We start from the raw sequence: 56,683 nt of genomic DNA on the forward strand, positions 1-56,683 counted from the left end.
CGGCAGCAAATTCCGGCGGCAGTTTCAGGTCGACGACGCGGATGCCGGTCATCCCCTTGATCGAATAGACGCCGCCGATCGCGATTGTCATGAGCGCGGCGAGATCCGTGCCGATCGCATCGAGCGGAAAGGCGATCTCCGCCTCGGCCCGGTTGAAACGCTGTGCCCCGCCGCCCTCCTCCGGCCAGGCGGGCCGGTCGGCCGGCTCCAGATGCCTGATGGCGACGACCCGAGCCGCGACGCGCGCCTTCAGCTCCTCGGTTTCGCCCGGCACCGGCACGAAGGTTCCGGTCGACTGATCGCTGGCAATCTTTGCCGCCATCGCCTCGACGTCGCCGGGTGTCTCGATGCGGTAGGTGATGCGGATCACGGCGGTTTGCCCCTCATGAAAATCAGTGGCCTCGTTCCCTCAACTGGTATAATGAGTATCTGAGCTGCGCAAGCGAAATCGCGTGAGCCGGCCGGTGAGGGCGAGATTTCCTCGCCACGGAAAACGTGCATATAGAGGGACGAGCGAGAATAGCGGTGGAGTTCACATGGCGATTCAATCAGAACCTATCGTCCGCAGGAAGCTTTCCGACGAGGTCTTCGCCCGGCTGAAGGCGCTGATCGAAACCGGCGAATTGCAGCCCGGCGACGAGATGCCGTCGGAGCGGATGCTGATGGAGCGTTTTCAGGTCGGCCGCCCGGCCATTCGCGAAGCCATGCAGACGCTTGCCAATATGGGGCTGATTGAGATTTCGCATGGCGAGCGCGCCAGGGTGCTGCAGCCGACGGCGCAATCGCTCCTGAGGCAGGTGGACGTCGCCGCCAAGATCATGCTTTCGGCGTCCTCGGACTCGCTCGAGCACCTGAAGAACGCGCGAATCTTCTTCGAGCGCGGCATGGTGCGCGAGGCCGCAAGCCGCGCTACGACGGCCGATGTCGCCGCGCTCGAGGAGATCTTAAAGCGCCAGCGCGCCGCGCTTGGCAATTCCGACTCCTTCATCGCCGCCGACATGGCCTTCCACGGCCGCATCGCTGAGATCTCCGGCAATCCGATCTTCAGTGCCGTGAGCGAAGCGATGCTCGGCTGGCTCAAGGAATATCATACGGAAATGCTGATCTGGACCGGCAGGGAGAACGTGACGCTCTCCGAGCATGCGGAGATCATCGACTGCATCCAGCGCGGCAAGCCTGATGAGGCCGAGCAGTCGATGATCAAGCATCTCGAGCGTTCGCGGGCGCTTTATGCGCCGAAGGGCAAATAGATTACGCTTGGGAGCGCTCTACCCCCTGTGGCCTGCCGCAGTGGCAAACCGATTAGAGAATTTCGATCCGGGCGACCGCATAGGCCGGGAGCACAACGTCAGCACTTTCATGCGGCCTCGCCTCAGGCTCTCTTGCGCCGTTGCGGAACCAGCCTTCGTCCAAGAGGAGGAGTCTCCGCCTCCCCGGCTCGGCGAGCGTCACCGTCTCCGGATTGGGGGTGAGATTGGCAAGCAGCAAGGTGATCGTACCATCGAGTTCGGCGCCGAGCCCTAGAACCCGATCCGCCACGCAGGTCTCGATGGCGATGCCCTCGCCCCCAGAAAGCTCGGCAAGCCAGCGCAACACATAGAACAGCGGCCTCGGGGAGCCCTCCTTGACCGGCTCGCCCGGCCCGGCCACCAGCCCAAACGGACCGGCAAGCGTCGAAAGCGTCAGCACCTCGACTTCCGCCTCCGCCACGGTCGCCGCATAGGCGAGCGTCCAGGCGGCCCCGAAGAGCGCATTGTGACGCGGATCGCGGTTGGCCATGGCGATACGCTTGCCGGACGGATTGTCCTTTGTCTGGCTGCCATAAGGGTTCTGGCGCATGGCGATGGTGGAAGGGCCGATGCGGTAGGGCTTGTCGCCATAGATCACCCGCACCGAGCGCGTCACGTCGCGGAGCGCTTCGAAGGTCTGCATGACGCTGAGATCATCGGCAGCGTGGACGATCGGATTGGTGCAATGTGTCACATAGGCGAGCCGATTGGCCGGCGCGCGCTTGCGGTTGAGCTCGGTGAAATAGCTGAACATGCCGCCCCCGAGCGGCACGCCGGGAAAAGCTCTTTGCGCAGCCTGATAGACATCTTCGAGCGGCGGGCATTCCGGCCAGGCGCTGCCCGGCGGCGTCGATTGGCGGTCGACCGATGGCGACACGGCAAGGCTTGCGAGCCTCAGTCCACTGTCACCCACCATCCGGGCGATCTCGCCCAGCTCGTCATCCAACGGGCGTCGGCAAGGAACGAAGCATTCTAGCGTCACCGCTGCGCCGGATGTATCGGCCATCTGCCGGAAGTGCCTCAGCGCCGCGGCGCCATGGCCGGCACCCGGATCGAAATGGCAGATCAGATGCCGCGCACCCAGCACGCGGATCAGTCCGGCTTCGAGAAGCTCATCGCCCGCCTCGTCGGGTCGAAGCCCGATACCGATTGCCGGCAACTTGCCTTGATCGCGCCTCAGCGAAATTTCGATCGGGACCGGCTTTGTAGCGACCACCGCAACGGCATCGAGCTGGCGGATCGATAACCGAACGGCCTGGTGAACCGTCTCCCCGGCTTTCAGCACATAGGGCCAGGGAAGCGCCAGCGGCCGCACATAGGTTTTGTAGGAGCCGTCGGTCCAGTTGCGCTGGTCCTCCATTTCGAAGACGTCGCCGATCATGCGGCACTCGGCCTCGATGCCGGGCATCACCTCATAGGTAATCGCGGCGATATCCTTGAACGGCTGCCAGGGCTCGATCAGATCGGGGAAGACCGAACGCTCGACCGAACCATCGCCATGCTGGACCGTTACTGCCCGGCCGGCGACGCCCACGATCGGATGCAGGATCGCAAAGCCGGCGCGCGCCGTTTCGAAATCGCGATCCGGCGTGAAGCGTGCATCGAAGATGAGTGCGTCGGGGAAGACTTCGATCGTCGCTCGGCAGTCGAGGACGGCCCCGTCGGGCGCCCGGAACCGGGCATCGTATCGGGCGATCGTCGCCGCCTCTTCCTCTTCGACGGTCAGTTCGGTGATTGCAGCCTCGCATGTTCCCCAATCCCGGTCGCGCACCAGAGAGGAAACCGCCCGCAGCACCTCCTTGCCGGAAAAGCGGATCATGCGCAGATTGCCGCCGACGAGCTCGGCGCTGAGCCGGCCTGCTTCGAGGCGCCGCGGCACCGGCTCCGGCTCTTCCGTCCCGAAGAGGAGAAAGATGCGGGAAGCCGTCATCCGAGGAAATCCTCGACCGGCACGGTCTTGCCCTTGGCGGCGCTGCGATAAGATGCCTCGACCAACGCAAAGGTCTTGAGATTGTCCCTTCCTGAGGTCTCCGGTTCGCGGCCGGCGCGCAGGCAGTCGACGAAGTGCTGCTGGATCAGGCTGACGCTCTCCTGGATATTGTGCCAGGGCGCCGAGGCCCAGGGGAGAAGGCGCGGCTCGACATCCGTCACCTTCGTCCCCTCGCGCGAATGAACAGAAAGACGGTAGCCCTGCGAGAGCCGCAGCGTCCCCTTGCTGCCGTCGACTTCCAGCAAGGTTTCAGGAAAAGGCTCGACCGGCAGCCTGGTGGCGTAGCTGCAATCGACGATCGACGTGACGCCGCCGCGATGGTCGAGCATCATCGTCGCGACGTCCTCGCCGACGATCTTCGGATTGATGCGGCGTGTGCGGGCAGTCACCGACGCCGCATCGCCAAAGAGGTAGCGCGCGATGTCGAGCGCGTGGATGCCGAGGTCCTCGATGATGAAGCGCTTGCCGGTCGCGAGATATGGCTGGCCGGAATAGACGTCATAAGCCGACCGGAAGCTCACCCGACCCCAGAACACCTCGCCGATTACGCCGCTGTCGATTGCGGCCCTGGCGGCCCGGATCGGCGACTGCCAGCGGAAATTCTCGTGCACCATCATAGGCGCGCCCGTCGCGGCACAGGCGGCGACCATCGCCTTGGCGTCTTCCATCGTCGGCGCGATCGGCTTTTGGCAGATCGTCGGAATGCCGTTCAGCGCTGCCATCTCGACCAGCGGCCGGTGGCTTCTGACGGTCGTCGCAATATCGACGAAATCAAAGCCGCCATCGGCAAACAGATCCTCGGCCGAAGTATAGCGCCGCGTGACGCCGAACTCTTCGCCGACCGCCCTAAGCCGTGCCGGATCGCGGTCGCAGATGGCGACGATCCGCGCCCCCTCGGTGTCGCGCCAGCCATGCATCTGGTTGACCGCGAAAAACCCGCAGCCGATCAGGGCGCCCTTCAGAATTGCCATTCAGTCAACCTTTCTTCGCAAGCTGCATCAGCGTCACCTGCTGCTGCAACCGGCGTTGCGCCTGGTCCACCACGACCGCGACGATGATGACAATGCCCTTGATGACCATCTGCCAGAAGGACGAGATGCCCATCATGACGAGGCCGTCGGACAGGATGCCGATGACGAAGGCACCGATGATGGTGCCGCCGATCGTGCCGCGGCCGCCGGACATGGAGGTGCCGCCAAGAACGGCTGCGGCGATGGCGTTGAGCTCGAAGGAATTGCCTGTCGCAGGATGCGAGGCCATCAGTTCCGAGGAAATAACCAGGCCGACGATCGCCGCGCAGAAGCCGGAGAACATATAGACAAATATCTTCACGCGATCGACGCGGATGCCGGACATGCGGGCGGCCCGCTCGTTGCCGCCGACCGCGAAGATGTGGCGGCCGATCGGCGTGTACTTGGCGACGTAAGCGGCGGCGAGCGCCACGACGATGAGGATCCAGATCGACACCGGCAGGCCGAGAAGCCGGCCGGAGCCCAAGAAGGCGAAGCCGGTCGTCGACAGTTCCGGCTTTCCGACGAGGTTCGGGAAGGTCTGGCCGTCGGAGGAAAGCAGCGCGAAACCGCGCGCCACATAAAGCGTGCCGAGCGTTGCGATGAACGGCGCGACGTTCAGCTTGGTGATCAGCAGGCCGTTGATCGCACCGATCAGGATGCCGACGGCGAGCGTGATCAGACACACCTCGAAGACATTGAAATAAATCGTGTAGCCGAACTGCAGGTCGATGCCGTTGAGGATCAGCCCGCCGGCCACCATGCCGCAGAGCCCGACGATCGACCCGACGGAGAGGTCGATGCCGCCGGTGATGATCACGAAGGTCATGCCCATGGCGAGGAAGGCATTGAGCGCCACGTGCTTTGACATCAGGATAAGGTTGGCGGTCGACAGGAAGTTCGGCGCGAAGACCGAGAAGAAGGCGATCACCGCGAAGAGCGCGATGAACGTCCTGAGCTTCATGAGCGTCAGCAGCAGAGAGCCGTTCGGAGCTTCCGCAGCGTTGGTGGTGGTCGTTGCCGCTGTCATCAGGCGTGTTCCCTTGTCGTCTTGTGGCCTTCGGCCGAAGCCTTCACGATCAACTCTTCCGTCGCCTCGGCGCGGTCGATGACAGTGACGAGCCGTCCATTGCTCATGACGGCGATGCGGTCGGAGAGCGCCATCACCTCTTCGAGGTCGGAGGTGGAAAACAGGATCGCCAGACCCTCGCCTGCCAGCCGCCGCATGGTGCGGAAGACGTCCGCCTTGGCCCCGACGTCGATGCCGCGGCTCGGCTCGTCCATCATAAGCACCTTCGGCCGGGTCATCAGCGCCTTGCCGATGACCACCTTCTGCTGGTTGCCGCCCGACATCGACGTGACCTCGAAATCGGGATTGGGCGCCTTGATGGAAAGATCGCCGATGGCCGCCTTGATCGCCGCCCGCTCCTTGTCGCCGACGATATGGAAGCCGAAGCGCAGGAAGCGCTCAAGGCTCGCCAGTGTCAGATTGCTGGCGATCGACAGCGCCTGCACCAGCCCTTCGCGCTGGCGGTCCTCCGGGATTAACGCCAGGCCGCGCCGGATCCGGTCGGAAGTATCGCATGTGGAAACATCGGCGCCGCCGACATGGACGCGTCCGGTCGAATGCGGATGCTGGCCGATGACGCATTCGAAGAATTCGCTTCGGCCGGCACCCATCAGCCCGTAGATGCCGAGCACTTCACCGGCGCGCACCGAGATCGACATATGGTCGACGGCAAGGCCGCCGGTGCGGCGCGGCAGGCAGATGTCCTCGGCGCGGAAAACGTCTTCACCGAGGCGGTGATCGACCGACTTGGCGAAATCCTTCGCGTCCGAACCGATCATCGAGCGGACGATCCACTTCGTGTCGATGTCCCTGACCATGGCATGACCGGTGATCTGGCCATCGCGCAAGACCGTGATGTAATCGCCGATCCGCATCAGCTCTTCGAGGCGGTGGGAGATATAGACGATCGCCACCCCTTGCGCCTTCAATTCGCGGATGACCTTGAAGAGCACATCGACCTCGGCCGCCGAAAGCGCCGAGGTCGGCTCGTCAAGAATGAGGATACGGGTATCGAGCGAGATCGCCTTGGCGATTTCCACCAGCTGCTGCTGACCGATCGGCAGGTCTTCGACGAACGTCTCGGCATCGATGCCCGCATCGAGCCGATCGAGGAACTCGGTGGCTTTCGCGACCTGGGCACGATGATCGATGCCACGCAGGCCGCGCCTGATTTCGCGCGTAGCGAAGATGTTTTCGGCGACCGAGAGATTGCCGAAGAGATTAAGTTCCTGGAACACCATGCCGATGCCGTGGCGCTGGGCATCGCCGGGCGAGTGGAATTCGACCTCCTCGCCGTCGAGCAGGATGCGGCCGGCCGACGGCTTTTCGACGCCGGCGATGATGCGCATCAGCGTCGACTTGCCGGCGCCGTTCTCGCCGACGAGCACGTTCACCGCCCCGCGCCTGAGCGCCAGGTTGGCGTGGCGCACGGCGACGATACCGGAATAGACCTTGGTGACGTCCTCGAGGCGCAGAACGCAATCGTCGTTCTCGGGCGGGTGCAAGCTCATCCACTCACCGTCAGCTGCGCCGGCACGAACAACGGCAGCTGCCCCTTGGCGGGCTGCGGATAGGCGCCGACCGCCTCGAGCTTCCTGCCGACGAGCTGATCGCGCGTGAGCTTTTCGAGCACAAGGCCGTTCACATGTGTGTTGAAGGCCTTGCCGTACTGGGCCCACTCGATCTGGTTCTTGAATTCGTTGAAGTTGACGAAGTCGAGGCTGTCGCGGATCGCCGTGCCGCGGATCGCCGGACCGATCTGGACACGCGCATCCGCCTTGCCGTCGCCATCGGCGTCAACCTCCACATAGGCCGAGCGCGATTTCGTCTCCGCCTTGATGATGGTGCCCGAAAGCCGCGCGGCGAAGGTCCAGGGGCTGCTTCCCTGCTTCTCCTTATGTCCGTATTTCGCGCCGGCCGCATCTGCGTCGCTTGCCGCGAGCGAGGCGACCTCCGAGAACGGCCCCGCTTTCCTGTCGAGATAGGGCACGACCTTGCTGTCCCATATCTCAGCGACCATCCGATCCGGATCGAAGCCGCCGGAAGCGGATTGCGCCGTCTCTTCGGCCGTCGGTGTCCTGATGATCTTGCAGCCCGCGAGAGCCATCATCACCGCAAGGAATATGACGGACGCGCCCCTTGTACTTGGCATCGAAAGCTACTCCATAGCCCCTGCGACGCGGCTGGACCGCGTCGCAGGTCAGGAAGAGGGTCAATTGGTGAGCGCGAAGGTTTCGAGCTGGTCGGCGTTCTCGCTGTTGATCAGTACGCAGTCCATCAGCTGCTTTTCTTCCGCTGGCTTCTTGCCGGTGGTGATGAACTCATGCGCCTGCTGGACCGCCATCTGCGCCTGGGCGTAAGCCGGCTGCAGCACGGTCGCCTTGACGCCGCCGGACTTGATCGAGTCGCGCACGTCGTTGGAGCCGTCGAAGCCGACGACGATGACGTCCTTGCGGCCGGCGGCCTGCAGCGCGGCGATCGCGCCCATGGCCATCGTGTCGTTGCCGGAGATGACGCCCTTGATGTCCGGGTTGGCCTGCAGGATGGTCTCCATCTTGCTGTAGGCCTCGGTTTGACTCCAGTTCGCCGACTGCTGCGCCACCATCTTCAGCTCGGTATATTCGTCGATGACGTCGTGATAGCCCTTCGAGCGGATGCCGGCGTTGAGATCGGATTCACGGCCGAGCAGTTCGACATAGTTGCCGGATTCGCCCATCAGCTTGACGAATTCCTCGGCGCCGAGCTGCGCACCCTGGTAGTTGTTGGAAACGATCTGCGACACGGCAACGCCGGTAGCGTTGATTTCGCGGTCGATCAGGAAGGACGGCACGCCGGCATCCTTGGCCTTCTGCACGGCGGCGATCGAGGCTTCCGAGCCGGCATTGTCGAGGATGATCGCCTTGGCGCCGCGGCCAATTGCGGTATCGATCAGCTGCGACTGCTTGTTGGCGTCATCGTCATGCACGAGGACGAGCGTCTCGTAACCGAGTTCCTTGGCCTTGGCCTCGGCACCGACTGCTTCGGCCTTGAAGAACGGGTTGTCATGCGACGGCGTGATGATCGCGATGAGGTCGGCCGCGTAGGCCGGAATGGCGGACCCTGCCGCCAGGAAGGCCGCAAAGGCGGCCACGGTCATTCTGCGTGTCAGTTTCATCGGTTCTTCCTCCCAGGTTGAAAACGGCCGGAGTTGCCCTCCGGTTTCTGCGGATCAGGTGATGCGACGGATGCTGTCGGCGATTTCCTGCGGCTCGAAGACGCGCTTCCAGTCATCGCGCATCAGCATCGGCTTGCCGAACTCGATCGCCTTGTTGCAGGCATCGGAGAACACGCCCTCGACCTCTTCGAAGATCACGGCGCCGAGCACGTTCATGTGGCCGAGCAAGAAGTCGCGCGCCGCCTCTTTCGGCACGCCGCGGGCGACGCATTCGTCCATCGCCTCGCGCATGACGACGAGCAGCGAGGCACAGACCGTTTCCGACAGGCCGGGCTCTAGCAGCGCCATCTGCTCGACGGTGACGCGATGCGAGCGCATCACCGGCGCCCAGATGATCCTGGCGATCTCCTCGCCCTTGGCGTAATCCGCCTCCGGTCCCTGCATCAGCGCCGAGACGATGTGCTGTTTGGCGGCAATGCCGCCGAAATGATCCTTGCGTGCCGCAAGCTCGGTCTCGTCGTTGAAGATCGGCGGATGGCAGGGGTGAGTGACAAAATAGGTGAGGTCATCGCGCCGCGGCAGATGACCGGCAAAGGGTGCGGCCGCGTCGAGGACGACGAGCATCGTACCTGGCTTCAGCCTGTCGGCGATGCCGGCCGCCACCTTGCCGATCGCCGTGTCCGGCACCGCAAGGATTATGACTTCCGCACCGTCGAGAGCAGTATCGAGAGAGACCGTCTCGAGCCCCAGCTCCCTTGCCAGCCGCGCTCTGCCGATCTCGCTCACCTCGACGTGACGCACGTCGAAGCGCGATCCCTTCAGGTTCTTGGCCAGTCGGCAGCCCATCTTGCCGCCGGCACCCAACAAGGCAATCGAAGTCATCTGTATCTCCCGCATCATGTTGCCGAAGCGATAACGCAACTGGTATGATGAGTCAATGAGCATATCAGAGGAAATATTTACCTGCCCTTGCGATTCTTGCCTAATCCTGCAGGGCTCAAAAGAATGTGATAACGAAATGATTTGACATCCGCCGCAAGAGAGGCGACAGCCCGCCCATGAGCGAGGCCATCAGTCAGCGACAGCACCTACGCGAGGAAACCGCGCCGCTTCGTCGGCGCATCCTCGACGAGCTGGCGCAGCTCCCCTGGGATGGTCTGCGCTACAGCCACACGATACCCGGGCTTTCGCTTTATCGGGTCGTCGAGCCAGCCGGGCCCTTCTCCGCCGTCTATGAGCCTAGCCTTTCGCTGATCATCCAGGGAAGCAAGCGCGTTCATGTCGGCAACCAGACCCTCCTCTACGACGAGTCCTGCTTTTTCCTGACGGCTCTGGGGCTTCCGGCGACCGGGCAGATCTGCGAGGCGAGTCTTGACGAGCCCTATGTGGCGGCGTCGCTCCGGCTCGACCTTGAGAAGCTTCGGCGGATCATCACCGATCACGACCTGCACCCGGTGGGGCCACCGGAACGCGACCTTGTCGGCGTCGCCGTCGGCGCCGCGAAGCCGGAGCTGTTTGACGCCTTTCTGAGGCTGATTTCGCTTGCGAAGGCTGCGGCGGACATCCCATTCCTGTCCAATCACATCCATAACGAAATCCTCTACCGGCTGCTCACCGGCGAGCAAGGCGCGCGGCTCAGGCGCTTTGCCCTTGCCGGTACCAACAGCAACCGCGTCGCCCGGGCGATCGCCTGGCTCAAGGAGAACTACGCCCGGCCGCTGCGCGTCGAAGATCTAGCGGAGGTCGCCAATATGGGCGTATCGACGCTGCACCACCATTTTCGCGCCATGACCGCCATGAGCCCACTGCAGTTCCAGAAGCATCTGCGCCTGCACCATGCGCGGGAACTGATGCTGTCGCAATCGCTCGACGCGGCAACCGCCGCGCTCAGGGTTGGATATGAGAGCCCGACCCAGTTCAGCCGTGAATATCGGCGCGCCTTCGGCCACCCGCCGCTGCGCGATATCAAGGCAATCCTGAACTCCAACGACGCTGCCAGCCGAGATTCGATCGGCTAGCGCCGCAGAGGCGCAGACGGCCGATGATCACAATCCCGTCACCGCGACAGGAATAGGCAATAATCCGACAGGATCGAATCTACCGGGCGAAAGGCCGGTCTTCTAAGGTGCGGCCGCAGTCTGGCGAATGGCTGCGGCGCGCGGGCAGGCATATCTGCACCTATTTTGAGCCCCCGCGCCTCAACGCGAGGAGAACACCATGGCAATTGTGACTATCAACGGCGTCGAGCACTCGGTCGACGCCGCGGCGGATATGCCGCTTCTTTGGGTGATCCGTGATCTGGTCGGGCTGACGGGCACGAAGTTCGGCTGCGGCATGGCTCAATGCGGTGCTTGCACCGTCTATGTCGATGGTTCGCCGGTCCGCTCCTGTCAGACATTCATCGGCGACATCGAAGGGGCTCAGGTCACCACCATCGAGGGCCTGAAGGGCAAGGTCGCCGAAATGGTCCAGTCCGTCTGGGCCGATCTCGACGTTCCGCAATGCGGCTACTGTCAGTCCGGCCAGATCATGTCGGCAACGGACCTGTTGGCCAACAACCCGAAGCCGAGTGACGAAGACATCGACGCCGCCATGTCGGGCAATCTCTGTCGTTGTGCCACCTACCATCGAATCCGTGCCGGCATTCACGAAGCCGCAAAGCGCCTGGAGGCCTGAGACATGATCCCCAAACTGATGCAATCGATCGCTCTCCCTGCCGGACGGGTCGAGGCGTCCCGGCGGCAGTTCCTCATCGGTGCATTCGCAGCCGGCACCGGCATCGCCGTCGGCTTTCATCTCCTGCGCGCAACCCCGGCGACAGCGGGCGAGACGCCGTCGGCAGAAGGCGCGCATTCCTTTTCGCCCTACCTGACCATCGACGGCGACGGAAAGGTGACCGTCCTCTCCTCCCAATTCGAAATGGGACAAGGCTCCTATAACGGCATCGCCACACTTGTGGCGGAAGAACTCGACGCCGACTGGTCGACCATCGACGTGAGGGGAGCTTCCGGCGATGTCAAGGCGTACGGCAATGTCGCCTTTGGTGGCACGATGCAGGGCACCGGAGGCTCGACCTCCATGGTAACCTCATGGGAGCGCTACCGTAAGGCCGGTGCCGCGGCCCGGGCGATGCTCATCGCCGCCGCGGCGTCCGAGTGGGGCGTGGAGGCGGCGGAGATCACCGTCGAGAAGGGCGTTCTCTCCCATCCCTCCGGTAAGAGCGGCGGCTTCGGCACCTTCGCCGCCAAGGCGGCGACGCTGCCGGTTCCCACCGACGTCAAACTCAAGCAGCCGGGCGACTGGAAGTTGATCGGCAATTCCGAGTTGAAGCGTTTCGACAGCGCCCGCAAAGCGAACGGCACGGAGCAGTACACGATCGACGTCAAGCTTCCCGGGCTGCTGACCGCGGTGATGATCCATCCGCCGCTGTTCGGCGCCAAGGCGAAGTCCTTCGATACGTCGGCCGCACGCGCCGTCAAGGGCGTGGTCGATGTCGTCGAAACACCGCGTGGCGTCGCAGTGGTCGGCGAAAACATGTGGGCGGCGATCAAGGGGCGCGAGGCAGTCACCGTCGCCTGGGACGAGACGGCGGCGGAAAAGCGCGGTACCCAGCAGATTATGTCTGCCTACCGCGATCTGGCAAAGAAGGGCCCGGTAGCGCTCGCGCGCGAGGACGGCGACGCCGAAGCTGAATTCGCCAAGGCCGCCAAGGTCCTCGAGGCGAACTTCGAATTTCCCTACCTGGCGCATGCGGCGATGGAACCGCTGAACGCGGTCGCACGCATGAACGAAGACGGCACGCTGGAGATCTGGGGCGGGCATCAGTTCACCGACGTCTACCAGAAGCTCGCCGGCGACGCGGCCGGGATCGCTCCCGAGAAGGTACGCCTGCACGTCATGAAGACCGGCGGTAGCTTTGGCCGGCGGGCCGTATTCGACGGCGATGTCATCGTCGAAGCCGTGCACGTCGCCAAAGCCATCGGTTTCCGTGCGCCGGTTAAGATGCAGTGGACGCGTGAGGACGACATGCGGGCGGGCCGCTATCGGCCCGCCTATGTGCACAGCCTCAAGGCCGGTATCGACGACAGCGGGAAACTCGTGGCCTGGAACAATCACATCATCGGTCAATCCATAGTGGCAAAGACGGCGTTCGAGGGCATGGTCAAAAATGGCGTCGACCCGACCTCCGTCGAGGGAGCAAGCAATCTTCCCTACGTCATTCCCAACCAGACGGTCGGCCTGACGAGCACGGAGGTTGGCGTTCCGGTTCTATGGTGGCGCTCCGTCGGCTCGACGCACACGGCGTTCGCGGCCGAAACCTTCCTCGACGAAGTTGCCGAGGCGGCGGGACGCGATCCCGTAGAATTCCGTCTGTCGATGCTTGAGCCCGACTCGCGTCACGCAACTGTGCTCAAGCTGGCGGCGGAAAAGGCCGAGTGGGAGAAGCCCTTGCCTCAGGGCCGCTTTCGGGGCGTCGCGCTTGCCGAAAGCTTCGGCTCGGTGGTCGCTCAGATCGCGGAGGTCTCGACCGACGGCAATGGCCAGATCAAGGTCGAACGCGTGGTCGCCGCCGTCGACTGCGGTCTGGCGGTCAACCCGGACCAGGTCCGCGCCCAGGTGGAGGGCGGCATCGGCTTCGGCCTTGGCGCCATATTGGGCGAGGAAGTCACGCTGACGGACGGCCAGGTCGATCAGGGCAACTTCGATATGTATACGCCGCTGAGGATCGATGCGATGCCGAAGGTCGAGGTCCACATCGTCGCCTCCGCCAACCCGCCGTCGGGCATCGGCGAGCCTGGCGTGCCGCCGATCGGCCCTGCCGTCGCCAATGCCGCCTATAAGGCGCTCGGCAAACGGCTGCGCGTCATGCCGTTCTCGAAATCGCTGAACGCGTGAACTTGGTTGCCCGGTCGGCTCTGGCCGGCCGGGCAAGAGGCAATCGGACGTACGGCGCTGCAGCTAGTTCACCGCGACGACCTTGCCGGCCGAATCGAGCCGGCACCGGATTCGCGCCTGGCGGACCTGGATGCTGTTCTCACCCGCATAGTCTATGCTGACAACGAGCGGGGCCGTGAGCGCCCCGCTGCGATGCCGGAGCAGGGAACCGGCGCTTGCCGCACGCACACGCACGCCGCCGAGGGGCGACGCAGCCGACGCTATTGCCTTTTGGCAGGCTCGAACGACGCTTTTGGGGGTCCCCGGAACCGCTGCGATCGTCAACGGCAGGCGTATGGGATAACCCCATTCGCCGCGCTCATGGGCGGACTTCTTCTTCAGCGGCCAAAGGATGCGTGGCAGAACGATGGGTGTTCGCGCGTTCTTTGTCGGCGCAATGGAGATGATCCTGCCACCACCGCTGCTGGCCCCTGCGGTCAAGCCTCCGCTGGACGTCCGGGTCCCGGATCCGGGACCAGACGCAGACCCGGAACCGGGACCCGCGGCCGAACCGCCTGAAACCGCGCCGGAAGCGGGAGCTGTCCCCGCACCGCTCGACGAGCCGGCATTCGAGCCGGCACCCACCGACAGACCGCCACTTTTGTTGCCGAGATTGCCGCCAACCCCAAGGCTGGCGCCTCCGCTTCTGTTGAGCGAGGTTCCGGCCTTTGCTCCACCTACCCCTTTGACGCCGGCGCCGACCCCTGCCGAGACGCCGTTCTTATCGACCCCCACCTCGGCGCCGACGCCGACCGGGCCGACTTTTGCGTTAAGGCCTAAGGCATGAGCAGGGCCGATCGCGATTGCGATCAGGACTGTGGCAGCTAGGTACTTGCGCATAATCCGGTTCCTCATCTTTGGGCCGAGTAGCCCTTGAATAGCTCGCCACCTCTTCTATCAGCGGCCACGGACCTGCGGCCGCGTGGGGAGCAGTTCCTCGGGAAGCGCAAGCGTCACCGATTGAACCGATCGCGTTGGCTTGCCGAGTTCCACCTTGCGGACTTCCACCGAGCCACCGCGCTTGCGCGCGACGGGCTTGACACGTGGATTGGCGCGATCGCCGGCGCCTGCCTTCCGTCTCTGTTCCACGCTTGCCGCGGGGCGTTGAGCTTCCCGCTTCGGAAGCTCGACCTCGCTACGCTCCACCGCCGCCAAGCTCAGCGCCAATTGCTTCCTTGCCGCGTCGCGTTCCTGGCGCGCGGTTTCGAGATCGCGCGCCAGCGATCTCGCCTTCTCGCGCTCCAGGCCAAGCGCCTCGCCAGCCCGGCTTGCCGTAGCCTCGGCGACCCTTCCGGCTTGTCCGGCTTGCAATGCGGCCTCTTTTGCGGCCTGCAGCTCGGCACGAGCTTGCAATGTGGATTGGCGAAGAAGGGCGAGTTCCCGTTCCTGGGCGGCAAGCTTGCGCCCCTTCTCGTCGAGGAGCCGACTGGCATCGCTCAGCGCTGCCTCCGCGGCATCGCGCGCCCTGAGCGCTGCAGCCTTCGACCGGATCGCGCCGGCTGTCTTGGTCTGCAGACGCTCAACCTCGCGCTGCGCCATCGCCCGGTCGCGGGCGAGCCCCTCGGCACTCCGGCGCTCGTTCTCGAGAGCTCGTTCCTGGTCGGCCGCCATCGCGGCAGCCTTGCGCGCCTGCGCGCCTGCCTCGTCGGCGGCACGCCGCATCGCGTCGAGGTCGCCTCTCGCCGCCGCCAAACCGCGACGGAGGCTGTCCTCGCGCTGACGACCTGCGAGCAGCGAGCCCCTTTTGATCGCGTCGATCTCCTTGTGCGCCGCGAGAAGCTTCTCCTCCAGGGCCGCGCGTTCGCGCGCGGCCACTTCAGCGGCCTGCTTTGCGGCTTGCAGCTCGGCACGCGCCTGCAAGGCCGATTGGCGTAGGAGGGCGAGTTCCCGTTCCTGGGCGGCAAGCTTGCGCCGCTCGTCGTCGAGGACCCTCCGGGCATTGGTCAGCGATGTTTCCGCGGCATCGTGCGCCCTCAGCGCGGCAGCCTTTGATCGGATTTCTCCGGCCGTCTTGATCTGCAGACGCTCGATCTCCCGCTGCGCCAGCTCCCGCTCGCGCGCGAGCCCTTCGCCCCTCCGGCGCTGGTTCTCAAGAGCTCGTTCCTGAGCGGCCGCCATGGCGGCAGCCTCGCGCGCCTGCGTTCCGGCGTCGTCGGCGGCATGCCGCATTGCGTCAAGGCCGCCTCTCACCGCCGCCAGCTCGTCGCGGAGACTGGCCTCGCGCTGACGCCCGGCCAGCAGCGCACCGCTCTTGATCGCGTCGATTTCCTTGCGCGCCGCGAGAAGCTTTGCCTTCAGGGCGGCGCGTTCGGCGCGTTCGCGCGCCGCCGCTTCCCGAGCCTCGTTGGCGTCTGCCACCGCGGCTTCCCAATCTCGCGCCGCCTTCGCCTGTTGCTGCAGTTGAATCTTCAACGCTCCGACATCGGCCCGGGCGGCGTGGAGTTCCTGTGCCAGGGTGGCAACCCGTCGACGCTCTGTAACGAGGCGGCGATAGTGCCGCATGGCGGCGTCACGCGCAGCCTGACGTGCCGCGCGCGCTTCTCTGCGAGCCTCTTGGAGATCCATGCGAAGAGCCGCCAGTTCACCAAGCACCGTTTCACCCCTGGACCGTTCCGGTTGTTGCGATTGCGCCGACTGAGCTGCGCGTTGCCACCCTGCAGGCGGAACCGCCGCGACATTGGTCGTCGCCCGCGATGGCGGCATTTCGGGCGCCGACATCCGTCGCTGGACCTTCGTGACCGGACGCTGATCGCTGCCGCTTCGGACCTGCAGGCGATCGGTTATCAGCTTGGCCAGTTCATTCTCGGAGAGACCTGCCGCGGGCAGGCGTCCGATGCCCGGAAGTTCGAGCGTTCCGCCTGTCCCGATCGTGAACGTGTCGTTCAGCAACGTACCCTCGGCTACCCCGCCAAGCAAGGCATGCCATCCAGAAACGCTGATCTCGACCGTGTCTTGCGGAGCAAGCCTGGCGTCGGGCGCCGTCTCGCCTTTTGCGGGAACTCCAAGGAGCAGGAAGAGGCAGAACGGAACTATTCGGAGTGTGGCCCTAAGTGATGCCCGGCGGGGTACAGCGCTCTCGCACGGCGCCTGCGACCTGTTTACGCGATCCATGACTGATCCTTCCGGACATGCGCGCCTGGCAAGCCAGTCATGGCGCACAGCGCTTATGATCTGCAAACATAACGTTCAGGGTAACAAAGCTGTTTCGCGGCGGTGAGGTTGAAATTGGGTTAGCGGCATCCGCCAATATCCTTAGCCCGTGCTCACAACCTGACCGGGCTACTCCGTTTGGATGTACAGGGCTTCCACCTTCGCCGTGAGAGTGAAGCGGTCAGAGCAAGGGGACCCGGGCAGGCGTGCCCGATCAGGACGAAGACGGTCGGTTTCGCTCGCGCCAGGAAGCCGGGCTGAGGCAGGTCACGCGTCGGAATTCCCGGTTGAAGTTCGACTTCGTCTGGAACCCGGACTCGAGCATCGCGGCGGTGACTGACATGTCGGTCTCCCGCAGCATCCGGCAGGCTTCGGCAATCCGGAAATCGTTGATGTATTGGGAGACGTTCTTCTGCGCCAGGCGATTGACTGCTCCGGATATCTGCCGGGCCGGCACGCCAGCGCGCCGCGCCAGCCGCGACAGGGTCAGGTTTTCGTCCCGAGACAATCGCTGCTCGGTAAGCAAATGATCGACCCGATCCAGGACCTCGCGATCCTTAGCCGCCAGCGATGCGGTATTATCACTTTTTGCCGGCAATGCGGGGAGCGGCCGCGCACGCGCTGCGACATCTGCGGTAAAGCCGAGGAAAAGCAGTTCGAGAAGACTTGCGTTGCTGACGATCAGAGCGGCATTGGCGCCTTTTGCCCACTGGAAGTCGAGGAAGATCGCGAGGTCGAACAGGGCCGAAACACAGAGCGCCGCGGCGGCGACCAGGAGGGCGCGATGTGCCTGTTGGGCGCCGTCGAGACGCGCTTCGTCCAAGGCGTCGGGGCCTGTGCGGCCGAGGTTCAGCAGCGCCAGAGCATAGCCGACGAATAGGACGATCAACGCACCGTCGACCAGAGCCGGCGCAAGCAACATCAGCGCAATCATGCCAAGTGGCGGCGCGGCGTGAAGCCAACGGGCACCCCTTGCCCCGGCCTCCTCCCCGTGGATCAGGCAGCGGAAGCTCGCCAGCACCAGCGGCGGCAGGCAACTCGCCAGCAAGGGCAGCACGTAGCGTAGAGCCGTGATGTCATAACCCCACCGCAGGCCGACGATGATCGATTGCACGGAGCACAGGCAGAGCAGCACCAGGAACGGCCGAAGGCCTTTGTGCGGCTCGTTGCGCAGCATCGCCACAAGAAGGATCAGGAGCAGCAGGGCGACGACGAACGGCAGCGGGAGGAAAATCAAGTTCTGTCCTTCGAGGATGGCTATCGACGGTCGAATGTTGACCCAGATCGCGATTCGGGACGACCTGAATCGTGATCGAGGAAGCGGAGAAGCCGGGCACGCGCAATCATTCGCAGGTCCTTTGAACCTAGCGAGATTTCCCATGATTTTTTCCCGCATCCTGGCAGCCCTTTTCTTCTGCGCGCTTTTTGCCGTACCCTGCCATGCAATCGAAACCGGCGTGCGCGAATTAAGCCTTGCCTCTCCCGAGGGCGGGCGTCGTCTTCGGGTCACCGTCTGGTATCCCGCCGAACCTGGCGGCAAAGCCGTTCTGGTGGGCGACAACCAGGTCTTCAAGGGCGCGCCGGCGCTGTCGGAAGCGCCGCTCCTCGAGGGCCGCTACCCGCTGGTCGTGATGTCGCACGGTTCCGGCGGCCGCATCCAGGGCATGAGCTGGCTCGCCGCGGAACTGGCCAGGGCCGGATTTGTCGTCGCCGGTCCCAATCATCCCGGTACGACCAGCGGCAACTCAACCCCCGCCGACACGCCGAAGCTGTGGGAGCGCACGCATGATTTATCCTTTGTGATCGACAGGCTGACGACCGATCCGCTCTGGAGCGGCGCCATAGACAAGGGCCGCATCGGCGTTATCGGCTTCTCGCTCGGAGGCGCGGCCGCCATGGAGATCGCCGGTGCCCGGGCAAACCTCGAAGCCTATGCGCGTTACTGCGATACCTACCAGACGTGGGATTGCGCCTGGTATGCAGGCGGTCAAGGCTACGTCGACGACAAAGCGATCACGGTCGACAAGGTCGACCTGCGCAAGATCGACCGGGCGCGCTTCGAACGATCGAACCTCGACCGGCGTATCAAGTCCGCCGTCCTGATCGACCCGGGCCTCGCGCAGGCCTATGACGCACAAAGCCTGAAGGAGATCGCCATCCCGATGAATTTCATCAATCTCGGCAGCGCCGGAACCATTCCCGCAGCGGTGATCGCCTCCGGGCTGGCGGCGCTGTCTCCGCATGGCTCCTACGCCACGGTCGCGCAGGCCGACCATTTCAGTTTCCTGCCCGAGTGCAAGGAGGGTGGGGCCGAGCTCTTGAAGTCGTTTGGAGAGGTCGAACCAATTTGTGACGACGGCAGCGGACGGTCCCGGGCGGATATTCATTCCGAGTTGATCATTCTCGTACGGGAAGCGTTGCTGCGGACCCTAAAAGAGCGTTCGTGAGGTCAAGAGCCGCCGGTCATCGAAGCGATGGACGGCGGCTCCTGCTACTGGGCTGCGGGCGGCGAAGATGCTGCCGGCGGGGCTCTCCTTGGCGGTATCGGTCGGGCGCAAGGAGGTGACGAAGAGCGTCCGCCGATCCGGGCCGGCAAAGCAGGGCATGGTGGGCGCGGGTACAGGAAACAGATGCGCCTTGATCAGCCGGCCTTCCGGGGAAAAGCAATTGATGACGCCGGCCGAGACGCCGGCGCTCCAGTAGTTGCCGTCGGCATCGGTCGCCGCGCCGTCCGGCCGTCCGCGTCCCTCGTCGAGATCCGCCAGCCGCTTGCGGCCGGAGAGTTCGCCGGTCGCCGGATCGAACCGCCAGCGGTCGATCCAGGGCCCGCGCGAATCGGAGTGGAACAGGACGGTGCCATCAGCGCTCCAGGCAAGCCCGTTCGAGCAGACGATATTTTCTACCTTGCACTCGACGGCGCCTGCGGGCGTCACGCGATAAAGCGAGGCGATCGGCCGCCGGTCGACAGCGACCTCGTGCATGGTGCCGACCCAGAAGGCGCCGTCCGGCCCCACCTTCCCGTCGTTCAGGCGTGTATGTGGCCTCTCTGGCTCGATCTCGGCAATTTTGCGGACGATCGCGCCGCTTCCCGGATCGAACAGCACGACCCGGTCGCGCTGCGCCAGGACGAGACGGCCGGACCGTGCGAGCCCGAGGCTGCAGGCGCCGCCTTCCAAAGACCACTCGATGTGATCGGCCCCGGAAAGATCGGCTCGGTGAAGGGTGCCTTGACCGACGTCGACGAAGAACAGGCAGTTCCGGCGCTCGTCATAGACGGGGCTCTCGGCCACGGCGCAACGCAGGTCCAGCACGCATTCAAATGTTAAGTCGAAAGACATGTTCGCACCACGCTCTGACGCCCGGCATTTTTCGGAACGCCGTGCGAACCGTATCTAGAGGAATTCATGAGATCTACCTCTCCCGCTTTTCTTTAACATTGCTCTTGCCCCGCCTCAACTTGTAAATTAAAAATACAGGAAACCGGCCAGGGAGATTTCCATGAAAACGACGCCCGTCACTGTCGCCGACCTCGGCGCTTCCGTCCTCTCGGTGCCGCCTCTGGCGCGTGACGCGCAGGGCGTGCCGAGCAAGGCGGAAAATCGCCGGCAGGTGGACTGGCTGCGCTCGGGCGGCGTGACGACTTATCTCTATGGCGGCAACGCCAATCTCTACAATTTCGGCGTCATGGATTTCGGCCGGCTGCTCGACATGCTCGAGGAGATCGCGCCGGCCGACGGCTGGATGATCCCGTCGATCGGCGCCGATTTCGGCAAGGCGGCCGACCAGGCGGCCATCCTGCGAGACCGCGCCTTTCCGACGGCCATGGTCCTGCCGCTCTCCTTTCCGGCAACGCCGACAGGGCTGGCCTCCGGCTTCGCAAAGCTTGCCGACATCGGCGGCCGGCCGCTGATCGCCTATATCAAGAATGACGGCTTCATGCAGGCTTCCGACGTCGCCCGCCTGTTTCGCGACGGCGCCATCACTGCTTTGAAATATGCGGTCGTGCGTCCGGAACCGAAGAACGACCCTTATCTCGCCGATATCCTCGACGCCGTAGGCTCCGGCGAGCGCATCGTCAGCGGCATCGGCGAGCGGCCGGCGATCGACCACATGAAAATGGGCCTGGCGGCCTTCACATCCGGCTCGGTCTGCGTCGCCCCGCATCTGTCGACAGCGATCCTGAAGGCGGGCCGCGAGGGTCGGTTCGCCGAGGCAAGGGCCCTTCGCGAAAGTTTCCTACCGCTCGAGGATCTCCGCGACGCCCACTCGCCGATCCGCGTTCTGCACGAGGCGGTGCGGCTCGCCGGCATCTGCGAAGCGGGACCGATCGGCGACTTCCTCACCAATCTCGACGGCGCCGAACGGCTCGAGGCGATCGGCAAGGCAGCGCGCGAGCTGAGAGCCAGGAGCGAGGCGGCGGCCGCGCCACGGCTGTCGGCGAGCGCCTGACGAACAATCGGCAATGGCCCTTGCCCCACCCCCCTCTGGCCTGCCGGACATCTTCCCCATAAGGGGGGAGATCGACTCGTGGCAAGGCCACCTCTTCAACAGAACGGCTTCGGCCATGCAGCGCCTCTTTATGGGTGCATCGGTCGTGCCCCACGCGCGCTCCCCCCTTGCGGGGGAAATGGCCGGCAGGCCAGAGGGGGTCAGACCGTCCGCGACGGACAACGCGGAACTTCGACTACAGGTCGCCGTAGGAGCCGGTGACGCGGGCGCGCGATTCGGTCAGGTGATAGCGCATGTGGAGGCGCGCGAGGTCGGCGTTCTGGCTGGAGATCGCCAGGAAGATCTTGCGGTGCTCCTCGAGCACCCGGCGCCGCCTATCGTCCGAGCCTTGCCGCGTGAGGCCGAGCGCCATGCGCATCGAGCCGCTCATGATGTCGCGCAGATCCTGCAGCAGCCGCGGGAAAAGCTCGTTTCCCGCGGCTGCGGCGACGGTGAGGTGAAAGGCGAAATCCTCCTCCCAGCCGGTCTCGCCACGCTGGAAGGCCATTTCGAGCGCTTGAAGCGCCTCGCCGATCTGGTTGAGCTGCGCCTTGGTGCGCCGCATCGCGGCCAGCCCGGCGCATTCGGTCTCGAGCGCCAGGCGCGGCTCGAATGCCCTCAGATAGCTGGCGATCTCCGCCGAGGCGGCAAAGTCGGTCAGCTTGTTGGAAGGCCGCGACTTGACGAAAGTGCCTATCCCCTGGCGCGACACCACCAGCCCGTCCGCCTGCAGCCGCATCAGCGCCTCGCGGACGACTGGCCGGGAGACCTGGAAGTCGCTGCAGATGCGCGCCTCGGAGGGCAGCTTCGCCCCTTCGACGAGTTGGCCGCTGGTGATCTGCTCGAGGATCTGGCCGTAAAGCACGTCGGCGAGGCGTTCGCGCCGCGCCGGTTTCAGTTTCAACGATACGTCGTTCAATAGCTTGGTCTCGCCTGTCATCTTTCTGAACAGGTCTAATTTAGCCGAGCCGATGGGGAATGCAAAGGAGGCCGTCGATGACCAAACGCAAGCACCCGGAAGATCTTAGGAGCTTCCGCTGGTTCGGGGCCAAGGACCTGCGCTCCTTCGGACATCGCTCGCGGCTCTACCAGATGGGCTACGACCAGCAGGAAATCGCCGCCAAGCCTGTCATCGCGATTATCAACACCTGGAGCGACATCAACCCCTGTCACGCGCATCTGCGCGCCCGCGCCGACGAGGTCAGGCGCGGCGTCTGGCAGGCCGGCGGCTTCCCGGTCGAACTGCCGGCAATGTCGCTTGCCGAAACCTATGTGAAGCCGACGACGATGCTCTACCGCAACTTCCTCGCCATGGAAGTGGAGGAACTCATCCGTTCGCATCCGGTCGACGGCGTCGTCCTGCTCGCCGGCTGCGACAAGACCACGCCGGCGACGATCATGGGGGCGATCCAGGTCGACCTGCCGACGATCTTCGTGCCGGCCGGGCCGATGCTGCGCGGCAATTATCGCGGCCAGGCGCTCGGATCCGGCTCGGACGTCTGGAAATACTGGGCCGAGAAGGAGGCCGGCCAGATCACCGAGCTGCAATGGAACGAGATGGAGCGCGGCATCGCCCGTTCCTACGGCACCTGCATGACGATGGGCACCGCCTCGACGATGACGGCGCTCGCCGATACGCTCGGCCTCTGTCTTCCCGGCGCCTCCGCCATTCCCGCCTCGGATGCCGGCCATTCGCGTATGGCGGCGCTTTCCGGGGCCCGCATCGTCGAGATGGTCTTCGAGGATCTGAAGCCCTCCGACATCCTGACCGCCAACGCCTTCGAGAATGCGCTGGCGGTGCATATGGCGATGGCCGGCTCGACCAACGCGATGATCCATCTGATCGCCATGGCGCGGCGGTGCGGCGTCCAGCTGAGCTTGGAAGATTTCGACCGCATGTCGGAAAAGGTGCCGGTGCTCTGCAACATCCGCCCGACCGGCGCCTTCCTGATGGAGGATTTCTATTACGCGGGGGGTTTGCTGGCGCTCTGGAAACGGCTGGAGCCGCTGCTCAACCTCAAAGAACGCAACGTCGTCGGCACGCTTGGCAGCGCGATCGAGCGTGCCGAGGTTCACCTGCCCGAGGTGATCCGGCCGCTCGACAACCCGGTCGCCGGCCGCGGCGGCACGGCGATCCTCAAGGGCAATCTCGCGCCCGACGGCTGCGTGATGAAGCCGGCCGCCGCCGACCCCGCGCTGCTCAAGCATCGCGGCCCGGCGCTCGTCTTCGATGATTACGACACCATGATGCGGGCAGTGAACGACGAGGATCTCGGCGTCACCGCCGAGTCGGTGATGATCCTGCGCAATGCCGGCCCGGTCGGCGGGCCGGGCATGCCCGAATGGGGCATGCTGCCGATCCCGAAGAAACTCTTGAAACAGGGCGTGCGCGACATGGTGAGGATTTCCGATGCGCGGATGAGCGGCACCAGCTATGGCGCCTGCATCCTGCATGTGGCGCCGGAATCCTATGTCGGTGGGCCGCTGGCGGCGGTGCGCAACGGCGACATGATCGCCCTCGACGTCGCCGGGCGGACGCTGACCCTCGAGGTCAAGGCGGCCGAGATCGAACGCCGGCTTTCGGAATGGCGGCCGCCGGAGCGCGACTATTCGCGCGGCTATCTGAAGATGCATGCCGAACACATCCAGCAGGCGCCGGAGGGCTGCGACTTTACCTTCCTGCAGTCGCCCCACAAGCTGCCCGAGCCGGAGATTCATTGAGGCAATACCGATGATCAAACGACTTCTGGTGACGGGCGCCGGCGGCCGCCTTGGGCATCTTCTGCGCGAGCCGCTGAAAGGATCGGCGGAGATCCTGCGCCTCTCCGACATCATCGACATCTCTCCTTCCCGTCCGGGCGAGGAAGTGGTGCGATGCGACCTCGCCGATCGTGCGGCGGTCGATACACTGGCGCGCAACTGCGACATGATCCTGCATCTCGGAGCGATCTCGGGCGAAGCGAGCTTCGACGCGCTGATTCAGGCGAATTTCCTCGGCACCTACAATCTCTACGAGGCGGCTCGCAAGGCCGGCGTCCGGCGCATCCTCTTCGCGAGCACCAACCATGTGATCGGCTTCCACCCGGTCGGCGAAGGGCTCGACGACAGGTCGGAGCGACGGCCGGACAGCCTCTACGGCGTCAGCAAGTGTTTCGGCGAGGACCTTTCGCGGCTCTATTACGACAAGTTCGGCCTCGAAACGGCCTGCCTCCGGATCGGCAGTTGCTTCGAAGCACCGAAGGACCGCCGCACGCTCTCCACCTGGCTCAGCCCGCGCGATTTCCTTTCGCTCGTCCGAAAGCTCATCGGGGCCCCCGTGATCGGCCATCTGGTGCTCTACGGCGTCTCGGCAAACCGCGACGCCTGGTGGTCGAACGCCCATGCCGATTTCCTCGGCTGGGAGCCGCAGGACACGAGCGAGCCCTATCGCGAGAAGATCGAGCGGCGCGAAGGCCAGCCCGCCGGTGGCAGCCACTACCAGGGCGGCCGGCTCGCGACCAAGGGGATAGTCGGTAAGCGGTGAAACACATTTGACACTGGGGCCTAAGTACCGGTTTGGTCGTCGTCGACAGAGTCAGTACACCAGCGTGGCCAAGATCAATCCCGCATAGGTAAGTTGGTGCATCAATTGATCCGCACCATGCATAGCCCAGTAGGCGCGGGTCGAAGCGTCAGCGCTACTGCGCAGTGACAAGAACGCCTTCGCGTAATCGATGAGGTAATGAACGATGAATTCGGCAAGGACGAGAACGACAACCCGTCCCAAGTCGGCGCCGACCAGAAGCAGCGCCGGAACGGTTCCGAGCGCATGGGTCCCCGCATGGACATAGCCGCCGATCATCCGCAAATCGCCTTTGCCACGCAGAACCCAGTCCGGCTGCAGCACGTAATCAGCAACGAAATGCTTGAGCTGTAAGTAAGCAATCATCATCGCCGTGATAAGTGCCATTTCCATTGTCTCCTCCCTGAAACGCGACATCCGGCGGGTCTATCGTGTACACGGCCACTGGTTCGGCCTTGCCGCGGACCGTAGCTAGGCCGAGAGACGTCGTGTGCGCAAATGCATCGGACGCCTGCACCGTCGCATCGCTGAGGACGATCTCGACGCCATGCTCCTTGGCAACGCCCACGAGCCTGCTCGCCAGATTGACCGTGTCGCCGATGGCGGTGTAGCTCAGCCGCTCAGCCGAGCCGATATTGCCGATCAGCGCCGTCCCGCTGTTGATGCCGATGCGCACGCGGACCTCGCCATGCCCGACTGAGACGGGCGGCTCTGTGTGCATCGCATCCCGGATTGCCGTTGCGGCGCGGCAGGCCCGAGCGGCGTGATCCGCCTGCCTTCCGGGTGCATTCCAGATGGCCATAACGGCATCGCCGATGAACTTGTCGACCGTACCGCCCTCCGCATGGATGGCGGCGACCGCGGTCGTCAGGAAGCGCGTCAGGTGCGGCTCGACGGCCGGTCCGAGCCTCTCGGTCAGTTCCGTGAACCCGGGCAGGTCGGCGAACATCACCGTAATGTCGCAAAGCTCACCGCCCGGCTTCGGCTCGATGCTACCTTCGACGAGCGGCCGCACGACGTCGAGCGGCATGTAGCGAGCAAAAGCCGAAAGCCCGATCGACATACGCTTCAAGGCGTCGGAGAAGTCGTTGAGCTCGGCCAGAAAGGTCGGGTGATGCCGGACGCTCTCAAGCGAGAAGTGCTCGACCGCACGCAACTGTACCGCCAGCCGCGCGAGCGGCCGAGCAAAGAGCAAATTGGCGAAGACGACGGCCGTGGTTGCCGCGAGACCCGCAATTGCCAAGACTGCGATCGGAATGCGCCGGATATTCTCGTCGATGCCGCTTGCGAAGGTCGACCGAGGCGTGGCGGTGATGAGCCGCCATCGCTCAAACGGAAGGCGCGACGACGACACAAAGACGGGTCCGAGTGCGGCGCTTTGCGTGACGGCACGAAACGCAGCTCCTCCGTTGAGAGCCACCGCCTCTGCCGCGGCCGCCGTGACGGCATCAGACTCCGGGAAATCGGAAAAGTGCGCCGCCATCACACCGTCGGAAGGCTGCGAGTTGGCCAGTACGCGGCCATGCTCATCGAGAACGAAGGCCTTGCTGCCGACTGGCATGTTGACCGCCTTGAGCGCTTGCGACAGGCGTCTGAGACTAACCGCCACCATCACCACGCCGGCAAACTTCCCGAACATGTCGACGCGCGTCGAGAGGACGATGGATGGCTCGAACCCGTTCGGCAGAACATTGGTGACCGTCCAGACAGGGTCACCTCCGTCCCTTCCCAGACGATACCAGGGCGCGCCGAGCGCCACATAGGCGCTTTCCGCCTTGATGCGCTGCTCGAAAAAGATGTCTCCGGGGATCGGCCGATAGCGGTCACGCCTGAGTTGACGCAATTCTCCCGGCTCGGCGACGCCGATTTCGACCATTTCGATCCGCCCGTCGGCAGTCGCATGCGAACCGAAGAAGCGCCCATCCGGAAAGCCGAAGCCGATCCAGGTGATCGCCGACTGTTCGCGTAACAGGGAAAGGAACAGGAACTCGCGTTTCACCTCGTCGCCGGCGCTGATGGCACCCTGGAAAAAGATGGATCGGACGATCTCAGCCGTGCTCGAAACGAGGGCGAGCGTCGAGGTGAGATCATTGCGGACGGACCCGGCCGTCTGCGTATCGAGACTGGCTACGACCTCGTCGATGTTCTCGCTGGCGGCACGCTGCCAGATAAGATGGATGAGCGCGGCAGTCGACAGGACCGCGAGCAAGAGCAGAAGCACGACGACTTGGGCGAGCTTCGGGCGATACATCGCTAGCCCTCGTTTCTGCCGGTGATCAAACGGGCGGCCCGATCGTTGCGGACATAAGCATGGGCCCAGTCGAGAAAGACCACGAGGCGATTACGGAAGCCGACGAGGAACCAGAGGTGGGCGAAGTTCCAGACAAGCCATGCGGCATAGCCGGAGAGCCTGGCATTGCCGAAATCCGCAACTGCTGCCTTGCGGCCGATGGTCGCGAGATTGCCGTAGTCACGGTAACGGAATGGCGTCGACTGCCGTCCCGCCACGTCGTCGAGAATGGCGCGCGCCGCGTAGCGACCCATCTGCTTGGCCGCCGGTGCCACGCCCGGTACAGGGCACCCGTCCACACCAGCGACTGAAGCAGTGTCACCGATGACGAATATTTCGCCGTGCCCCGGCGGATTGAGGCGCCCGTCGACCAGGACCCGTCCGGCACGGTCGGCCGGCGCGGCGATCCACTTGGCGGCGCGCGAAGCCATGACGCCTGCGGCCCAGAGAATGCAGGCGGAGCCGATTTCAGTTCCGTCCGCCAGCCGCACGCCGCTGTCGTCGCAGCCGGCGACGGCATTGCCGAGCAGGACCTCGACGCCAAGCCTTTCGAGTTGTCTCTGGGCTTTCCTCGAAAGGCAGGGCGGCATCGCTGGCAGTATCCGCTCACCCGCCTCGACGAGCACGACCCGGGCGGAGGACGAATCGATGCGCCGAAAATCACGAACGATCGTCCTTCGCGAGAGCTCGGCGATAGCGCCGGCCAGTTCGACACCGGTCGGCCCGCCGCCGACGACAACAAAGGTCAACAGCGTCTGACGCAAGCGGGGGTCATCGGTCACCTCCGCCCGTTCGAAGGCGGAGAGGATGCGCGCCCGGATCGCCGTCGCATCCGTGATCGTCTTCAGGCCCGGGGCGTGGTCCGCCCAAGTATGGTTGCCGAAATAAGTGTGGCGGGCGCCGGTCGCGACGATCAGGTAGTCATAGGGGATGCGCCGGCTACCGGTCACGACGCATCGCGCGCCGGTATCGACCGCCTCGATCTTGTCCATCAGAACCGTGGCATTCGACTGCCGTGAAAGAATGCGGCGGATGGGCATGGCAATCTGCGCCGGCGAGAGTCCCGCGGTCGCCACCTGATAAAGGAGAGGCTGGAACAGGTGATAGTTTCGCCGGTCGATGACGGTGACTTCGACCGGCGCGCGGCGAAGCGTCAACGCTGCATTCAGGCCGCCGAAGCCCGCACCGAGAATGACCACGCGCGGCCGGTGCATTGTCCGCTCCACGCCGGCCGCGATCTTGCCCGGCGCGGAGCCGCTCTGAACAGGCGTCACCGACATCGCTCAGCCTCCGGCACGGATGCGTCGGGCGACCAGATGATCGACGGAAATGACGCCGGCGCCGCGCGATAGGATGAGCAGAAGCAGGCTCGTCCACATCAGATGCTCGACCCAATGATCCGGGTAGACGAAGATCTGGATGGTGGCGACGACGCCGAGCAGCATCAGCGACGCGAGCCGCGCGAGCAGTCCCAGGGCGAGCATCGCCGCGCCACTGAGTTCCGCCGCTGTTGCCATAAGGGCGGCCAATCCGGGATCGAGCAGCGGCACGCGATATTCGAAGGCGAATAGCTGGAGCGTTATCGGCCAGGATGCAAGCTTCGTCTGAGCGGATTGCCAGAAAATCTCTGCGATCGCCGCGCGGGATGCGAGTTGCACGATCGATAGCGGCAGGGCGGTCGCCAACGCCACCACAGTGTCGTGAAGCCTGTATATCGTTTTGGAAATACTGACGGGTGTTGCGCGCATTGTGGTCATGACACTCTCTCCTGTTGGTTGGAAGACCGCTTCATGCGATGGATGCCGATGACGAGTTCGCTGACGAAAAGGCCCGTCAGCGCGCGGGCAATATCGAACTCAGGCGAATGGCGGCAGGCGCGAGCGACCGCAGCCTCGATTCCGCTGCCCCGCATCAACATGTGCCAGAACGCAAACTCCGCGGCGTCGAGGCGCAGGAAGCGAACGGTGTCGGCACGTCTCCACAGCGCAATGCGTTCCGGCTCGCGTTCGAGATGGGCGAGTTTGTCGGGATTGCCTCCCTGCTGGTGCGCCGCCCATATGGTGAGGGCGGGCCAGCGGCAGAGAACAAGTCGCAACGAGGGCTGTAGGAAAAGCGCGAAGGACCCGCTCGAAAGCCCTTCGTAGAGCTCGATGAGTGTGCTTGGCCGCTCCAACGGCGCGTCGAGCGCTTCGGCGACCTTCCACTCCAAACGCGCCACCTCGGAAACGAACGGCATATCGGCGGTTCCCTCGAAGCGCGCGAGGAATGGCGCAAATCCTGCGCCGTAACGCGAAAGGCGCGGCTCTTGTGGCGGGCTGTTCCGGATGAAGCAGCCGGCTAGGTAAGTGAAGTAGCGCTCGTCGAGCAGCCGCACCGTCACGGGAAACACGGCCTTCAACGTCGTCGTGAGCGAGACCAACGTATTGTTGCGGTAGATATTGGGCCGCCTTGTGGGATCGAAACGACCCCGCTCGAGGAGCGGCAGGATATCGGCGGGACCGGTCGTCAGAACCGCACGCGCGACGACGCTCTGCAAGGCTTCAATGGAGGACATGGCCGTCCCTCCTGCAATGGTCCGTTGGGCACTTGCCGCAAGCGGCTCTAACTGCTGCTATGGCAGCGAGCGCCGGGAAACGGATGCCACTGGCGTTGTCGCGGCGGGGTAGCGTCATTGTCTCGAAACGGCTGTCCGGCACGGCGACCGGCAGCTCCTCCGGGCGCTCGCCGAAGGCGATACTGCGGGCGAGCATGTCTGCCCACATGGCTTCGCCCAATAGGACCTCGAGCGGCGGCACATCCGTGTCCCATTCGATCAGTGTCGGTCGCGGGCCGATCCTGCGGAGAGCGTGGGCATAGAGCGACCAGACGGCCGGCGGCACGCGCGACCCATGGTCGTCGATGAGAATGACGTCGCCGTCGACCTCGTTGACGGCGTGGCCGGCAAGGTGAATTTCACCGATCGCTTCGGCAGGCAGGGCGTCGATAAACTCCAATGCATCGAAATCGAGGTTGCTTGCGGAGACATGCACGTTGTTGACGTCCAGCAGCAAGCCGCAACCCGTCCGGTTGACGAGCTCGCTCAGGAACTCGGCCTCGGTCATGCTCGATTCTGCAAAGGCCAGGTAGGCCGAAAGGTTTTCGATGAACACCTGACGCTTGAGCGTGTCCTGCAGCCGGCCGATGTTCCCGGAAACGATGGCGAGCGCCTCGTCATCGTAACGGAGCGGCAGGAGGTCGTTGAGGTAGGCGCCGTCGGCGACGCTCCAAGCAAGGTGCTCCGAGACGATCGCCGGCTGGAAGCGCTCACAGACGAGACGCAGCCGCTCCAGATGAGCTCGGTCGAGACCCGAGGCGCTGCCGAGCGACAGTCCGACGCCGTGCACCGAAAGCGGATAAACCTCGCGCAGCTTCTCGAGCGCATCCACGGCCGCTGATTGGCCCATGTAGTTTTCGGCATGGACTTCCAGCCAACCCGCAGCAGGCCTGCGGGAAAGCACCTCGGCAATGTGTATCGAACGGAGGCCGATGCCCGCAGCGCACGGCACCGGGTGGGTGGGAAACGTCTTGGGCATCGGTCTACTCCCTTTTTGCTTGTTTTCCGGAGGCCGTCAGGCCTTGGGGGCGTTGCTGCCGCCGGCGATCTTTCCGCAGGTGCCGGCAGGCACGTAGATCCAGGCGTCCGCCTGGTCGTCCATCGTCGAGGTGCCCGCGCAGGAATGCGTGGCTGTCTGGCAGTCGTTCTGCCCGGCCTTGACGATCCCGTAGCATTTCTCGAACGAGAACTCCGGCTGGGCGGCCGGTCCTGCCGATGCGGTCGACGCGGAGACGGAGGCGATCGCGGCAAGCGCGGAACTGATGAGCGTACGAGTGTTGATCATTGAACATCTCCTTGATCTGACGTTGTTCAAACCGGGTATCGGCCTGATACCGATAAGCTTCGCAGACCGCTCGAGCTCTTTGAAATGCTGTTCAGGCATGGTTTCGATAGGCCGAAAATATCCGCCGGTGACGGGCGCACCTGAGACGAAAAAAGCCCCCCGGATCGGGCCTATCGGGCCGTATCGGGAGGCAGGGCTGCCGCGGGAGGGAGATGGCAAGGGAGGTGCGCTCGACCGGTGGCGACGCGCCTGATTGGTCGGGAAGCGTCGAACCGCCTAGAGGTAACGCGTACTGATATCGACGCTCGAACGCTTCCCTAGCGCGTCATAGTTCGCCATCAGCCAGTCCTCCGCGCATTGTCGACCGCGGTCACGGAGGTCCACGAGGGCTCCCCACTCGGCATTCAGCTTGCTTGAGACGCTGAGGTTTCTCATTGTCTCGTCGTCGGAGATGCCGTGCACGAATATCCGCTTGAGCCCGAGGGAATTACCCGTCTCGGAATCGATCAGTTGCGTCACGAAAGCGATTGCTCGCATCTCCCTGAGCAGCGACGAATTGAAGCTGATTTCGTTGATCCTGTTCAGGATTTCAGCCGCAGTCCGCGGCAGTTCCGTTCGCTCGAGGGGATTGATGTGCACCACCAGCACATCCGGAGTATCGCAGCCGTAGATCAAAGGGAAAATTGCCGGGTTCCCCATGTAGCCACCATCCCAATAGGCCTCGCCATCGATCTCGACGGCCTGGAAGAGGAACGGCAGACAGGCGGATGCCATCACCGCATCGATCGAGATCTCGTCATTGGAAAAAACCTTCACCTTGCCGGAGCGCACGTTGGTGGCGCAGATGTTCAGCTTCACGGGACAACGGGACATGCGGATCGCATCGAGATCGATCGACTGTTCCAGAACCTGGCGCAGCGGATTGTAGTTCAATGGGTTGAACTGGTAGGGCGATAGCAGCCGAGTCACCATGTCGAAGACGACGAAGGCGGGCGAATACTCCAAGGATTTCGCCCCGGTCAGGCGGTCGAGCAAACTCGGCTGCAGAGGACTGAAGGCTGCCGCATGGCTGATGCGACGCCAGAAATTGGCGAGAGCCCTTTGCGCGCCGCTGCGTCCACCCTCCGCAAGCCCATAGGCCAGGACGGCGGCGTTCATCGCGCCGGCACTGGTCGCAACGATGCCTTCGAAGGAAAGGTTCGCCTCGTCGAGCAGCCGGTCGAGGACGCCCCAGGTGAATGCGCCATGCGCACCGCCGCCCTGAAGCGCCAAGTTTATCGTTCGTGGTGGACGGACGTCCACGGACGCCCTTTCATGGTCGTGAGACGCCGGCAACTTCACGTTGGCGTGCTTGTTCATGGCTCTCCTCCTTTTTTGCCACGGGCAATCAATGCGCTGTCCATCCGCCATCGACGGGGATCGCCGCCCCGGTTATGGAGGCTGCGGCACTGGTGCACAGAAAGACGCTCAGCGCCCCCATCTCCTCGACGGTCGCGAAGCGCTTGGTCGGCTGGTTCTTCAGGAACACATCGCGGATGACGGCATCGCGCGCGATGCCGTGGGACTTTGCCTGGTCGTCGATCTGCTGTTCAACGAGCGGCGTCCACACATAGCCAGGGCAGATCGCATTCGCCGTTATGCCGAACTCGGCGCCCTCCAGAGCTAAGACCTTCGTCAGACCGACGAGGCCGTGCTTGGCCGCCACGTAAGCCGATTTGAACGGAGATGCGACGAGTCCATGAGCCGAGGCGACGTTGATGATGCGTCCATACCCGCGGGACTGCATTTGGCCATAGGTCGCCTGAACGAGATGGAACGCGGCGGAGAGGTTGACCGCCATGATCGCGTCCCACTTGGCGGCCGGAAATTCGGCAATCGGTGCGACATGCTGGATGCCGGCATTGTTGACGACGATGTCGACCTGGCCGAAGCGCGCGACGGCGCGCGCCACCATCATTCGGATCGCCTCGGGGCTCGACATGTCCGCGCTGTCGAACGCGACGTCGACGTCGTTTTCGTCCGCCATCGCAGCTCGTTGTCCCTCGATCTCGGCCGGGTTGCCGAAACCGTTGAGCATCACCGCGGCACCCGCCCTTGCCATTGCCTGTGCGATGCCGAGACCGATACCACTTGTTGAACCGGTCACGATGGCACTGCGGCCCTCGAGCGTCCTGCGCCCGAACATTGAATCGATCTCTGCGTCAGTTGCCTTGAGCATGTAACGTCTCCTCACGTCTCGGCCGAAGAGCCTTTTCGAGTAGAGGATGCCGCCATACTCATTCCAACTGAAATGCTACTGTGCTATGAAATCGATAGGTGAATTGCATTGGTGCAGGCGCCACGCGCGTAGGAAGTTGGCCGCCTCGACAAAACCTTGCGGGGGCGGGCATGGATATTCACCACGTGCGGTATTTCCTAGCAGTCTGCGAGACGCGGAACTTCACGCGGGCGGCAGAAAAGTCCAACGTGACCCAGCCAGCACTCAGCCGGGCAATTCAACAGCTCGAAGACGAGGTCGGTGGGCTCTTGTTTCGGCGGGAACGGAACCTGACCCACCTTACGGATCTCGGAAACCTACTTCGACCACGATTCCAATCAATACTCGACGAACTATCCGGCGTTAGGCAGGAGGCGTCGCGCTTCCTGTGCCTTGAGGATGCGCATGTGAAGGTCGGCATCATGTGCACAATCGGGCCGCGTCGGTTCACCGGTCTCCTGACCGACTTCAACATGCGCCACCGAGGCATCCAGCTTCAGCTCGTCGAAGGCGTGCCGTCCAGGCTTTCAGAGCTGCTTGAAGAGGGAGAGATCGATGTCGCTATCATGGCGAGCAGCGACCGCTTTCCCGAACGCTTCGACGTGACGCCGCTGTTTCGTGAAAGATTCATGCTTGCCTTTCCCGCCGGTCACCGTCTCTGCCAATACCAGGCCGTTCCCATCACCGCGATAGATGGTGAAATTTACCTAAGGCGCGTGAACTGCGAATATTGGGATTATTTGACGGACCTATGCGAGTCCTCTGGCGTGAAGACGCGCATCTCCTATTCGAGCGAGCGGGAGGACTGGATTCAGAACATGGTGGCCGGTGGCCTCGGAATCTGCTTCATTCCCGAGTACAGTGCCGTCATTCCTGGCCTCCAGGTCCGCCCCGTAACCGAGCCGGAGGTTAGTCGGGAGGTCTGCCTCGTGACCGTCGCGGGTCGTCGGTTCTCGCCGGCCGTTGCCACCTTCGTCGCAGCCGTCAAATCCTACGGCTGGGCCACACCGCATTCCGGCATAGACATGCGCCGGTCGGCCGCCGATACCTCACCTCTTGCGCAATAGCTCTAAGCTATGGAATTCAAAAGCAGGCGGCATTTCTTTGTCGCCTGAATGTCCCGCAATCTCCTCATGCCGGCGGAATGTCTCCGGCCGGACCATAAAGGAGAAACGGACATGACCCAGAAATCCATTGCAGGACGCCCCTCGTTGGTCGTCGCCGGGGCGCTCGGCCTCTTTGTAAGCGCACTCGCGTCGCCGTCGGCCATGGCGGGCGAATGCCCTAAGGATCAAGTAGCGGCGGATGCGATGGCGCCGGGCGCGACTACGCCGGAAGGTGTTACCGACGAAGTCCTCGCCTCCATCGATCTTTCGTCGAAGGGCGGCGACTGGAAAGGCAATGCGCTCAGGCTGCGAAAACTGGTTGTGCAGCCGGGTGGCGTCGTTCCGTGGCATGCGCATGATGCGCGCCCTGCCAATATCCTGATTCTTGAAGGCACCATCACCGAATACCGCAGCAGCTGCAAGGTGCCGATCGAGCACAAGGCGGGCGAGGTTACCGCAGAGTTCGGCGATCTTGCCCATTGGTGGAAGAACAACGGCAAAGAGCCGGCCGTGCTCTACTCCGCCGATATCCTGCCGCCGATGGCAGACAACGCCGACACCATGTGAGCACGGCGACAGCACAACTTCCCTAACTCGGACGTTTCCGGCCACCGGCGGGAAACGTCTCCGCTCCAGGAGAAAAGGCGATGACGAATCTCGATCGCGCCGCGCCTGCGCCCGTCTCCATTCGGACGACCCCGGCGGCAGAACGCTTGCACTTCGGCATCATTTCACTCATCGCATCTCTGACGCTCGTCGATCTTTTCGCTGCCCAGGCGATTTTGCCGTCGCTACAGAGACAGTTCGCGGTCAGCCGTGCCACGATGGGCCTCGCGGTCAACGCCAGCACCTTGGGCATGGCGGTCGCTGGCCTGGCGGTCGGCATATTCGGACGCTCGCTCGACCGGCGCAACGGGATTTCGATCAGCCTGACCTTGCTTGTCCTGCCGACGGCGCTGCTCGCTGTCACCCAAGACATAATGCTTTTCGCCGGCCTTCGCGTGGCGCAGGGCCTGTGCATGGCCACAGCATTCACACTCACCATGGCTTATCTCGCGGAACACTATCCGGCCGACCGAGCAACGGGTGCGCTCGCCGCCTATATCACCGGCAACGTCGCAAGCAATCTCTTCGGCCGCACCCTGTCGGCTTGGGTGGCTGATACCGGCGGTCTGTCGATCAACTTCCTGACCTTCGCCGTCCTCAATCTGGCGGGTGCGGCGTTGGTCTGGACCACATTGAAGCGCACGGAACACATAATGCCGAACCGACAGATGCGCAGCATCAACGGGAGCTGGCGCTGCGTGCTTGGCAACCGGGGGCTGCAGAGCATGCTTGCTGTCGGCTTTCTGATCCTCTTCGTGTTCATTGGGACCTACACCTACGTGAATTTCCGGCTCGTTGAGCTGGGTCTTTCGCCCATGCAGCTCGGGCTCGTCTATTTCGTCTTCCTGCCGTCACTGTTTACGACGCCACTGGGCGGGGTGATTTCGCGCCGCCTTGGAGCCGCACCGGCGATCACGCTCACCCTCTTTGTCGCGATCCTCGGTCTCATCGCCTTGTTGAGCAGCGGCCTTGCCGTGGTGCTCTCCGGTCTCGCGCTAATCGCCGTCGGCACTTTTCTCGCCCAGGCTCTGGTCACAGGCCAGGTGGGCCACATCGCCGACATCGAAAAGGCGGCCGCGAGCGGAGCCTATCTCGCCTCCTACTATACGGGAGGCCTGTTCGGCAGCCTGGTGGTCGGCCAGATCTACGATCATCTTGGATGGAGCTTTTGCGTGCTGGCGTTGGTGTTGACACTCGTGATCGCCATCCTGATGACGCTTCCTCTGCGAACCGAGCCACAAACCATAAAATCCGATTATCGAAACGGACACGAGACGGCATTACCAAAATCCAGCGGCCGCACGCATCCTTGACATGCCGCTTGGCAACACAGAGGAGTTTCAGATGATCACGATCAGCAATGGAATACGGTCGGCCGCCCTGATTGTCACGGCGGTCGCGGCGTCGGCTCAAACGTCGACAGCACAGGCAGGGAACAGCGACGGGGTTGTCACCGTCAAAAGCCGCTATTCGGTCGGCGAAACGGTAGACCGGATCAAACATAGCGTCGAGGAAAAGGGCATCACGCTGTTCAGCGTCATCGATCAGGCGAAGCTCGGCAACGCCGCCGGCAACAAGGTACTTCCGTCGCGCCTGGTGACATTCGGCAATCCAGCGCTTGGCACAACATTCATCACCGCCAACCCTCTCGCGGGTCTCGATTGGCCCGTTCGCGTTCTTGTCTACGAAGCAGAGGATGGATCCGTCTACGCTGCCTATACCGACTTCGAATGGATCGCCAAGCGCCATCGTATTGCAAACAGAAAACACGAATTCGTCATGGCGTCGGAGGTGATCAGGGCCGTTACCGATGACGTGAAGAAATAGTAACCCTTTAAGCGCTCGCCTAAGCTCTCTGAAATGAGTTGGCGAGCGCATGATCCGCATTGGTCCGCACTGAGCTTGCGATCTGAGCGTCGATTCGCGCTTGCCGAAATGCGTCGCTGGAAAGTGTTCCCGTCAAGCATATGGGATCTTTTTAGCCCGAACGTGAACATCCGCGCGGCGTGCACATGGCTAGTGAAGAACGGCTCTCGACCCTGGCTGTGTAAAAACGCTGATGCCATGGCCAATTGTGGGATATGAGCGTTGCTCAAGCGTCATGGTAGGCGGTTTTTGCCTTCGAGCGCCCTCCAGATGCCGAATTGGCCTCTATGCCGGCGTTTGACGGGAGCGTTTCATCCAATCGTGATGGGCGAGGCTATTACCCCTGTATTGCCGCCACCAGTGCCTTGGAGCCGATGATGTTCATGACCCGGGTCATGTTATAGGCGAGTACGTGCAGCGCCATTTCCGCGCGCACGTTCGGCAGCCGCTTGGTGAGGAAGTGCGTGGCTCCCATCCATGATTTGATCGTCCCGAAGGGGTGCTCGGCGGTCACGCGGCGTTGCCGCATCTTATCAGGATCAGCATCAAGCCTTGCCTGCATCGCCTCAAGGTGATGCTCCTGCTCCCAACGCTGAATGCGCCACACTTGCTGGTCGTGCACTTGGACCGCATGGCGCAGCTTGGACAATTGCTCGACCAGTAGCGCCTGATCATCAGGTCCGCCTCTTCTCGCGTGTACCGATAGATCAACCGTTCGCCGCCGGGCAGAGATAGACATCCTCGTCCTTGAGATACCGGAAGTCCTGCTTGACGAAAAGCCCCTTGATCCGATTGGCCGACGTCATGGGCTTGGGCATGGTCACCGTGATCTTCTGCTCGACGCAGGCGAGGACCTCTTCGCTGTTAAAGTAACCGCGGTCAGCCACGACCTCGAGATGGTCTGCCTCAAAGGCTTGCTTGCTGGCCTTGGCCATGTTGGCAAGTTGCGCCCGGTTGCCGACATTGGTCACCTCATGGGCAACGATGAGGTGATGTTCGGTGTCGACTGCGGTCTGAGTGTTGTAGCCGACCATGCCCGAGCCTCGGCCGCTGGTCGCCATTGTCCGGCTATCGGGATCGGTGAGCGATACCTGCTGGTCGGGCGTTTCCAGCATCTCCTTTTCGATCTCCTTCAGCCGAACCATCTCCTGTCGAAGCCGTTCAACCTTCTCCTGCAGGCGCTCGATCTTGGCGGAATGAATGTCGTCGCGCTCCTGCCGGTCGGCGCTGTCCATCTGGTGGAGATAGCGGGCAACGCTCTCTTCGATCTGCGCCATGCGCCGCGCCAGCTTGCCCTTGGTGAAGTTCCGGTCTCGGTTGTTGACCGCCTTGAACTTGCTGCCGTCGATCGCAACACTCGGCTTGGCGAGAAGGCCTATCTCGCGGCACAGCCGCACAAAGCCGGTACAGACCTTCTTGATGGCACCACCGTTATCGCGTCGAAAATCGGCGATGGTCTTATGGTCAGGCACAAGACGCCCAACCAGCCACATCACCTCAATGTTGCGTCCAGCTTCGCGTTCGAGACGTCGGCTCGACTGGATTCGGTTCAGATAGCCTTAGATGTAGAGCTTGAGCAGGATCGAGAGATGATAACCGGGGCGCCCGGTATTGCTTGGCTCACAGCGTACAAAACCGAGATCGGCCAGATTGAGCTCATCAACGAAGACGTCCACCACCCGAACCGGGCTATCCTCATGCACCCAGTCATCCAACTGCTCGGGAAGCAGTGTACTCTGGCTCCTGTCGGCACCCTCGATATACCGCTTCATGAATCCCCCTCGACTCATGTCAAAGGCTATCATGTTCGGCGTTTTCACACAGCCTGGACCCGTAGCGGTCGCCGGTGATGGGCAAAGAGAACGTCGCAACTCCACCGCAAAGCGGATCTCGCAACCATCCTTTGTTCGGCGTTCCGTGACCATGCTAAAATGCTAACTTACGGAGCTTCGCGAGCGACAAGCCGGGCGTTGTCTTGAGAGCGCGAGCTTGCTCGCTTTCAGACGTCGGGAAAAATGCAAATGTCGCCTCAACCTGAAAGGACAGGCAGGTGGACGTTGTCAGTTGGTTGCGCTCACTAGGGCTCGAGCAGTACGTCGGTTCGTTTCACGACAACGCAATCGATGGCGATGTCCTGCGCGACTTGACAGACCAGGACTTGCGCAACCTGGGCGTTTCTGCGCTCGGGCACCGAAAGAAGCTTCTTGACGCAATCAGGAGATTGAATGCGTCTGGCGACGACGGGTGGCCCGCCCCGGCAGTGCATAGCCCCGCGAGCGAGCGTCGGCAGGTGACGGTCCTCTTTGCAGATATAGCCGGATTTACGGCCCTCAGTCGCGAACTCGATGCCGAAGAGCTGCACAAGGTTGTGGGCGGTTTCTTCGAGCGTGTGGATCCGATCGTCGTGGCTCACGGCGGCTACCTGAACAAGCACATCGGTGACTGCGTGATGGGCGTCTTCGGCGCACCCATATCCTATGGCAACGACGCCGTTCGTGCAGTCCATGCAGCCTTGGAGATACGCGATGCTGTTTCAGAACTTGCCGAGGTCCATGGTCGGAGGCTCCAGATTCATGCTGGAGTCGCCGGAGGTCAGGTCGTCGCAAGCACGACTGGCAGTGTCAGCCACCACGAATACACTGTGACAGGCGAATCCGTAAATCTCGCCTCCCGACTCGCGGCCGCGGCGCCGCCCGGAGACATCCTTATCTCCGATGCCGTGATGAGGATGACACGCGGCAAGATAGACTGCGTGGACGGGGGCTGGCTGAACGTGAAGGGCTTCGCAGAACCTGTACGGGCGTGGCAAGTAGTGCGATGCAGAACGGAGGCTTCCACTGACGCAGGCCCTCTCGTTGGCCGCCAGGCAGAGCTTCAGATATTCGGGGCGGCAGTGGCATCGTGCCGAGCGTCAGGCAGAGGTCAGGTGTTTTACGTTCGCGGCGAAGCCGGAATCGGCAAGACCCGCCTAGTCGAGGAGTTCCAACGCGTCGCCCGCGACGGCGGGTTTGATTGCCACGCCGCCCTCGTGCTCGACTTTGGGGGCGGCGCTGGCCGTGATGCTATCGGCGCCCTGGTGCGCAGTCTTCTGAACATCAACTTGACCGATGGACCTGCAGCAAGCCAAGCCGGGCTCGATTCAGCCTTGGCCGCGGGACTGGTGAACCAAGACGAGCTCGTTTTCCTGGACGATCTCCTTGACCTACCGCAGCCGCCCGACCTTCGAGTACTTGTGGATGCTATGGACAACGAGGCTCGGCGAGCCGGCAGGATAAGGGTTCCCGCCAGTCTGGTGCAGCGTGCGAGCCGCGCCCGGCCGATTCTCATTATCGTCGAGGATGTTCATTGGGCCGATGAGACAACGCTGGCACAGCTTTCGGAGATCGCACTCGCGACTGCCCGCAGCAGGTCCATTCTCGCGATGACGTCGCGCGTCGAGGGAGACCCTTCTGGTTCCGGGTGGCGTGAGGAGGTTGCCGAAGCCTCCCTCGTCACGCTCGACCTTGGACCTCTGCAACTCGAAGACGCGCGTGCACTCGCGAGCGGACTGCTGGCCGCCAGTAGCAGCTTCGTGGAACGCTGCGTCGCGCGTGCAGCAGGCAATCCGCTGTTTCTGGAGCAGCTCCTGGCCGAGACGCAGCAGAGTCTTGGCGCACAAGAAGTTCCCGGTTCGGTGCAGAGCTTGATGCAGGCTCGCGTCGACCGTGTTGACCCTGCAGACAGGACCGCGCTCCAGGCTGCTTCCATCTTGGGCCTCAGGGTCGAGCTTGGGGCCCTGCGGTATCTCATAGGTAAGCCACATTACCAGCCGAACCAGCTGATCGAGCACCGTCTTCTCAGATACCATGGCGAGGCGATCATGTTCAGCCATGCGCTAATCCGGGATGCGGTATACGAGACGTTGCTTCGGAATCGGCGCCGTGATCTCCATCTTGCGGCTGCCGAATGGTTTGCAGCCAGTGACCATCCAGTTTTGCGGGCGGAACATCTCGATCGCGCCGAAGACACCAGGGCAGCCGCCGCCTACCTGTCGGCAGTGCAGCTGCTGGTCGGGAGCTATCGGTACGAAAACGCGCTCCGCCTCTCAGACCGGGGCCTCGAGATTGCCGCCCTCCCTGTCGATCGGTACGAGCTAGCCCAATCAAGGGCCGAAATCCTGGAGCAACTGGGCCGGGTCCGGGACGCGGTGGCGGCCTACGACCTCGCACTGACGGCAGCGATCGACGATCGGGCCCGTTGCAGCGTACTGATCGGCCGTGCAGGAGCGAGGCGCACCATTGATGACATGGACGGAGCCTTCGCTGACCTGGAGCAGGCAGAGAACACCGCTTCGCAGCTTGGATTCACGGCGGAACTGGCCCGCATTCACTTTCTGCGCGGCAATCTCTATTTCCCGAGCGGCAACGCCGAAGCCTGCAGTCACGAGCACGAGCAGGCTCTGGAGTTGGCGAAGAGGGCTGCCTCGGTCGAGCTCGAAGCCATGGCGCTAGGCGGCCTCGCCGACGCGCAGTTCATACGCGTCAGAATGGTGTCTGCTTACGAGCTGTTTGAGCGCTGTGTGAGCCTCGCCCAAGAGCATGGGTTCGCCAGGATTGCTGCGGCGAACCGCCCGATGGCGGCCATGGCGCAATTCTACTCAGGAAGCGCGGCGGCGGCTTTGGAGATCGCCTTGCTGGCTATAGCCGAGACAGCAAAGATTGGCCACAAAAGGGGGGAGATACTTGCCCAAAACGCCGCCGCCCTCTGTTATCGCGAGCTGCAACAACATGGCAAAGCGCTCGATCACACGCAGGCAGCCTTGAATCTGGCGATCTCGGTCGGTGCAAGGCGATTCGAAGCTCTCAGCTTATATATACACGCCAGCCTGTTGCGCCTTTCGGGCGACAGTGATGGCGCGCTTGATCAGGTGAAACACGCGCTCGCAATCGCACGCGAGACAGGAATAGGTTTCGCGGGGCCGCGCGTTCTGGGCGAGCTGGCGTTGATCACGGACGATCCGGAAGTCCGGGCATCGTCGCTCGGCGAGGCAGAGGGACTACTTGCGAGAGGAGCGGCCGTGCTTAACCAGCTGGAGTTCAGGAGGTCTGCCATCGAGGCCTGCATCAAGGGCGGCGATTGGGACGCGGCGGAGCACCATGCCAAAGTGCTTGAGGATTATACCCGTGCAGAACCCCTTGCCTGGGCAGAGCGGGTGATCGCACGAGCGCGTGAGAGCGTCGCGGACCATCGCTTCCGAGCCATGTCCACACCTGGCAAAGGGGAGCAGTCCTAAGCAATCAAATGCTGGGTTGAATAAGCCAGTAAGCCGTACTGTCGGCTTCATGCGCGTTTTTCTTAATGGAGCCAGAGCCTTTCCCGGCAAGCTCCTTGGAACTCATTGCGGAGGCCGCGTCGTGCCGCGGCAAGTTACCCACAGACAACACTTGAACGTCGATTTCGTCCGCTACCAAGCCGTTCGGTAGAACCGCCCCGAACGGCGATTTTCCACCCTGTTGCGAATTTGGGAGAACGGGGAAAGCGACCCCATCGCGGACCTCTCATGTGCAACTGTAGCCTTGCCAGAAGCCGAGGGACACGATGATATAGACCTATAGTTTGGCAGGGGGCGCGGGCGCATGAGCGAGGTACTCGATGCCATTGTGGTTGGCGCCGGCTCGGCGGGTCTCGGCGTCAGCTATTTTCTAAAACGGCTGGGCTGCAATCATCAGGTGCTCGATCGAGGCCGGATCGGCGAGACCTGGCGAACGCAGCGATGGGACTCGTTTCGACTGAACTCGCCGACAATCCGCTCCATCTTACCCGATGACTCATACGGGGGACCCGATCCATGGGGCGCAATAACCCACCACGAGTTCGCGGCATATCTCGAAGGCTATGCCGAGCGACACTGCTTGCCGGTAAGCACCCAAACCCCAGTGAAGGAGCTGACGAAAGACAATGGGATCTTTCGCGTCACAACGGCGGGCGGCGCGCTTCTCGCCCGCAATGTGGTGATCGCCACCGGCGATCAAAATCAACAGGTCCGGCCACCAGGGTCAGCGGATTTGCCAATCACCATTCACCAGGTAGATTCTTTGGCGTATCGCAGCGCAGCCGATCTAGAGAATGGCGCGGTGCTGGTGGTCGGCAGCGGACGATCGGGCGGCCAGATCGCCGAGGATCTGGCACTAGCTGGGCGCGTGGTCTTCCACCAGTCGCAACGGCCGTTGGGTGCGGCACTATCGCGGCGGCAACATACTTAATTGGCTGACGCTGGCCGGCTTTCTCGATGTCCCCCGCAAGGAACTCGTCCCCCCCTCCGGTAAGCTTCCAGCCCGCGCGCTGGTCGGTGCGACCCACACGATCAGCCTGCAATCGCTTGGCGCGCAAGGGGTGGTGTTGCTTGGCCGTTTCAGGGGCGTGGAGAATGGGCAGCCTCATCTTCGGCGACGAGCTCGAAACCAACATGCGGTTTGCTGACGAAGTTTCCGCGAACGCGAAGCGGCTGATCGACGAATACATCAAGCGTGCCGGGCTCGATGCGCCCCCAGCCAAGGACGATCCCGCCGAGACGGTTGAACCGCGTCTGCCCGATCCTCAGGATCACAGCCGTTTCCTCAACTGCGTTGCCGCGCACCGCGTTGGACTCGCGTGCCTGAACCGCAGCCACATCGCCGAAAAGGTAGCGCAGATTATCGACATCGTGGATGAGATTGAGGAAAACCGGCCACGCACCGCGCTCACGACGCCACGAGATGTCGAAGTACTCGTCGGGCTTGAATAGCCAAAACATCGCATTGACAACAAGAACGCGGCCGAGCTTCCCGCTTTCGATGATTTCCTTTGCCTTCTGCGTCACCGGATTGTGTCGGCGATGATGGCCGGTCAATAGAGGAACACCTTTTTCCTCAGCCGCTGCGATCAGCTTTTCCCCGGATATAATGTCGTCGGCGATAGGTTTCTCGATGAGTGCGGGAACGCCGGCTTCAACGGCTTCCAACCCGTTCTGGACGTGAGCCTGGTTGGGCGTAGCCACGATTATCCCGTCAGGTCGGTCTGCGGCAATCATGTCCGCGAAGCTCGTAAACCACTTCACGCCGGCTTCCTTGGCAATAGTCTCGCCAACCGGCGTGGGATCGACCACCGCAATGAGTTGCGCCAAGGGCTCGGCCAGGACGTGTTGAATATGGCGCTTACCGATGAGGCCTGCGCCAAGTACGGCCAGCTTAACCCGTTGGGTCATGGTCAACTCAGCTCTTGCTCGCCGCCTTGATCATTGTCGCGGCGCGCCGGATGCCAAGCTGGTATCCTTCTGTTCCAAGGCCGCAGATCACGCCGTCCGCGCGGTGCGAAACGAACGAATGGTGTCGGAAGCTTTCGCGCTTGTGCACATTGGAGATGTGGATCTCGATCACAGGTCCTTCAAATGTGTTCAGAGCGTCGAGGATGGCGAGTGAGGTATGGGTAAAGGCTGCCGGATTGATGACGATGCCCGCACCGTCCTCGCGCGCCTCATGAATCCAATCGATGATCTCGTATTCCCGGTTGCTCTGATGAAAGCGGATTTCATGACCGAGTTCGGCTGCCAGTTTGCGGCAGTCCGCCTCTACGTCTGCGAGCGTTTCATGCCCGTAGATGTGCGGCTGGCGTTTGCCAAGCAGGTTGAGGTTCGGTCCATTGAGAACGTAGATCAGGCTCATAGCATAGTGTCCTTCTCGAGCACGTCGTCCTGGTCAGACGAACGTGATTGCTTGAACAGCAAAATCAGGGTCCGACTCGTAGAGATCTGCGCGCAAGCCGAGCCTTCCTGCTTCGAGAGCAGGCGCGGCGATCGTCCGCGCGGCGTCGAGAACGGCAGTGAGGAGCTTCTGCTTGGTCTCTGCAGTACGACCCGGTGCCATCCGCACGATGATTTGGATGAAATGACTATCGACCTGCTCATCGCCCACGCAGGAGTATGTCGCCTCCCGCGCAAGCGTGCGCACGGCGGAAGGTTTCACTAGGCCGCCGTCGCGAACGCAGCGATGCACGGTCAGCGTGAGCCGGTCCATGGCTACGTGCTCGCCTGCGCCCCGACTATAATCGATGATGATATGCGGCATTGGGATCTCTCCATCAAGCCGACAGGCGGCACACGTCCATAAAGTGACGGGACATGCGCTCTGCGTCGGGTGCTATCCCGGTGAACAATTCGAAAGCCGCTGCTGCCTGGTAGACGGTCATGCCGCCGCCACGAAGGGTCCGGCAGCCTTTTCTTTCGGAGAGAGCAAGGAGCTCTGTGACGAGCGGCATATAGACGATGTCGGCGACCCAATGCCGTGGCAGAAGCCATTTTGGGTCGATCGGCAAGCCAGGATGGCTCTTCATACCCGTGGGCGTCGCGTGGATAAGGCCGTCCGCGGAGCCCAGGGCGCTGCCGACATCCGTCGTGGCGCGCGCACAACCCCTTGAGAACCGATCATTCAACTGCCCAGCCAAGTTTTCTGCCCGTGTTGAATCCTGGTCGAAGATCGATAGTCTCTCAATACCGAGCTTCATTGCGGCATGCGCCACGGCGACACCGGCGCCGCCGGCGCCAAGCAGGACGGCATGCGACTTCGCGACGTCCGGAAGGCCGCGCCGGAAATTCTCGTAGAAACCGTACCAATCAGTGTTGTGGCCGATCCTCTCGCCGTCACGAAACACCACGGTGTTGACCGCACCGAGCATCTCTGCATCCTCGGAAAGGCGATTGAGGTGGGCGATCACCGACTGCTTGCACGGATGTGTAATGTTGCTCCCGGCAAAACCGCGCCGCTCCTCCTCGTCTAGGAGGTCCGGCAACGCCGAGGCAGGAAGGCCTCGCTCGGCCAGGTCGAGAAGCTCGTAGCGGTAATCGAGGCCCTGATGTCGAGCTTCCGTTTCGTGGAGAGCCGGGGACTTCGACATTTGAATGTCGGCCCCGATCAGTCCCACGAGGAATTTCTTGTCGCGCATTGGTATCGCCTTCGGACGTCAGTGGTGGGCAAGGATTTCGCCGAGGAAGGTTTTTGTGCGTTCGTGCTTGGGAGACTTGAAGAAGACCTCCGGTTCGGCCTCTTCGACGATTTCTCCGGAGGCCATGAAGATGACGCGGTCAGCGACCTGACGGGCAAAGCCCATTTCATGAGTGACACAGATCATCGTCATGCCGTCACGGGCGAGGCCGATCATGGTGTCGAGCACCTCCTTCACCATTTCGGGATCGAGGGCAGAGGTCGGTTCGTCGAAGAGCATGACCTTCGGCTCCATGCAGAGCGCGCGAGCGATGGCAACGCGTTGTTGTTGCCCGCCGGATAGCTGCGCAGGATACTTTTCAGCCTGGTCAAGGATTCGAACGCGCTCGAGATATTTTCGAGCCAGTCGCTCTGCGTCAGCGTGGCTTGTGCCTCGAACACGCATCGGGGCGAGTGTACAGTTCTGAAGTACGGTCATGTGCGGGAAGAGATTGAAGCTCTGGAAGACCATTCCCACTTCGCGCCGTATCGCATCGACGGATTTGGTGCTTCCGTCCAGTACCTGACCCTCGACGACAATCTTGCCGTCCTCGATCGTTTCGAGGGCATTGATGCAGCGGATTAACGTCGATTTTCCGGAGCCTGACGGCCCACAGAGGACGATTTTTTCGCCTTTGCGGACCGACAGACTGATGGATTTCAAGGCATGGAAAGCGCCGTACCACTTCTGCACATCCTCAAGGGAAATCAGCGTCGGTTGATCGTTTGCGGAATTAAGCACGGAACCCTCCATTTGGGCTTTAATTGACGGTGAACGGGATGTTCGGAATGGATTCCGGGAACTGCGGCAGCTCGATCGCCATCCACTTCTTGGTGATGGCGGCAAGCTCACCATTGGCCTTGATCTTCTCGATGAAGGCGTTGACGGCTTCGTTCCAGTCCTTCTCGCCGAGACGGGTCCCGACTCCGTTGTAGGTCGTCAGAAAGTTAATCTTGCGCTCAAAGGTGCCGGCACTCGCCGCATCCAGCCGCTGACCATAGAACTGGTTGCCGCCAACCGCCTTTACCTGTCCGGAGATCAAAGCCTGGATGGTTGCGGCGTCATCATCAAACCGGCGAACCGTTGCGGTGGATCCGACGGCGTCCGTTACTGCCTTATCCTGCGAACTGGACTTCGGAACGCCGATCTCCCATCCCGCAACGTCTTCAGGCTTCGTAACCGTGTCGGATTTCGCCGCATAAAGCGAAATCGTGTTGGCGGCGTAGGGCTTGCTGTATTGAATTGATTTCGCTCGCTCTTCCGTCATTGCCATCGTTGCGAACAGGATGTCGACTTTGCCGGTCGTTAGCGCCGGAATGCGGTTGGCAACGGCGAGCGGCTGGAATTGAACCTTAACGCCCAACTCCTTTGCAAAAAGGTTGGCGACGTCAGCGTCGAAGCCGTCCTGCTGGCCGCTCGTATTGACGAAACCCCAAGGCGCGTTGTCGCCCTGGATGCCGACGACCAGCGTGCCCTTTGCCTTGATTTCTTCTACAGTTGCCGCAGAGGCGGCGGCAGCGCCGACGGTTGTGAAGGCAACAGTTGCCAGTGCAAGTCCGAGAAAATTCCGACGATTGGTATGCATAAGTATGCTCCTCCCCCAGGGTTTTGCTTCCAGCGAAGCGGTTAGCGGGCGGCTTTCGCCATCCGTTTTTCGAGGCCACTTCCGGCATGGGAGAGGGGCCAGCAAATGATGAAGTAGATTGCGGCGACGATCCCGAAGACGAGCAGCGGACGATAGGTCTGGTTTGAAATGATCTGGCCGGCGCGAGTCAGTTCAATGAAGCCGACGATTGCTGCTAGCGACGTGCCCTTGATGAGCTGGACAAGGAAGCCGATCGTGGCCGGCATCGAGATTTTCAGGGCCTGCGGCAGGATGACGTCTTTCATCCGCGAGACATAATGCAGACCGAGGGCGTTGGCGGCTTCCGTCTGGCCCTTCGGCACAGCCTCGATGGAGCCGCGCCAGATCTCTCCCAGGAAAGCACTGGCATGGAGCGTGAAGGCGATTGCGACCGCGATCCACGCGTTGACCTCGATGCCCAACAGCGCAACGCCGTAATAGACAACGAAGAGCTGCATCAGAAGGGGCGTGCCCTGGAAGATGCCGATATACCCTGCGGTGATCGTCCGGAAGACCTTCTTCTTCGAGGTGCGCAGCAGCGCTATCAGGATTCCGAATATACCCCCACCGATGAAGCCCACGATCGCGAGCAACACGGTCCACTTCAAACCCTGCATCAAAAAGAAGAATTCATTTTCGCCGATGGGACCCATGGCTGCCTCCTATCGCGTCGGGTAGTTGAAGTAGTGGCGAGAAATGAGGGCAAAGAGGCCCATCATCAGCGTCGAAATAACCAGGTAGATTGCGGTCACCGTGAAATAGACTTCGAAGCTGCGGAAGGTGTCAGATTCAATGCGCTGAGCGGCCGAGGTCAGTTCGTAGGCGGCGATTGACGTGCAGACAGACGTTGTCAGTGTCAGCATGATGAACTGGCTTGTGAGCGAGGGATAAATCGCCCGCAGCGCCGGCTTGAGCACGATGAGCCGGAAGACGTCCGCCTTGTGCAGACCAAGTGCGAAACCTGCCTCGATCTGGCCGCGCGACACGCTCTCGACCCCGCCTCGGATGATCTCGATTGCGTACGCCCCGCCATTGATCCCGAGGGCAATGATCGCAGTGACGGTGGGATTGAGGCGTATGCCCATGAGAGGAAGGGCAAAATATATGAAGAAGATCTGCACGAGGAATGGCGTATTACGCACGACCTCGACGAAGACGATCACGGGAGTGCGTGTTATCTTGCTCTTGGAAGTCCTTGCAACAACGCCCAGGATTCCGATGACGAGTGCGAGGACCATCCCAGCCAACGCAAGGCCAAGCGTTCCAAGCGAGGCCCATAGCAATTCCGGGGCGCGGTCGAGGACCGCACCGAAATCAAACGTATAAGTCATGTAAGACTTCCTCCCTCCGACCGGCCTACGCCGGTCGGCGCCGGATCAATGATCCGGTTTCAAAATCCCCAGTGCGCTGTCATGCAGATGTTTTAGATGTGCCTCCGGGTCCACCGGCCCGACGAGTGGCACTTCAACCGAGATAGCAGCGCCGTATTCGGTTGCCGCCCAGAGGTCCTTCAACGGCAATTCGCCTTCTCCAGGAGCGAGCCTACCGCTTCTCGCCTCGGCGATCATTGCGTCCGATGTTTTGGGAGCAGGCCCGCGGACGTCGCAAAGCTGGACGTGTTTTACCTTCCCTGCATTTCCGCGAAGCTCGTCGATCGAAGCGCCGTTTCGGAAGAAGTGAATCCCATCAACGAGGGCACCGGCGTTCTCTGCTCCACAGGAATTCACGACCGCAACACTGTCGCCAAAGGTTCTTACCGTCCGCCAGCCCATGTTTTCGATGTCGACTGACATGCTGTATCGCGCCGCGAGGGCGCAAAACTCAGAAAGGTTTGTGGCAAGACGGCCGCCGTCTCGATCATCGCCGCAAACACTCAGCCGGCGCGCCCCTATGTTCGCAGCGGCTGCGACGGTCGCCTCATGGGAGGCCGCAACGAAGCTCTCATCGATTACGAAGAACTCGATATCGAATACCTTGATGCCTTCGCCATCGGCAATTGACTTGAACTCCTGGGCACTCTGGCTGCCCACCGGCAACTCGTAGAAAGGGGCTCCGGGAAAGGCGGGGTGCAGACGCAGACCTATCGACGCAAAACCCGCCCGAGAAGCCATCACGGCGAATTCTTTGGGCGGCAGCGCGATGGATGAAAAATGCGCCACGCCCAGTTCAAGGCCCGGTCTTGGCGTCGCGACGGGCATCACAAGATCCCCTTTGTCGCGAGGTGATTGCGCAGATTGGTTCCCGTGCGGTGAATATGTTGACGCAACATATCGCACGAATAGTCCAGATCCCGCGCGACGGCTCCCTGAGCGATCTCGCTGTGCTCCTGGCTGACGTTGCGGTCACCCGACGTGCGGGTCAGAAACACCCGGCGATAACGGTCGTTGAGATTAAGAAGCAATCTGCAGAAATGGAGCAGGATCGGCTTCCCGCAGCCAGATATGAGTGTCAGATGAAATTCGCGGTGGAGCTCTTCCCAGCGCTCCAGTGTCTCTGGCCGAGCCGCGTCGCGCTCGGTGCGGTTAAGGCGATGCAGCGCGCGCATGACGTTGCCCTCCCACTCCACATCGCCGAGCCGCATGGACTCGCGAAGCGCAAAGACTTCAAACTCTTCGCGCAGGCTGGTGATCTCCTCCAGATTGGCCAAGGAAATTGATGAAACGCGGTAGCCGCGATTGTCCTCGAACTCCACTAGACCGTCCGATATCAGCCGCGCCAACCCTTCACGCAGCGGACTGAGGCTTACGTTGAACGTCTTGCGCGCCTTGTCGAGATTGATCTTGCTGCCGGCCTGAAGCTCGCCGGAGATGATCGCCTCACGAAGACGGGATGCAAGCTGGCTCCCAATTGTGTTTTTGCCGTCGTCAAGAAAGCCAGAAGACGATGGAGCATCTTCTGTCGTCGGAGCAAATGCGCCGTCGTCATCCGGTACCATTGTTCCTCCCAAGGCTCCCCCGAACTAATTGTCGATGATCGATACAATAAACGATTATTCGTGTCAACTTGAGAGCGCTGAAATCTACACAAAGTTAAGCCTCAGCTCGCTCTTCGCAAACGATATGTAATAAAATCAATGTATTGCAATGCCACCGTCCTGTTTCTTTTGGCTTAGTGGCGCCGCGAGAATGCACAGCGGCCTTGACAGATAATCGATTATCTTGATAGTCGGGGAAATCGGGAGGTAGCCCACATGGTGATCAAAACTGAAAGCGATCTGACGCCAGCCGTCCTTGCTGTGATGAATCGCACTGAAGACCCCCGCCTGCGAGAAATCCTCGTCGCGATGGTCAAGCATCTTCATGCATTCGTGCGCGAGGTTCGATTGACGGAGGTCGAGTTTCGGGAGGCGACAGCCATACTGAATGAGATCGGGAAGCTGCATACTGATCACCACAACGAGTTTGTGCTGATGGCCGGTTCTCTTGGCGTGTCTTCACTTGTCTGTCTGCTGAACAATGGCGACAGAGGACAGACTGAGACCTCCCAGTCGCTGTTGGGCCCATTCTGGCGCCTCAACTCTCCGCGAGTCGAAAATGGCGGGACGATTATCCGATCCGAAACGCCGGGCACTCCCTTATTCGTGCATGCCAAGGTCGTTGACCGCGACGGTAAGCCAATTGCCGGCGCCGAAGTGGATGTGTGGCATGCATCTCCCGTCGGTCTTTATGAAAATCAGGACCCGGACCAGGCCGAGATGAACTTGCGCGGCAAATTCATGACCGACGAGCAAGGCCGGTTCTGGTTCAGGACCGTCAAGATGGTTGGCTATCCGATACCGGTCGATGGCGTGGTCGGACGCCTGCTCAAAGCTCAGGGACGCCATCCATACCGACCAGCGCACCTGCACGCACTGATCTTCAAGCACGGATACAAGACGCTGATTTCCCAAGTCTTCGACCCCAGCGACCCGAACATCGACTCCGATGTTCAGTTCGGTGTCACGGCAGCGCTGACCGGCGACTTCACTCGTCATGAGGAGCCTCATCCGACCGAAACGGATATTCCTGGTCCGTGGTTCTCGCTCGACTACACCTATGTCATGGAGCCCGGCGAAGCCGTTTTGCCGCGTCCCCCGATCAAATAAATCACAATCAGCAGAGCAAACGATATGATCACCGAAGAAGAACGCCGGGCCGCGGCAGACGCGCTGCTCAAAGCTGAAATCGAGCGCAAGCCGATCATACAGCCTAGCGAGACCTACCCGAACCTCGAACTCGAGGACGCCTACCGGATTCAGGCTTTGTGGGCGGAGGCGAGGGTGGCCAAGGGCGCACGGATCGTCGGGCATAAGATCGGCCTGACGTCACGCGCCATGCAGATGGCCTCGAAAATGACGGAGCCGGACTACGGCTGCATTCTTGACGATGCGCTTTATAATGACGGAGCGCAGATCAAGGCTGACTTGTTTATCAAACCGCGCCTGGAGATCGAGCTGGCCTTTGTTATGGGTGAGGATCTCGTCGGGCCCGGCACCAGGATCTATGACGTCCTGCGTGCGACCGAGTTCGTTGTACCGGCACTCGAGATTATCGACTACCGGACCGAAGTCCCCCGAGCGATCACCGACACCATTGCGGACAACGCGGCTTTCGGCGCCATCGTCGTTGGCGGTCGTATAATTCGCCCGATGGACATTGATATCCGCTGGGTCGGAGCGACTCTTTCCAAGAACGGCATCATCGAGGAGTCGGGCGTGTCGGCGGCGATCATGGGACATCCGGCAGCCGGCATCGCTTGGCTGGTCAACAAACTTCATGCTGTGGGCGGTGGCCTGGAGAAGGGACAAATAGTCCTGGCCGGCTCCTTCACGCGTCCTGTCGATATCGCAAAAGGTGATGTCATTCAGGCCGACTATGGCCCTGTTGGCTCCATCGGCGTGTCATTCGTGTGAGGTGCTAGATGGAACATCCTGTCAATCGGTTCAAGCGGAAGCTCCTTGCTGGTCAAAGTCAGATCGGCCTGTGGTGTGGCTTGCCGGGAAGCTACGCCGCAGAAATCGTCGCGCCTTCAGGTTTCGATTGGCTCCTGTTCGACACGGAACATTCTCCGGCTGACGTTCTGACCGTCCTGCCGCAATTGCAAGCGGTCGCACCATACGACGTTTCCCCAGTCGTCCGCCCGGCCATCAACGACCCCGTTCTCATCAAGCGTTTCCTGGATATTGGCGTTCAGACACTGCTCATTCCCTACGTTCAGAACGCGGAAGAGGCGAAAGCCGCAGTCGCGGCCGTGCGATATCCTCCGGATGGTATCCGTGGTGTTTCTGCCCTTACGCGCGCCACTCGTTTCGGCCGAGTTGCGAACTATGCGCAAAATGCGGAACGGGAAATTTGCCTGTTGCTGCAAGTTGAGACGCGGGAAGCGCTTGGCAACCTCGAGTCGATTGCGTCGGTAGAGGGAGTGGACGGCGTATTCGTAGGACCGGCAGATCTAGCAGCGAGTTTCGGACACAGGGGCCAACCGAGCCACCCGGAGGTGGTCGATGCAATTGTCGACGCGATTGAACGCCTGAAAGCGTTGGGCAAGCCTGCGGGCATTCTTACCCCGGATGAAAAGTTCGCGGCACGGTGCATCTCGCTTGGAACACTATTTACTGCCGTTGGTGTCGATGTCGCTGTTCTAGCAAGGGGATCGGAAGCACTCGCTGCACGATTTGCATCTCAGGGAGCGTACCACGATGTCGCAACGTGATGAAGTCCTTACTGAAATCGCACCGACAGGAGTCATCAGAGCGGCGGTCAACATGTCGAATGCCGCACTTGTCCAACTCGATCCAGTGACAGGCGTTCTAACAGGGCCGAGCGCGCAGATCGCGATCGCACTTGCGGCAGAACTCGACTGCAGTTTGTCGCTGGTCCGATACGGATCGGCCGCTGACATTCTTGCGGCTGCCGAAGACAATGAGTGGGACGTTGCATTCATTGCTTCCGATCCGTCACGTGCCGACAGGTTCTCCTTCTCGCCCCCCTATACCACGGTGACCGCCAGTTTTCTGGTGTCAGACAGTAGCCCGCTAGGCAGCGTCGAGCATGTCGACGTCGAAGGGGTGCGCATTGCCGCCGCCAGAACCGCTGCGTATACAAAGCAGCTTGAGCGACAGGTTAGAAATGCAATTGTCCTCCATGCCGAAAATCCCGCCTCCGCCCTGGACATGCTTGTATCCTTCCGGTGCAATGCGGCTGCGGGCTTGACCGAGTCTCTGTCACGCTTCTGCGAAGAGAATCCAGGTTTCCGCATTGTTGATGGGACATTCTCGAAGGTGCCTCAGGCGCTCGCTGTGCATCGGAGGTGCGTTCACGCTTCAACCTTCCTGTCGGACTTCATCCAACAGCATTGCCGTGCGGGTAAGTTTAGCAATTGAAGCAGTTGGCGGCACATGCGAGGGAGCCAGGTCGAGGGGACGCGACACGTTAACTCCCGAATAGTCAATTGGAATCCTCTTCCCTCTCAAGCGTTCCGACTCGGAAGTTCATGTTTCGTTGAGCCTTTGAGTAGGATGTCGAGCAACTCTTGTCCCTAAGGGTTGGCGGTGGCCGCCCCCTTGGGCGTGTGCTTCGTGGTGCTGGCGCAGCAAGTCCTTGCCCTAGTCGTTGCCATACGGCGGTCATGACGACTGCATGGATGTGCCCGCGCGTCGGCCACGCCCCGCCGCGAGAATGGCCTAGATCGGCGCTCCTCCCCCACAGCACCATGACCGCGCCAGGTAAACTGCGAGCTCCATCCGACCGACTGGATGAGCATCATCAGGCGACGCGCAAGCCGGTCGGCGGTTTTTTGCCGAGTTGTACCATCCCGTCAGGAGTACCAGCTTCATGCCTGGACGATCACTACCGCCATCAGCTTGCCGGGAAGAGCTTCGACGCAAGCAACAGGGCGGCAGTTAAAATTCGTCCTAGTACGGCCGACACGAATGGCTGAAAGGTCCCCGCTTAGCGCCGATTCGCTCGTTCGCTCGAATTTCGGCTCCCCACCCGACTGAGACAATCGAAAGCCGGCAACATGCCAAAAGCGGGATGTCGACTTCTATCCTCGCCGAGAACGGATTCGGACCGGCGACCGTGGATGAATTGAGATTGTGATTTCAACCCTCTGCGCCGGCGGACAGATTGGAGCGATGACTGCATCTTCGTTCGCCATCAACCTTGAGAAGCCCGCCCTGTTGCTCTATATGATGCGTGATGATTGATGCGTAAGTGGAGCGGATATGAGAACGACCCTGGCGATCGACGATGATGTTTTGATCGCAGCGAAGGCGATGGCAGCCCAACAGCGTCGAAGCGTCGGCGAGGTCATTTCCGAGCTGGCGCGGCGTTCTCTGCGCCGGCCGCGCGGTGGCGGCGAGCGCAATGGAATTCCTCTCCTGTCACCCCGGCCGAATGCGCCACCGGTGACGCTCGAAATCGTCAACGCCTTGCGTGACGAACTGCCGTGACTTTCCTGCTCGACGTCAATGTGGTGATCGCCCTAATCGATCCGGGTCACGTAGCGCATGATGACGCGCACGAGTGGTTCGCGTCCAATGGACAGACCGCGTGGGCCACTTGCCCCACTACCGAAAATGGTGTCATCCGGATCGTCGGAAGCCCCAAATATCCCAATTCTCCCGGTTCGCCGTCACTCGTGATGGAGGTAGTCCGAAAATTGCGGTCGCTCCCCGGTCATAGCTTTTGGCCGGATGATGTGAGCCTTGTCGGGTCAGGTGATATCGCTCCCGCGAAGATCCTGACTTCGGGGCAGGTAACTGACACCTACCTACTTGCCCTCGCCAAGGCGCGTGGGGGCAAGCTGGCGACATTCGATCGCAAGCTATCAGCAGCGGCGGTCACAGGGGGCAATTCCGCCTTGCACCTGATCACTACAAAGAGGTCGTGAGCTCCCGTTGAGACGTTATACAATCTTCTGTAACGGGCTTTGCGTCAATCCCTTGTGAGCTTAGTCCCTCGCCGAGTGCTTTCTTCTGTCCGCAGTCGGCGCCGGGCAGCTGCTCTATGGGTCAGCTGAGGACCGGTTGGCCAATCTTTTTTGAGGCGCAGTCACCGCGTGCCGCCTTGCGGCTTTGACCGAGGCGGGCGTCACCCCAGAAGTCGCCACAGCTCTCCTCGACATGTATGCATCGCGCGCGGGCGCGTCACCCGCCAGGAGAACAATGAGCATTGGCACGGCTCAACACCTTTGGCAGTCGCGCTCAAGCCACAGACGGTCGCTCAACCCGGGGGATGTGCCTATCGAAGATGGAGCAGCGACGGATTTGAATTCGACGTGATCGAGCATGGCCCGATATTCGGCGCCGTGATCCGTTTTTAGCTGCGCTATGGTTGGTGTACGCATGTTCGGCTGCACGCCTGTCGACTTGGCTCTCCGCTCATTCGACTGAGGAAAGAGCCGACCCATCCCGGTTGTTGCGATGTACGAGGGCCTGGGCCATTAGTCGACGATACCCGATGGCGAAGGACCAAGTGATTGTGATCCTATGTTCGCTCTGAAAAATAGCATAGCTGCTCGACGCCCGGACGTGTGATGCGGATCGACTTTTAGCAGCGGGCCGCGTTCCGTGGGCAAGCCAACGATCTACAGGCATTGGCGAACGCCTCCGAACTCGCTATGGCCGCCTTGATGTCCGGAGATCCGGGCATCTTCTCAGGAGTCGGGACAAGCCTGCGAGCGGCGCTCGCGGGGCAGATGCGATCGCTGAACCAGGCCTTTAAGACCACCAGAAGGGCGCCAAATCGCCACGACGCTCGTGCCCGCCGACTCCAAAGCCCGTTGTGGCGAGTACCGACTAAAAGGCGACCGATGTCTTCCTCGTAGATCGTGCAGAGCGCGTTGCCTTCGTTGAGATCCAGGTCCGTCAAGGCCAGCAGCGAGGCGGGGACAAGCGTCCTGGTTGGAAAGTCTCAGCTTCGCTTCTGGACAGAAAGCGTAAAGCTCGTCGTCGGAACGGCACCGCGCGTGGCTCCCTCGAGCCAGGCTTCGTATACTCCGCATTGGACTTATATTAGACCCCTCATGGTGGCGGATGGTTCCAATCAAAACGGCGACAGAGCCTGCACAGAGGGGCTAGTCATGGCGGGCTAGTAAAGCCGCGCAAGTCCTCCCGTTCCCCGCCAGCAATTTGGATGCTGCCGGCGACGTGGCCAACCGGTTATTTATTTTGATCTTCGGCGCGGAGCCGATGCTTTCGTCGCCAGTCGGCGGGCAGCCGGCTCAACCGCTCTGGCTTGTTCGGCGTCCCCGCTAGCGGCCGCCATCTCGGTGTGCGCCTCGGCCATGATCTCGCCTTAGCCTTCACCGAGGTCCGCAACAGCGACCCTGCCTTGATCATAGGCAACCAGTCCGGGCACAACTCTTCTACCCGTAGGCTGAGCAAGGAACTCGATCCGTTTCATAAATGCGCTTCCGTCGAACCTTTTGGACA

General features: G+C 62.1%; 52 protein-coding genes and 3 pseudogenes (2 of these 55 running past the window's edge). 20 read left to right on the plus strand and 35 right to left on the minus strand.

From position 1 onward, the window contains the following. Positions 1-370: the 5' end (the start) of a 3-oxo-isoapionate-4-phosphate decarboxylase OiaX gene (oiaX, locus tag SS05631_RS25585; RefSeq protein ID WP_037415972.1), read on the minus strand. Its footprint begins 887 nt before the window's first position; the window shows 370 of its 1,257 coding nt (coding positions 1-370); it begins with the start codon at positions 368-370; its stop codon lies beyond the left edge, outside the window. Positions 371-536: 166 nt separating this feature from the next. Between oiaX and SS05631_RS25590 the strand changes: the two genes are divergently transcribed. Next, on the plus strand, positions 537-1,250 hold the full coding sequence (locus SS05631_RS25590; protein ID WP_037415969.1) for a transcriptional regulator NanR: 714 nt from the start codon (positions 537-539) through the stop codon (positions 1,248-1,250). A gap of 52 nt (positions 1,251-1,302) precedes the next feature. On the opposite strand, the gene SS05631_RS25595 is transcribed toward SS05631_RS25590, so the two are convergent. From SS05631_RS25595 to SS05631_RS25625, 7 genes are read right to left on the minus strand one after another with little or no spacing between them, the layout of a single operon-like run. Further along, positions 1,303-3,219, minus strand: a complete 1,917-nt coding sequence (locus SS05631_RS25595; protein WP_037415966.1) for a hypothetical protein — start codon at positions 3,217-3,219, stop codon at positions 1,303-1,305. Then, entirely contained in the window at positions 3,216-4,250 is a 1,035-nt protein-coding gene (locus SS05631_RS25600) for a Gfo/Idh/MocA family oxidoreductase (RefSeq protein ID WP_037415964.1), read from the minus strand. Before SS05631_RS25600 ends, SS05631_RS25595 begins: the two co-directional genes overlap by 4 nt. A 4-nt stretch (positions 4,251-4,254) precedes the next feature. Then, positions 4,255-5,319 (minus strand): ABC transporter permease, encoded by a 1,065-nt coding sequence (locus SS05631_RS25605; protein ID WP_037415961.1) that lies wholly within the window; start codon positions 5,317-5,319, stop codon positions 4,255-4,257. Next, positions 5,319-6,869: a sugar ABC transporter ATP-binding protein gene (locus tag SS05631_RS25610; RefSeq protein ID WP_037415958.1), complete on the minus strand. Its 1,551-nt coding sequence runs from the start codon at positions 6,867-6,869 to the stop codon at positions 5,319-5,321. The genes SS05631_RS25605 and SS05631_RS25610 overlap by 1 nt, the downstream gene beginning before the upstream one ends. Then, a complete protein-coding gene (locus SS05631_RS25615; RefSeq protein WP_037415955.1) occupies positions 6,866-7,510 on the minus strand; it encodes a DUF2291 family protein in 645 nt (214 codons plus the stop codon). The genes SS05631_RS25610 and SS05631_RS25615 overlap by 4 nt, the downstream gene beginning before the upstream one ends. 60 nt (positions 7,511-7,570) lie before the next feature. After that, positions 7,571-8,512, minus strand: a complete 942-nt coding sequence (locus tag SS05631_RS25620) for a D-ribose ABC transporter substrate-binding protein (RefSeq protein WP_037415952.1) — start codon at positions 8,510-8,512, stop codon at positions 7,571-7,573. Between the two features lie 54 nt (positions 8,513-8,566). Continuing rightward, complete coding sequence (locus tag SS05631_RS25625; RefSeq protein WP_037416022.1) at positions 8,567-9,394, minus strand: phosphogluconate dehydrogenase C-terminal domain-containing protein; 828 nt, start codon at positions 9,392-9,394, stop codon at positions 8,567-8,569. 176 nt (positions 9,395-9,570) lie between these two features. Here SS05631_RS25625 and SS05631_RS25630 point away from each other — a divergent pair, with 176 nt between their 5' ends. From SS05631_RS25630 to SS05631_RS25640, 3 genes are all read left to right on the plus strand, one after another. Next, positions 9,571-10,530, plus strand: coding sequence for an AraC family transcriptional regulator (locus tag SS05631_RS25630; RefSeq protein ID WP_037415949.1), 960 nt, complete (start codon positions 9,571-9,573; stop codon positions 10,528-10,530). A gap of 199 nt (positions 10,531-10,729) precedes the next feature. After that, complete coding sequence (locus SS05631_RS25635; RefSeq protein WP_037415946.1) at positions 10,730-11,188, plus strand: (2Fe-2S)-binding protein; 459 nt, start codon at positions 10,730-10,732, stop codon at positions 11,186-11,188. A gap of 3 nt (positions 11,189-11,191) precedes the next feature. Then, positions 11,192-13,408: a xanthine dehydrogenase family protein molybdopterin-binding subunit gene (locus SS05631_RS25640; protein ID WP_037415943.1), complete on the plus strand. Its 2,217-nt coding sequence runs from the start codon at positions 11,192-11,194 to the stop codon at positions 13,406-13,408. Between the two features lie 63 nt (positions 13,409-13,471). Here SS05631_RS25640 and SS05631_RS25645 read toward each other — a convergent pair whose 3' ends face one another. The 4 genes and pseudogenes from SS05631_RS25645 to SS05631_RS25655 all read right to left on the minus strand — a co-directional run bounded on the left by SS05631_RS25645 (position 13,472) and on the right by SS05631_RS25655 (position 17,834). Then, entirely contained in the window at positions 13,472-14,287 is an 816-nt protein-coding gene (locus SS05631_RS25645) for a helicase (RefSeq protein WP_095678097.1), read from the minus strand. Positions 14,288-14,344: 57 nt separating this feature from the next. Continuing rightward, the gene (locus SS05631_RS25650; RefSeq protein WP_244412115.1) at positions 14,345-15,805 is read right to left on the minus strand and encodes a hypothetical protein; all 1,461 of its coding nucleotides are present in this window, start codon (positions 15,803-15,805) and stop codon (positions 14,345-14,347) included. Between the two features lie 459 nt (positions 15,806-16,264). Continuing rightward, positions 16,265-16,558: pseudogene (locus tag SS05631_RS32095) on the minus strand (hypothetical protein); the annotation flags it as partial. Between the two features lie 253 nt (positions 16,559-16,811). Then, entirely contained in the window at positions 16,812-17,834 is a 1,023-nt protein-coding gene (locus SS05631_RS25655) for an AraC family transcriptional regulator (protein ID WP_037415937.1), read from the minus strand. A gap of 142 nt (positions 17,835-17,976) precedes the next feature. On the opposite strand from SS05631_RS25655, the gene SS05631_RS25660 reads away from it, so the two are divergent. Continuing rightward, positions 17,977-19,044 carry a dienelactone hydrolase family protein gene (locus tag SS05631_RS25660; RefSeq protein ID WP_037415934.1) on the plus strand — a complete coding sequence of 356 codons (1,068 nt, stop codon included), beginning with the start codon at positions 17,977-17,979 and terminating at the stop codon, positions 19,042-19,044. Here the strand turns inward: SS05631_RS25660 and SS05631_RS25665 are convergent. Further along, entirely contained in the window at positions 19,027-19,935 is a 909-nt protein-coding gene (locus SS05631_RS25665) for an SMP-30/gluconolactonase/LRE family protein (protein ID WP_037415931.1), read from the minus strand. The genes SS05631_RS25660 and SS05631_RS25665 overlap by 18 nt on opposite strands. 160 nt (positions 19,936-20,095) lie before the next feature. On the opposite strand from SS05631_RS25665, the gene SS05631_RS25670 reads away from it, so the two are divergent. Beyond that, positions 20,096-21,046, plus strand: a complete 951-nt coding sequence (locus SS05631_RS25670) for a dihydrodipicolinate synthase family protein (RefSeq protein ID WP_037415928.1) — start codon at positions 20,096-20,098, stop codon at positions 21,044-21,046. Positions 21,047-21,281: 235 nt separating this feature from the next. On the opposite strand, the gene SS05631_RS25675 is transcribed toward SS05631_RS25670, so the two are convergent. After that, positions 21,282-22,004 (minus strand): FadR/GntR family transcriptional regulator, encoded by a 723-nt coding sequence (locus SS05631_RS25675; RefSeq protein ID WP_037416018.1) that lies wholly within the window; start codon positions 22,002-22,004, stop codon positions 21,282-21,284. A gap of 77 nt (positions 22,005-22,081) precedes the next feature. Here SS05631_RS25675 and araD point away from each other — a divergent pair, with 77 nt between their 5' ends. Further along, complete coding sequence (araD, locus tag SS05631_RS25680) at positions 22,082-23,806, plus strand: L-arabinonate dehydratase (RefSeq protein WP_037415925.1); 1,725 nt, start codon at positions 22,082-22,084, stop codon at positions 23,804-23,806. Positions 23,807-23,816: 10 nt separating this feature from the next. Continuing rightward, complete coding sequence (locus tag SS05631_RS25685) at positions 23,817-24,608, plus strand: NAD(P)-dependent oxidoreductase (protein WP_037415922.1); 792 nt, start codon at positions 23,817-23,819, stop codon at positions 24,606-24,608. Positions 24,609-24,659: 51 nt separating this feature from the next. On the opposite strand, the gene SS05631_RS25690 is transcribed toward SS05631_RS25685, so the two are convergent. The 9 genes from SS05631_RS25690 to SS05631_RS25730 form a co-directional block, all read right to left on the minus strand. Next, on the minus strand, positions 24,660-25,040 hold the full coding sequence (locus tag SS05631_RS25690; RefSeq protein WP_037415919.1) for a DUF3307 domain-containing protein: 381 nt from the start codon (positions 25,038-25,040) through the stop codon (positions 24,660-24,662). Then, entirely contained in the window at positions 24,976-26,898 is a 1,923-nt protein-coding gene (locus tag SS05631_RS25695; protein WP_037415915.1) for an adenylate/guanylate cyclase domain-containing protein, read from the minus strand. Before SS05631_RS25695 ends, SS05631_RS25690 begins: the two co-directional genes overlap by 65 nt. Before the next feature lie 2 nt (positions 26,899-26,900). Then, entirely contained in the window at positions 26,901-28,217 is a 1,317-nt protein-coding gene (locus SS05631_RS25700; RefSeq protein ID WP_037415912.1) for an NAD(P)/FAD-dependent oxidoreductase, read from the minus strand. Positions 28,218-28,220: 3 nt separating this feature from the next. After that, a complete protein-coding gene (locus SS05631_RS25705; protein WP_037415906.1) occupies positions 28,221-28,694 on the minus strand; it encodes a DoxX family membrane protein in 474 nt (157 codons plus the stop codon). Continuing rightward, on the minus strand, positions 28,691-29,491 hold the full coding sequence (locus SS05631_RS25710) for a putative DNA-binding domain-containing protein (protein WP_037415902.1): 801 nt from the start codon (positions 29,489-29,491) through the stop codon (positions 28,691-28,693). Before SS05631_RS25710 ends, SS05631_RS25705 begins: the two co-directional genes overlap by 4 nt. Next, on the minus strand, positions 29,478-30,509 hold the full coding sequence (locus SS05631_RS25715; protein WP_037415899.1) for a DUF692 domain-containing protein: 1,032 nt from the start codon (positions 30,507-30,509) through the stop codon (positions 29,478-29,480). Before SS05631_RS25715 ends, SS05631_RS25710 begins: the two co-directional genes overlap by 14 nt. A 36-nt stretch (positions 30,510-30,545) precedes the next feature. Beyond that, on the minus strand, positions 30,546-30,815 hold the full coding sequence (locus SS05631_RS25720) for a DUF2282 domain-containing protein (protein ID WP_018237578.1): 270 nt from the start codon (positions 30,813-30,815) through the stop codon (positions 30,546-30,548). Between the two features lie 276 nt (positions 30,816-31,091). Next, positions 31,092-32,174, minus strand: coding sequence for a patatin-like phospholipase family protein (locus SS05631_RS25725; RefSeq protein ID WP_037415895.1), 1,083 nt, complete (start codon positions 32,172-32,174; stop codon positions 31,092-31,094). A gap of 28 nt (positions 32,175-32,202) precedes the next feature. Next, complete coding sequence (locus SS05631_RS25730) at positions 32,203-33,033, minus strand: 3-hydroxybutyrate dehydrogenase (RefSeq protein ID WP_050988194.1); 831 nt, start codon at positions 33,031-33,033, stop codon at positions 32,203-32,205. 170 nt (positions 33,034-33,203) lie between these two features. Here SS05631_RS25730 and SS05631_RS25735 point away from each other — a divergent pair, with 170 nt between their 5' ends. The 4 genes from SS05631_RS25735 (at position 33,204) to SS05631_RS25750 (ending at position 36,611) form a co-directional block, all read left to right on the plus strand. Beyond that, positions 33,204-34,139, plus strand: coding sequence for a LysR family transcriptional regulator (locus SS05631_RS25735; protein WP_037415892.1), 936 nt, complete (start codon positions 33,204-33,206; stop codon positions 34,137-34,139). Between the two features lie 111 nt (positions 34,140-34,250). Further along, positions 34,251-34,745, plus strand: a complete 495-nt coding sequence (locus tag SS05631_RS25740) for a cupin domain-containing protein (protein WP_037415889.1) — start codon at positions 34,251-34,253, stop codon at positions 34,743-34,745. 80 nt (positions 34,746-34,825) lie between these two features. After that, positions 34,826-36,097 carry an MFS transporter gene (locus tag SS05631_RS25745; protein ID WP_037415887.1) on the plus strand — a complete coding sequence of 424 codons (1,272 nt, stop codon included), beginning with the start codon at positions 34,826-34,828 and terminating at the stop codon, positions 36,095-36,097. Positions 36,098-36,128: 31 nt separating this feature from the next. Beyond that, positions 36,129-36,611, plus strand: coding sequence for a DUF302 domain-containing protein (locus tag SS05631_RS25750; RefSeq protein ID WP_037416013.1), 483 nt, complete (start codon positions 36,129-36,131; stop codon positions 36,609-36,611). A gap of 376 nt (positions 36,612-36,987) precedes the next feature. Here the strand turns inward: SS05631_RS25750 and SS05631_RS25755 are convergent. Beyond that, a pseudogene (locus tag SS05631_RS25755) lies at positions 36,988-38,422 on the minus strand (IS1182 family transposase). Positions 38,423-38,700: 278 nt separating this feature from the next. Here SS05631_RS25755 and SS05631_RS25760 point away from each other — a divergent pair. Both SS05631_RS25760 and SS05631_RS25765 read left to right on the plus strand, forming a co-directional pair. Then, a complete protein-coding gene (locus SS05631_RS25760) occupies positions 38,701-41,922 on the plus strand; it encodes an adenylate/guanylate cyclase domain-containing protein (RefSeq protein ID WP_050988193.1) in 3,222 nt (1,073 codons plus the stop codon). 343 nt (positions 41,923-42,265) lie between these two features. After that, entirely contained in the window at positions 42,266-42,892 is a 627-nt protein-coding gene (locus tag SS05631_RS25765) for an NAD(P)/FAD-dependent oxidoreductase (protein WP_050988192.1), read from the plus strand. Between the two features lie 335 nt (positions 42,893-43,227). On the opposite strand, the pseudogene SS05631_RS25770 reads toward SS05631_RS25765, so the two are convergent. From SS05631_RS25770 to SS05631_RS25815, 10 genes and pseudogenes are all read right to left on the minus strand, one after another. After that, positions 43,228-43,872, minus strand: a pseudogene (locus SS05631_RS25770) (Gfo/Idh/MocA family oxidoreductase); the annotation flags it as partial. A gap of 7 nt (positions 43,873-43,879) precedes the next feature. Next, positions 43,880-44,329, minus strand: coding sequence for a type II 3-dehydroquinate dehydratase (aroQ, locus tag SS05631_RS25775; RefSeq protein WP_026617243.1), 450 nt, complete (start codon positions 44,327-44,329; stop codon positions 43,880-43,882). A gap of 33 nt (positions 44,330-44,362) precedes the next feature. Then, positions 44,363-44,731, minus strand: a complete 369-nt coding sequence (locus tag SS05631_RS25780; protein WP_037415879.1) for a 5-carboxymethyl-2-hydroxymuconate Delta-isomerase — start codon at positions 44,729-44,731, stop codon at positions 44,363-44,365. Between the two features lie 13 nt (positions 44,732-44,744). Continuing rightward, positions 44,745-45,605 (minus strand): shikimate dehydrogenase, encoded by an 861-nt coding sequence (locus tag SS05631_RS25785; RefSeq protein ID WP_037415876.1) that lies wholly within the window; start codon positions 45,603-45,605, stop codon positions 44,745-44,747. Positions 45,606-45,623: 18 nt separating this feature from the next. Further along, positions 45,624-46,397 (minus strand): amino acid ABC transporter ATP-binding protein, encoded by a 774-nt coding sequence (locus tag SS05631_RS25790; RefSeq protein ID WP_050988191.1) that lies wholly within the window; start codon positions 46,395-46,397, stop codon positions 45,624-45,626. A 7-nt stretch (positions 46,398-46,404) separates the two neighbouring features. After that, on the minus strand, positions 46,405-47,229 hold the full coding sequence (locus tag SS05631_RS25795; protein ID WP_037415872.1) for a transporter substrate-binding domain-containing protein: 825 nt from the start codon (positions 47,227-47,229) through the stop codon (positions 46,405-46,407). A gap of 41 nt (positions 47,230-47,270) precedes the next feature. Beyond that, positions 47,271-47,921: an amino acid ABC transporter permease gene (locus SS05631_RS25800; RefSeq protein WP_037390103.1), complete on the minus strand. Its 651-nt coding sequence runs from the start codon at positions 47,919-47,921 to the stop codon at positions 47,271-47,273. Between the two features lie 9 nt (positions 47,922-47,930). Further along, positions 47,931-48,599, minus strand: coding sequence for an amino acid ABC transporter permease (locus tag SS05631_RS25805; RefSeq protein ID WP_037415869.1), 669 nt, complete (start codon positions 48,597-48,599; stop codon positions 47,931-47,933). A 45-nt stretch (positions 48,600-48,644) separates the two neighbouring features. Next, complete coding sequence (locus tag SS05631_RS25810) at positions 48,645-49,466, minus strand: sugar phosphate isomerase/epimerase (protein WP_037415866.1); 822 nt, start codon at positions 49,464-49,466, stop codon at positions 48,645-48,647. Beyond that, a complete protein-coding gene (locus SS05631_RS25815; protein WP_037415863.1) occupies positions 49,466-50,203 on the minus strand; it encodes a GntR family transcriptional regulator in 738 nt (245 codons plus the stop codon). The genes SS05631_RS25810 and SS05631_RS25815 overlap by 1 nt, the downstream gene beginning before the upstream one ends. A gap of 255 nt (positions 50,204-50,458) precedes the next feature. Here SS05631_RS25815 and SS05631_RS25820 point away from each other — a divergent pair, with 255 nt between their 5' ends. The 6 genes from SS05631_RS25820 to SS05631_RS25845 all read left to right on the plus strand — a co-directional run bounded on the left by SS05631_RS25820 (position 50,459) and on the right by SS05631_RS25845 (position 55,140). Beyond that, the gene (locus SS05631_RS25820; RefSeq protein WP_037415861.1) at positions 50,459-51,352 is read left to right on the plus strand and encodes an intradiol ring-cleavage dioxygenase; all 894 of its coding nucleotides are present in this window, start codon (positions 50,459-50,461) and stop codon (positions 51,350-51,352) included. Between the two features lie 24 nt (positions 51,353-51,376). Next, entirely contained in the window at positions 51,377-52,159 is a 783-nt protein-coding gene (hpaH, locus tag SS05631_RS25825; protein ID WP_037415858.1) for a 2-oxo-hept-4-ene-1,7-dioate hydratase, read from the plus strand. 8 nt (positions 52,160-52,167) lie between these two features. Further along, positions 52,168-52,959 carry a 4-hydroxy-2-oxoheptanedioate aldolase gene (gene hpaI, locus SS05631_RS25830; protein ID WP_037415855.1) on the plus strand — a complete coding sequence of 264 codons (792 nt, stop codon included), beginning with the start codon at positions 52,168-52,170 and terminating at the stop codon, positions 52,957-52,959. Continuing rightward, on the plus strand, positions 52,946-53,629 hold the full coding sequence (locus SS05631_RS25835) for a transporter substrate-binding domain-containing protein (RefSeq protein WP_037415852.1): 684 nt from the start codon (positions 52,946-52,948) through the stop codon (positions 53,627-53,629). The genes hpaI and SS05631_RS25835 overlap by 14 nt, the downstream gene beginning before the upstream one ends. 843 nt (positions 53,630-54,472) lie before the next feature. Further along, positions 54,473-54,700, plus strand: coding sequence for a hypothetical protein (locus SS05631_RS25840; RefSeq protein ID WP_037415848.1), 228 nt, complete (start codon positions 54,473-54,475; stop codon positions 54,698-54,700). Next, positions 54,697-55,140, plus strand: coding sequence for a TA system VapC family ribonuclease toxin (locus tag SS05631_RS25845; protein WP_037415845.1), 444 nt, complete (start codon positions 54,697-54,699; stop codon positions 55,138-55,140). The genes SS05631_RS25840 and SS05631_RS25845 overlap by 4 nt, the downstream gene beginning before the upstream one ends. A gap of 1,406 nt (positions 55,141-56,546) precedes the next feature. Here the strand turns inward: SS05631_RS25845 and SS05631_RS25855 are convergent. Further along, positions 56,547-56,683, minus strand: partial view of a hypothetical protein gene (locus SS05631_RS25855; protein WP_244412110.1) — the end only. It continues 274 nt past the right edge of the window; 137 of the gene's 411 nt are visible here — the last part of the coding sequence; its start codon lies beyond the right edge, outside the window; the stop codon is at positions 56,547-56,549.

The organism is Sinorhizobium sp. CCBAU 05631, from assembly GCF_002288505.1.
Lineage (GTDB): Bacteria > Pseudomonadota > Alphaproteobacteria > Rhizobiales > Rhizobiaceae > Sinorhizobium > Sinorhizobium fredii_C.

Coding starts and splice junctions, on each gene's coding strand:
- SS05631_RS25590 (WP_037415969.1), top strand. CDS start 537: ATGGCGATTCAATCAGAACCTATCGTCCGCAGGAAGCTTTCCGACGAG.
- SS05631_RS25595 (WP_037415966.1), bottom strand. CDS start 3,219: ATGACGGCTTCCCGCATCTTTCTCCTCTTCGGGACGGAAGAGCCGGAG.
- SS05631_RS25600 (WP_037415964.1), bottom strand. CDS start 4,250: ATGGCAATTCTGAAGGGCGCCCTGATCGGCTGCGGGTTTTTCGCGGTC.
- SS05631_RS25605 (WP_037415961.1), bottom strand. CDS start 5,319: ATGACAGCGGCAACGACCACCACCAACGCTGCGGAAGCTCCGAACGGC.
- SS05631_RS25610 (WP_037415958.1), bottom strand. CDS start 6,869: ATGAGCTTGCACCCGCCCGAGAACGACGATTGCGTTCTGCGCCTCGAG.
- SS05631_RS25615 (WP_037415955.1), bottom strand. CDS start 7,510: ATGCCAAGTACAAGGGGCGCGTCCGTCATATTCCTTGCGGTGATGATG.
- SS05631_RS25620 (WP_037415952.1), bottom strand. CDS start 8,512: ATGAAACTGACACGCAGAATGACCGTGGCCGCCTTTGCGGCCTTCCTG.
- SS05631_RS25625 (WP_037416022.1), bottom strand. CDS start 9,394: ATGACTTCGATTGCCTTGTTGGGTGCCGGCGGCAAGATGGGCTGCCGA.
- SS05631_RS25630 (WP_037415949.1), top strand. CDS start 9,571: ATGAGCGAGGCCATCAGTCAGCGACAGCACCTACGCGAGGAAACCGCG.
- SS05631_RS25635 (WP_037415946.1), top strand. CDS start 10,730: ATGGCAATTGTGACTATCAACGGCGTCGAGCACTCGGTCGACGCCGCG.
- SS05631_RS25640 (WP_037415943.1), top strand. CDS start 11,192: ATGATCCCCAAACTGATGCAATCGATCGCTCTCCCTGCCGGACGGGTC.
- SS05631_RS25645 (WP_095678097.1), bottom strand. CDS start 14,287: ATGCGCAAGTACCTAGCTGCCACAGTCCTGATCGCAATCGCGATCGGC.
- SS05631_RS25660 (WP_037415934.1), top strand. CDS start 17,977: ATGATTTTTTCCCGCATCCTGGCAGCCCTTTTCTTCTGCGCGCTTTTT.
- SS05631_RS25665 (WP_037415931.1), bottom strand. CDS start 19,935: ATGTCTTTCGACTTAACATTTGAATGCGTGCTGGACCTGCGTTGCGCC.
- SS05631_RS25670 (WP_037415928.1), top strand. CDS start 20,096: ATGAAAACGACGCCCGTCACTGTCGCCGACCTCGGCGCTTCCGTCCTC.
- araD (WP_037415925.1), top strand. CDS start 22,082: ATGACCAAACGCAAGCACCCGGAAGATCTTAGGAGCTTCCGCTGGTTC.
- SS05631_RS25685 (WP_037415922.1), top strand. CDS start 23,817: ATGATCAAACGACTTCTGGTGACGGGCGCCGGCGGCCGCCTTGGGCAT.
- SS05631_RS25690 (WP_037415919.1), bottom strand. CDS start 25,040: ATGGAAATGGCACTTATCACGGCGATGATGATTGCTTACTTACAGCTC.
- SS05631_RS25695 (WP_037415915.1), bottom strand. CDS start 26,898: ATGTATCGCCCGAAGCTCGCCCAAGTCGTCGTGCTTCTGCTCTTGCTC.
- SS05631_RS25700 (WP_037415912.1), bottom strand. CDS start 28,217: ATGTCGGTGACGCCTGTTCAGAGCGGCTCCGCGCCGGGCAAGATCGCG.
- SS05631_RS25705 (WP_037415906.1), bottom strand. CDS start 28,694: ATGACCACAATGCGCGCAACACCCGTCAGTATTTCCAAAACGATATAC.
- SS05631_RS25710 (WP_037415902.1), bottom strand. CDS start 29,491: ATGTCCTCCATTGAAGCCTTGCAGAGCGTCGTCGCGCGTGCGGTTCTG.
- SS05631_RS25715 (WP_037415899.1), bottom strand. CDS start 30,509: ATGCCCAAGACGTTTCCCACCCACCCGGTGCCGTGCGCTGCGGGCATC.
- SS05631_RS25720 (WP_018237578.1), bottom strand. CDS start 30,815: ATGATCAACACTCGTACGCTCATCAGTTCCGCGCTTGCCGCGATCGCC.
- SS05631_RS25725 (WP_037415895.1), bottom strand. CDS start 32,174: ATGAACAAGCACGCCAACGTGAAGTTGCCGGCGTCTCACGACCATGAA.
- SS05631_RS25730 (WP_050988194.1), bottom strand. CDS start 33,033: ATGCTCAAGGCAACTGACGCAGAGATCGATTCAATGTTCGGGCGCAGG.
- SS05631_RS25735 (WP_037415892.1), top strand. CDS start 33,204: ATGGATATTCACCACGTGCGGTATTTCCTAGCAGTCTGCGAGACGCGG.
- SS05631_RS25740 (WP_037415889.1), top strand. CDS start 34,251: ATGACCCAGAAATCCATTGCAGGACGCCCCTCGTTGGTCGTCGCCGGG.
- SS05631_RS25745 (WP_037415887.1), top strand. CDS start 34,826: ATGACGAATCTCGATCGCGCCGCGCCTGCGCCCGTCTCCATTCGGACG.
- SS05631_RS25750 (WP_037416013.1), top strand. CDS start 36,129: ATGATCACGATCAGCAATGGAATACGGTCGGCCGCCCTGATTGTCACG.
- SS05631_RS25765 (WP_050988192.1), top strand. CDS start 42,266: ATGAGCGAGGTACTCGATGCCATTGTGGTTGGCGCCGGCTCGGCGGGT.
- aroQ (WP_026617243.1), bottom strand. CDS start 44,329: ATGAGCCTGATCTACGTTCTCAATGGACCGAACCTCAACCTGCTTGGC.
- SS05631_RS25780 (WP_037415879.1), bottom strand. CDS start 44,731: ATGCCGCATATCATCATCGATTATAGTCGGGGCGCAGGCGAGCACGTA.
- SS05631_RS25785 (WP_037415876.1), bottom strand. CDS start 45,605: ATGCGCGACAAGAAATTCCTCGTGGGACTGATCGGGGCCGACATTCAA.
- SS05631_RS25790 (WP_050988191.1), bottom strand. CDS start 46,397: ATGGAGGGTTCCGTGCTTAATTCCGCAAACGATCAACCGACGCTGATT.
- SS05631_RS25795 (WP_037415872.1), bottom strand. CDS start 47,229: ATGCATACCAATCGTCGGAATTTTCTCGGACTTGCACTGGCAACTGTT.
- SS05631_RS25800 (WP_037390103.1), bottom strand. CDS start 47,921: ATGGGTCCCATCGGCGAAAATGAATTCTTCTTTTTGATGCAGGGTTTG.
- SS05631_RS25805 (WP_037415869.1), bottom strand. CDS start 48,599: ATGACTTATACGTTTGATTTCGGTGCGGTCCTCGACCGCGCCCCGGAA.
- SS05631_RS25810 (WP_037415866.1), bottom strand. CDS start 49,466: ATGCCCGTCGCGACGCCAAGACCGGGCCTTGAACTGGGCGTGGCGCAT.
- SS05631_RS25815 (WP_037415863.1), bottom strand. CDS start 50,203: ATGGTACCGGATGACGACGGCGCATTTGCTCCGACGACAGAAGATGCT.
- SS05631_RS25820 (WP_037415861.1), top strand. CDS start 50,459: ATGGTGATCAAAACTGAAAGCGATCTGACGCCAGCCGTCCTTGCTGTG.
- hpaH (WP_037415858.1), top strand. CDS start 51,377: ATGATCACCGAAGAAGAACGCCGGGCCGCGGCAGACGCGCTGCTCAAA.
- hpaI (WP_037415855.1), top strand. CDS start 52,168: ATGGAACATCCTGTCAATCGGTTCAAGCGGAAGCTCCTTGCTGGTCAA.
- SS05631_RS25835 (WP_037415852.1), top strand. CDS start 52,946: ATGTCGCAACGTGATGAAGTCCTTACTGAAATCGCACCGACAGGAGTC.
- SS05631_RS25840 (WP_037415848.1), top strand. CDS start 54,473: ATGAGAACGACCCTGGCGATCGACGATGATGTTTTGATCGCAGCGAAG.